General features: G+C 67.3%; 61 protein-coding genes and 1 tRNA gene (2 of these 62 cut by a window edge). 36 read left to right on the forward strand and 26 right to left on the reverse strand.

Annotated features, from left to right (window positions below):
• A tRNA-Asp gene (locus tag ACFSJG_RS00295) sits at positions 1-16 on the forward strand; it begins 61 nt to the left of the window's first position.
• 37 nt (positions 17-53) lie between these two features.
• On the opposite strand, the gene ACFSJG_RS00300 is transcribed toward ACFSJG_RS00295, so the two are convergent.
• From ACFSJG_RS00300 to ACFSJG_RS00310, 3 genes are all read right to left on the reverse strand, one after another.
• Positions 54-782, reverse strand: coding sequence for a potassium channel family protein (locus tag ACFSJG_RS00300; protein WP_378483200.1), 729 nt, complete (start codon positions 780-782; stop codon positions 54-56).
• 94 nt (positions 783-876) lie between these two features.
• The gene (katG, locus tag ACFSJG_RS00305; RefSeq protein WP_378483201.1) at positions 877-3,045 is read right to left on the reverse strand and encodes a catalase/peroxidase HPI; all 2,169 of its coding nucleotides are present in this window, start codon (positions 3,043-3,045) and stop codon (positions 877-879) included.
• A gap of 39 nt (positions 3,046-3,084) precedes the next feature.
• Positions 3,085-3,525: a Fur family transcriptional regulator gene (locus ACFSJG_RS00310; RefSeq protein ID WP_378483202.1), complete on the reverse strand. Its 441-nt coding sequence runs from the start codon at positions 3,523-3,525 to the stop codon at positions 3,085-3,087.
• A gap of 126 nt (positions 3,526-3,651) precedes the next feature.
• Here ACFSJG_RS00310 and aztD point away from each other — a divergent pair, with 126 nt between their 5' ends.
• A complete protein-coding gene (gene aztD / locus ACFSJG_RS00315) occupies positions 3,652-4,875 on the forward strand; it encodes a zinc metallochaperone AztD (protein ID WP_378483203.1) in 1,224 nt (407 codons plus the stop codon).
• A 153-nt stretch (positions 4,876-5,028) separates the two neighbouring features.
• On the opposite strand, the gene ACFSJG_RS00320 is transcribed toward aztD, so the two are convergent.
• Positions 5,029-6,237: a globin domain-containing protein gene (locus ACFSJG_RS00320; protein WP_378483204.1), complete on the reverse strand. Its 1,209-nt coding sequence runs from the start codon at positions 6,235-6,237 to the stop codon at positions 5,029-5,031.
• Positions 6,238-6,310: 73 nt separating this feature from the next.
• Positions 6,311-7,210 carry an RluA family pseudouridine synthase gene (locus tag ACFSJG_RS00325; protein ID WP_378483205.1) on the reverse strand — a complete coding sequence of 300 codons (900 nt, stop codon included), beginning with the start codon at positions 7,208-7,210 and terminating at the stop codon, positions 6,311-6,313.
• Between the two features lie 137 nt (positions 7,211-7,347).
• Here ACFSJG_RS00325 and ACFSJG_RS00330 point away from each other — a divergent pair, with 137 nt between their 5' ends.
• The 4 genes from ACFSJG_RS00330 to ACFSJG_RS00345 all read left to right on the forward strand — a co-directional run bounded on the left by ACFSJG_RS00330 (position 7,348) and on the right by ACFSJG_RS00345 (position 11,366).
• Positions 7,348-9,381 carry a CocE/NonD family hydrolase gene (locus ACFSJG_RS00330; protein ID WP_378483206.1) on the forward strand — a complete coding sequence of 678 codons (2,034 nt, stop codon included), beginning with the start codon at positions 7,348-7,350 and terminating at the stop codon, positions 9,379-9,381.
• 117 nt (positions 9,382-9,498) lie between these two features.
• Complete coding sequence (locus ACFSJG_RS00335; RefSeq protein WP_378483207.1) at positions 9,499-9,627, forward strand: hypothetical protein; 129 nt, start codon at positions 9,499-9,501, stop codon at positions 9,625-9,627.
• Positions 9,628-9,740: 113 nt separating this feature from the next.
• Positions 9,741-10,655, forward strand: coding sequence for an oxidoreductase (locus ACFSJG_RS00340; protein ID WP_378483208.1), 915 nt, complete (start codon positions 9,741-9,743; stop codon positions 10,653-10,655).
• Positions 10,656-10,709: 54 nt separating this feature from the next.
• Positions 10,710-11,366 (forward strand): GAP family protein, encoded by a 657-nt coding sequence (locus tag ACFSJG_RS00345; protein WP_378483209.1) that lies wholly within the window; start codon positions 10,710-10,712, stop codon positions 11,364-11,366.
• A gap of 99 nt (positions 11,367-11,465) precedes the next feature.
• Here the strand turns inward: ACFSJG_RS00345 and ACFSJG_RS00350 are convergent, their stop codons facing one another.
• The 5 genes from ACFSJG_RS00350 to ACFSJG_RS00370 all read right to left on the reverse strand — a co-directional run bounded on the left by ACFSJG_RS00350 (position 11,466) and on the right by ACFSJG_RS00370 (position 14,709).
• The gene (locus tag ACFSJG_RS00350) at positions 11,466-11,894 is read right to left on the reverse strand and encodes an organic hydroperoxide resistance protein (protein ID WP_378483210.1); all 429 of its coding nucleotides are present in this window, start codon (positions 11,892-11,894) and stop codon (positions 11,466-11,468) included.
• A 10-nt stretch (positions 11,895-11,904) separates the two neighbouring features.
• On the reverse strand, positions 11,905-12,357 hold the full coding sequence (locus tag ACFSJG_RS00355; RefSeq protein ID WP_378483211.1) for a MarR family winged helix-turn-helix transcriptional regulator: 453 nt from the start codon (positions 12,355-12,357) through the stop codon (positions 11,905-11,907).
• A 53-nt stretch (positions 12,358-12,410) separates the two neighbouring features.
• On the reverse strand, positions 12,411-12,803 hold the full coding sequence (locus ACFSJG_RS00360; protein ID WP_378483212.1) for a hypothetical protein: 393 nt from the start codon (positions 12,801-12,803) through the stop codon (positions 12,411-12,413).
• Positions 12,804-12,926: 123 nt separating this feature from the next.
• On the reverse strand, positions 12,927-13,958 hold the full coding sequence (locus ACFSJG_RS00365) for a polysaccharide deacetylase family protein (protein ID WP_378483213.1): 1,032 nt from the start codon (positions 13,956-13,958) through the stop codon (positions 12,927-12,929).
• On the reverse strand, positions 13,945-14,709 hold the full coding sequence (locus ACFSJG_RS00370; protein WP_378483214.1) for a methyltransferase domain-containing protein: 765 nt from the start codon (positions 14,707-14,709) through the stop codon (positions 13,945-13,947). Before ACFSJG_RS00370 ends, ACFSJG_RS00365 begins: the two co-directional genes overlap by 14 nt.
• Before the next feature lie 304 nt (positions 14,710-15,013).
• On the opposite strand from ACFSJG_RS00370, the gene ACFSJG_RS00375 reads away from it, so the two are divergent.
• From ACFSJG_RS00375 to ACFSJG_RS00405, 7 genes are all read left to right on the forward strand, one after another.
• Positions 15,014-15,325: a WhiB family transcriptional regulator gene (locus tag ACFSJG_RS00375; protein ID WP_378483215.1), complete on the forward strand. Its 312-nt coding sequence runs from the start codon at positions 15,014-15,016 to the stop codon at positions 15,323-15,325.
• A gap of 128 nt (positions 15,326-15,453) precedes the next feature.
• Positions 15,454-15,609, forward strand: coding sequence for a hypothetical protein (locus ACFSJG_RS00380; protein WP_378483216.1), 156 nt, complete (start codon positions 15,454-15,456; stop codon positions 15,607-15,609).
• Between the two features lie 115 nt (positions 15,610-15,724).
• Positions 15,725-15,994 (forward strand): GlsB/YeaQ/YmgE family stress response membrane protein, encoded by a 270-nt coding sequence (locus ACFSJG_RS00385; protein ID WP_378483217.1) that lies wholly within the window; start codon positions 15,725-15,727, stop codon positions 15,992-15,994.
• Between the two features lie 48 nt (positions 15,995-16,042).
• Positions 16,043-16,243, forward strand: coding sequence for a CsbD family protein (locus ACFSJG_RS00390; RefSeq protein ID WP_378483218.1), 201 nt, complete (start codon positions 16,043-16,045; stop codon positions 16,241-16,243).
• A 154-nt stretch (positions 16,244-16,397) separates the two neighbouring features.
• Entirely contained in the window at positions 16,398-17,303 is a 906-nt protein-coding gene (locus tag ACFSJG_RS00395) for a DoxX family membrane protein (protein ID WP_378483219.1), read from the forward strand.
• 231 nt (positions 17,304-17,534) lie between these two features.
• Positions 17,535-18,947 carry an alpha/beta hydrolase-fold protein gene (locus ACFSJG_RS00400; RefSeq protein WP_378483220.1) on the forward strand — a complete coding sequence of 471 codons (1,413 nt, stop codon included), beginning with the start codon at positions 17,535-17,537 and terminating at the stop codon, positions 18,945-18,947.
• Positions 18,948-19,350: 403 nt separating this feature from the next.
• Positions 19,351-19,491 (forward strand): hypothetical protein, encoded by a 141-nt coding sequence (locus ACFSJG_RS00405; RefSeq protein WP_378483221.1) that lies wholly within the window; start codon positions 19,351-19,353, stop codon positions 19,489-19,491.
• Between the two features lie 58 nt (positions 19,492-19,549).
• Here the strand turns inward: ACFSJG_RS00405 and ACFSJG_RS00410 are convergent, their stop codons facing one another.
• Positions 19,550-19,990, reverse strand: coding sequence for a hypothetical protein (locus ACFSJG_RS00410; protein WP_378483222.1), 441 nt, complete (start codon positions 19,988-19,990; stop codon positions 19,550-19,552).
• Positions 19,991-20,111: 121 nt separating this feature from the next.
• Positions 20,112-20,354 (reverse strand): microaggregate-binding protein 1, encoded by a 243-nt coding sequence (gene mbp1 / locus ACFSJG_RS00415; protein WP_378483223.1) that lies wholly within the window; start codon positions 20,352-20,354, stop codon positions 20,112-20,114.
• 978 nt (positions 20,355-21,332) lie between these two features.
• On the opposite strand from mbp1, the gene ACFSJG_RS00420 reads away from it, so the two are divergent.
• Entirely contained in the window at positions 21,333-22,484 is a 1,152-nt protein-coding gene (locus tag ACFSJG_RS00420; protein WP_378483224.1) for an RCC1-like domain-containing protein, read from the forward strand.
• A gap of 352 nt (positions 22,485-22,836) precedes the next feature.
• Here the strand turns inward: ACFSJG_RS00420 and ACFSJG_RS00425 are convergent, their stop codons facing one another.
• The gene (locus ACFSJG_RS00425) at positions 22,837-23,334 is read right to left on the reverse strand and encodes a hypothetical protein (protein WP_378483225.1); all 498 of its coding nucleotides are present in this window, start codon (positions 23,332-23,334) and stop codon (positions 22,837-22,839) included.
• Between the two features lie 231 nt (positions 23,335-23,565).
• Here ACFSJG_RS00425 and ACFSJG_RS00430 point away from each other — a divergent pair, with 231 nt between their 5' ends.
• Both ACFSJG_RS00430 and ACFSJG_RS00435 read left to right on the forward strand, forming a co-directional pair.
• Positions 23,566-24,096: a VOC family protein gene (locus ACFSJG_RS00430; RefSeq protein WP_378483363.1), complete on the forward strand. Its 531-nt coding sequence runs from the start codon at positions 23,566-23,568 to the stop codon at positions 24,094-24,096.
• 391 nt (positions 24,097-24,487) lie between these two features.
• Positions 24,488-25,372: a Vgb family protein gene (locus ACFSJG_RS00435; protein ID WP_378483226.1), complete on the forward strand. Its 885-nt coding sequence runs from the start codon at positions 24,488-24,490 to the stop codon at positions 25,370-25,372.
• Positions 25,373-25,702: 330 nt separating this feature from the next.
• Here the strand turns inward: ACFSJG_RS00435 and ACFSJG_RS00440 are convergent, their stop codons facing one another.
• The 5 genes from ACFSJG_RS00440 to ACFSJG_RS00460 form a co-directional block, all read right to left on the reverse strand.
• The gene (locus ACFSJG_RS00440; RefSeq protein ID WP_378483227.1) at positions 25,703-26,026 is read right to left on the reverse strand and encodes a GNAT family N-acetyltransferase; all 324 of its coding nucleotides are present in this window, start codon (positions 26,024-26,026) and stop codon (positions 25,703-25,705) included.
• A gap of 144 nt (positions 26,027-26,170) precedes the next feature.
• Positions 26,171-26,506 carry a DUF202 domain-containing protein gene (locus tag ACFSJG_RS00445; protein WP_378483228.1) on the reverse strand — a complete coding sequence of 112 codons (336 nt, stop codon included), beginning with the start codon at positions 26,504-26,506 and terminating at the stop codon, positions 26,171-26,173.
• A complete protein-coding gene (locus tag ACFSJG_RS00450; RefSeq protein ID WP_378483229.1) occupies positions 26,503-26,871 on the reverse strand; it encodes a YidH family protein in 369 nt (122 codons plus the stop codon). Before ACFSJG_RS00450 ends, ACFSJG_RS00445 begins: the two co-directional genes overlap by 4 nt.
• Positions 26,868-28,094, reverse strand: coding sequence for a CaiB/BaiF CoA transferase family protein (locus tag ACFSJG_RS00455; RefSeq protein WP_378483230.1), 1,227 nt, complete (start codon positions 28,092-28,094; stop codon positions 26,868-26,870). Before ACFSJG_RS00455 ends, ACFSJG_RS00450 begins: the two co-directional genes overlap by 4 nt.
• A gap of 153 nt (positions 28,095-28,247) precedes the next feature.
• Complete coding sequence (locus tag ACFSJG_RS00460; RefSeq protein ID WP_378483231.1) at positions 28,248-29,138, reverse strand: LysR family transcriptional regulator; 891 nt, start codon at positions 29,136-29,138, stop codon at positions 28,248-28,250.
• A 156-nt stretch (positions 29,139-29,294) separates the two neighbouring features.
• Here ACFSJG_RS00460 and ACFSJG_RS00465 point away from each other — a divergent pair, with 156 nt between their 5' ends.
• The 6 genes from ACFSJG_RS00465 (at position 29,295) to ACFSJG_RS00490 (ending at position 34,915) form a co-directional block, all read left to right on the forward strand.
• Positions 29,295-30,146, forward strand: coding sequence for an ABC transporter permease (locus ACFSJG_RS00465; RefSeq protein ID WP_378483232.1), 852 nt, complete (start codon positions 29,295-29,297; stop codon positions 30,144-30,146).
• Between the two features lie 36 nt (positions 30,147-30,182).
• Positions 30,183-30,983: an ABC transporter ATP-binding protein gene (locus tag ACFSJG_RS00470; protein WP_378483233.1), complete on the forward strand. Its 801-nt coding sequence runs from the start codon at positions 30,183-30,185 to the stop codon at positions 30,981-30,983.
• 38 nt (positions 30,984-31,021) lie between these two features.
• On the forward strand, positions 31,022-32,014 hold the full coding sequence (locus ACFSJG_RS00475) for an ABC transporter substrate-binding protein (RefSeq protein ID WP_378483234.1): 993 nt from the start codon (positions 31,022-31,024) through the stop codon (positions 32,012-32,014).
• Positions 32,015-32,068: 54 nt separating this feature from the next.
• The gene (locus ACFSJG_RS00480; protein WP_378483235.1) at positions 32,069-33,145 is read left to right on the forward strand and encodes a hypothetical protein; all 1,077 of its coding nucleotides are present in this window, start codon (positions 32,069-32,071) and stop codon (positions 33,143-33,145) included.
• 137 nt (positions 33,146-33,282) lie between these two features.
• Positions 33,283-33,411 (forward strand): hypothetical protein, encoded by a 129-nt coding sequence (locus ACFSJG_RS00485; protein WP_378483236.1) that lies wholly within the window; start codon positions 33,283-33,285, stop codon positions 33,409-33,411.
• 403 nt (positions 33,412-33,814) lie between these two features.
• Positions 33,815-34,915: a 3-deoxy-7-phosphoheptulonate synthase gene (locus tag ACFSJG_RS00490; protein ID WP_378483237.1), complete on the forward strand. Its 1,101-nt coding sequence runs from the start codon at positions 33,815-33,817 to the stop codon at positions 34,913-34,915.
• Here ACFSJG_RS00490 and ACFSJG_RS00495 read toward each other — a convergent pair.
• Positions 34,881-35,537 (reverse strand): alpha-ketoglutarate-dependent dioxygenase AlkB, encoded by a 657-nt coding sequence (locus ACFSJG_RS00495; protein ID WP_378483238.1) that lies wholly within the window; start codon positions 35,535-35,537, stop codon positions 34,881-34,883. The two genes, ACFSJG_RS00490 and ACFSJG_RS00495, sit on opposite strands and share 35 nt — an antisense overlap.
• A 130-nt stretch (positions 35,538-35,667) precedes the next feature.
• Here ACFSJG_RS00495 and ACFSJG_RS00500 point away from each other — a divergent pair, with 130 nt between their 5' ends.
• Complete coding sequence (locus ACFSJG_RS00500) at positions 35,668-35,811, forward strand: hypothetical protein (RefSeq protein WP_378483239.1); 144 nt, start codon at positions 35,668-35,670, stop codon at positions 35,809-35,811.
• Here ACFSJG_RS00500 and ACFSJG_RS00505 read toward each other — a convergent pair.
• Complete coding sequence (locus tag ACFSJG_RS00505; protein WP_378483240.1) at positions 35,799-36,818, reverse strand: MerR family transcriptional regulator; 1,020 nt, start codon at positions 36,816-36,818, stop codon at positions 35,799-35,801. The two genes, ACFSJG_RS00500 and ACFSJG_RS00505, sit on opposite strands and share 13 nt — an antisense overlap.
• A gap of 15 nt (positions 36,819-36,833) precedes the next feature.
• Positions 36,834-37,490 (reverse strand): HEAT repeat domain-containing protein, encoded by a 657-nt coding sequence (locus ACFSJG_RS00510; RefSeq protein WP_378483241.1) that lies wholly within the window; start codon positions 37,488-37,490, stop codon positions 36,834-36,836.
• A 127-nt stretch (positions 37,491-37,617) separates the two neighbouring features.
• Between ACFSJG_RS00510 and ACFSJG_RS00515 the strand changes: the two genes are divergently transcribed.
• Positions 37,618-38,046: a VOC family protein gene (locus ACFSJG_RS00515; RefSeq protein WP_378483242.1), complete on the forward strand. Its 429-nt coding sequence runs from the start codon at positions 37,618-37,620 to the stop codon at positions 38,044-38,046.
• Between the two features lie 27 nt (positions 38,047-38,073).
• On the opposite strand, the gene ACFSJG_RS00520 is transcribed toward ACFSJG_RS00515, so the two are convergent.
• Together ACFSJG_RS00520 and ACFSJG_RS00525 are read right to left on the reverse strand one after the other, a co-directional pair.
• Entirely contained in the window at positions 38,074-39,096 is a 1,023-nt protein-coding gene (locus tag ACFSJG_RS00520; RefSeq protein WP_378483243.1) for an AraC family transcriptional regulator, read from the reverse strand.
• Positions 39,097-39,103: 7 nt separating this feature from the next.
• Entirely contained in the window at positions 39,104-40,282 is a 1,179-nt protein-coding gene (locus tag ACFSJG_RS00525; RefSeq protein WP_378483244.1) for a pyridoxal phosphate-dependent aminotransferase, read from the reverse strand.
• A gap of 155 nt (positions 40,283-40,437) precedes the next feature.
• Between ACFSJG_RS00525 and ACFSJG_RS00530 the strand changes: the two genes are divergently transcribed.
• Positions 40,438-41,028, forward strand: coding sequence for a carboxymuconolactone decarboxylase family protein (locus ACFSJG_RS00530; RefSeq protein WP_378483245.1), 591 nt, complete (start codon positions 40,438-40,440; stop codon positions 41,026-41,028).
• Here the strand turns inward: ACFSJG_RS00530 and ACFSJG_RS00535 are convergent.
• Positions 40,967-41,914 (reverse strand): sigma-70 family RNA polymerase sigma factor, encoded by a 948-nt coding sequence (locus tag ACFSJG_RS00535; RefSeq protein WP_378483246.1) that lies wholly within the window; start codon positions 41,912-41,914, stop codon positions 40,967-40,969. The two genes, ACFSJG_RS00530 and ACFSJG_RS00535, sit on opposite strands and share 62 nt — an antisense overlap.
• Before the next feature lie 297 nt (positions 41,915-42,211).
• Here ACFSJG_RS00535 and ACFSJG_RS00540 point away from each other — a divergent pair, with 297 nt between their 5' ends.
• The 9 genes from ACFSJG_RS00540 (at position 42,212) to ACFSJG_RS00580 (ending at position 51,821) form a co-directional block, all read left to right on the forward strand.
• Positions 42,212-43,285 (forward strand): ABC transporter substrate-binding protein, encoded by a 1,074-nt coding sequence (locus tag ACFSJG_RS00540; protein WP_378483247.1) that lies wholly within the window; start codon positions 42,212-42,214, stop codon positions 43,283-43,285.
• A complete protein-coding gene (locus tag ACFSJG_RS00545) occupies positions 43,282-43,482 on the forward strand; it encodes a hypothetical protein (RefSeq protein ID WP_378483248.1) in 201 nt (66 codons plus the stop codon). The genes ACFSJG_RS00540 and ACFSJG_RS00545 overlap by 4 nt, the downstream gene beginning before the upstream one ends.
• Positions 43,479-44,315 carry an ABC transporter ATP-binding protein gene (locus tag ACFSJG_RS00550; protein ID WP_378483249.1) on the forward strand — a complete coding sequence of 279 codons (837 nt, stop codon included), beginning with the start codon at positions 43,479-43,481 and terminating at the stop codon, positions 44,313-44,315. Before ACFSJG_RS00545 ends, ACFSJG_RS00550 begins: the two co-directional genes overlap by 4 nt.
• Positions 44,308-45,183: an ABC transporter permease gene (locus ACFSJG_RS00555; RefSeq protein ID WP_378483250.1), complete on the forward strand. Its 876-nt coding sequence runs from the start codon at positions 44,308-44,310 to the stop codon at positions 45,181-45,183. The genes ACFSJG_RS00550 and ACFSJG_RS00555 overlap by 8 nt, the downstream gene beginning before the upstream one ends.
• A 39-nt stretch (positions 45,184-45,222) precedes the next feature.
• On the forward strand, positions 45,223-46,572 hold the full coding sequence (locus ACFSJG_RS00560; RefSeq protein ID WP_378483251.1) for an LLM class flavin-dependent oxidoreductase: 1,350 nt from the start codon (positions 45,223-45,225) through the stop codon (positions 46,570-46,572).
• The gene (locus ACFSJG_RS00565) at positions 46,569-47,828 is read left to right on the forward strand and encodes an MFS transporter (protein WP_378483252.1); all 1,260 of its coding nucleotides are present in this window, start codon (positions 46,569-46,571) and stop codon (positions 47,826-47,828) included. Before ACFSJG_RS00560 ends, ACFSJG_RS00565 begins: the two co-directional genes overlap by 4 nt.
• 175 nt (positions 47,829-48,003) lie before the next feature.
• Complete coding sequence (locus tag ACFSJG_RS00570) at positions 48,004-49,419, forward strand: CitMHS family transporter (RefSeq protein WP_378483253.1); 1,416 nt, start codon at positions 48,004-48,006, stop codon at positions 49,417-49,419.
• Positions 49,420-49,509: 90 nt separating this feature from the next.
• Positions 49,510-51,165 (forward strand): sensor histidine kinase, encoded by a 1,656-nt coding sequence (locus ACFSJG_RS00575; protein WP_378483254.1) that lies wholly within the window; start codon positions 49,510-49,512, stop codon positions 51,163-51,165.
• A complete protein-coding gene (locus ACFSJG_RS00580) occupies positions 51,162-51,821 on the forward strand; it encodes a response regulator (RefSeq protein ID WP_378483255.1) in 660 nt (219 codons plus the stop codon). Before ACFSJG_RS00575 ends, ACFSJG_RS00580 begins: the two co-directional genes overlap by 4 nt.
• 27 nt (positions 51,822-51,848) lie before the next feature.
• Here ACFSJG_RS00580 and ACFSJG_RS00585 read toward each other — a convergent pair whose 3' ends face one another.
• Entirely contained in the window at positions 51,849-52,157 is a 309-nt protein-coding gene (locus ACFSJG_RS00585) for a hypothetical protein (protein ID WP_378483256.1), read from the reverse strand.
• A 231-nt stretch (positions 52,158-52,388) separates the two neighbouring features.
• Here ACFSJG_RS00585 and ACFSJG_RS00590 point away from each other — a divergent pair, with 231 nt between their 5' ends.
• Together ACFSJG_RS00590 and ACFSJG_RS00595 are read left to right on the forward strand one after the other, a co-directional pair.
• Positions 52,389-53,381: an LLM class F420-dependent oxidoreductase gene (locus tag ACFSJG_RS00590; protein ID WP_378483257.1), complete on the forward strand. Its 993-nt coding sequence runs from the start codon at positions 52,389-52,391 to the stop codon at positions 53,379-53,381.
• Positions 53,378-53,938: a GNAT family N-acetyltransferase gene (locus ACFSJG_RS00595; protein WP_378483258.1), complete on the forward strand. Its 561-nt coding sequence runs from the start codon at positions 53,378-53,380 to the stop codon at positions 53,936-53,938. Before ACFSJG_RS00590 ends, ACFSJG_RS00595 begins: the two co-directional genes overlap by 4 nt.
• Before the next feature lie 160 nt (positions 53,939-54,098).
• Here the strand turns inward: ACFSJG_RS00595 and ACFSJG_RS00600 are convergent, their stop codons facing one another.
• Positions 54,099-54,534 carry the 3' portion of a DUF3239 domain-containing protein gene (locus tag ACFSJG_RS00600; RefSeq protein ID WP_378483259.1) on the reverse strand. Its footprint extends 224 nt past the window's final position, so only the last 436 of its 660 coding nucleotides appear in the window; the start codon falls outside the window, past its right edge — the gene reads right to left on this strand; its stop codon occupies positions 54,099-54,101.

A 54,534-nucleotide genomic window follows, 5' to 3' on the forward strand; every position in this document is an offset into this window, starting at 1 on the left:
CCCGTCAGGGTCGCCATCGTGCGAGTCGACTTGCACGGGAAATGCCCACCTCGTCACGAGGTGGGCATTTTCTGTTCCGAGGCACTGAGCGACTCGGTCAACCGCCGCACCTCGTGCCGCAACTCCTCGATCTGATGCGCCGTCGCCGCCTGCTTGGCGGCGTCCTCCTCCGCCACCTGCTCGACGATCCACGACGCGATCGTCGCGGTGACCACACCGATCAGGCTGATTCCCCCGATCATCAGTGCTGCCGCGATGAGGCGTCCGGTGGTGGTCACGGGTGAGTAGTCCCCGTAGCCGACCGTCGTGACCGTCGTCATCGACCACCACAGTGCCTCGCCGAACGTTTTCACGCTCGAATCCGGATGGTCGCGCTCGGCCTCGAGCATCGCCAGCGACGCCACGTACAGCAGCAGCGTCGAGGTGCAGATCGTGTAGATGAGCACCTTGCCGCGGATCGCACCGCCGATCGCACGCTGCATGACCGTCACCATCGCCACGAGGCGCAGAAGGCGAAGCGGACGAATCGCGGGCAGCACCACGACCAGGAACTCCAGCAGGTGGTGAAAGAACCAGTGCAGGCGCCGCTCCGCGAGGACCAGCCGGGCCACGTAGTCGACGACGAACAGGACCCACGATCCGGTGATCACGGCCTCGCAGACCGTGTGCCAGTTCGGGGTGAGTGTCAGCAGAACCTGGCAGCTGTACGCGATGAGGAACAGGAAGGCGATTCCGGCCATCGGCCACTCGGTTCGCCGCTCCCACGTCTGCTGGTCGACCATTCGGGACACCCTAGTGCCCGACATGGCCGAAGGGGCCCCCCGTGCGCTTCGGCGCAACGAAGGGCCCCTTCGGCCATGTGGTGACGGTGGTGGATCAGAGGTCGAATCGGTCGTTGTTCATGACCTTCACCCACGCCGCGACGAAGTCCGCCGCGAACTTGTCCTTGGCGTCGTCGGAGGCGTAGACCTCGGCGAGCGACCGCAGTACCGAGTTCGACCCGAACACCAGGTCGGCACCCGTGGCCGTCCACTTGGCCGCACCGGTCGTGCGGTCGGTGCCCTCGTACACGTTCTCGGCGGACTCGGACGCCTTCCACGCCGTACCCATGTCGAGCAGGTTCACGAAGAAGTCGTTCGTGAGCGTGCCCGGCTTGTCGGTGAAGACGCCGTGCGCGGTGTCGCCGACGTTCGCGCCGAGTGCACGCAGTCCGCCGACGAGCACGGTCATCTCCGGAGCCGTCAGGTTCAGCATGTAGGCCCGGTCCACCAGCAGCTTCTCCGCCGGGATCTTCTCGCCGGCGCGGAGGTAGTTGCGGAATCCGTCGGCACGCGGCTCGAGGAAACCGAACGACTCGACGTCGGTGTCCTCCTGGGAGGCATCCGTGCGACCCGCTGCGAACGGCACGGTGATGTCGTGGCCGGCGTCCTTCGCCGCCTTCTCGACACCCGCCGAACCCGCCAGCACGACGAGGTCCGCGAGCGAGATCTTCTTGCCGCCGGTCTCGAAGTCCGACCGGACGCGCTCGAGGGTGCCCAGCACGTCGGCCAGTTCGGCAGGCTGGTTTACCTCCCAGTCCTTCTGCGGGGCAAGCCGGATGCGGCCGCCGTTCGCGCCGCCGCGCATGTCCGTGCCGCGGAAGCTGGCGGCAGCCGCCCAGGCGGTGGACACCAACTGCGCCACGGACAGACCGGATTCGAGAACCTTCGCCTTCAGCGCGGCGATGTCGGCGTCGTCGACGAGCGGGTGGTCGACGGCGGGAACCGGGTCCTGCCACAGCTGCGGTTCCGCGACCCAGGGGCCGAGGTAGCGCGAGACGGGGCCCATGTCGCGGTGCAGGAGTTTGTACCAGGCCTTGGCGAACGCCTCGCTGAGTTCCTCGGGATGCTCGAGCCAGCGTCGGGTGATCTTCTCGTACGTGGGATCCACCCGCATCGACACGTCGGTGACGAGCATCGTTGGGGCGCGTCCCGGCCCGCCGAAGGGGTCGGGAACGGTACCGGCGCCCGCGCCGTCCTTCGCCGTGTACTGCCAGGCCCCGGCGGGGCTCTTGGTCAGTTCCCACTCGTAGCCGTAGAGCGTCTCCAGGAACGTGTTGTCCCACTTGGTCGGGGTGGGCGTCCACACCACCTCGAGCCCGCTGGTGATGGCGTCCTTCCCGACGCCGGTGCCGTACGAGCTGTGCCAGCCGAGGCCCTGCGCTTCGAGCGGACACCCTTCTGGCTCGGGGCCCACCAGGTCGGCGTCGCCGGCCCCGTGGGTCTTGCCGAAGGTGTGGCCGCCGACGATCAGTGCGGCGGTCTCCTCGTCGTTCATCGCCATCCGCGCGAAGGTCTCGCGGATGTCGCGGGCTGCGGCGACGGGATCCGGTTGGCCGTTGGGGCCTTCCGGGTTGACGTAGATCAGGCCCATCTGGACTGCGCCGAGCGGGTTCGCGAGGTCGCGCTCGCCGCTGTAGCGCTCGTCTCCCAGCCAGGTGTCCTCCGGGCCCCAGTACATCTCCTCCGGTTCCCAGATGTCCTCGCGGCCGAACCCGAAGCCGAAGGTGGGCAGGCCCATGTGCTCGATGGCGCAATCGCCCGCGAACACGAGCAGGTCCGCCCAGGAGATCTTCTGGCCGTACTTCTGCTTCACCGGCCACAACAGGCGGCGGGCCTTGTCGAGGCTGGCGTTGTCGGGCCAGCTGTTGAGCGGGGCGAAGCGCTGCGCGCCCTCGCCGCCGCCGCCGCGACCGTCGAGGGTGCGGTAGGTGCCGGCCGAATGCCAGCTCATCCGGATGAAGAGCGGGCCGTAGTGGCCGTAGTCGGCGGGCCACCAGTCCTGCGAGTTCGTCATCACCTCGAAGACGTCACGCTTGAGTGCCTCGACGTCGAGCTTGGCGAATTCCTCGGAGTAGACGAAGTCGGCGGCCAGCGGGCTCGACTTGGGTCCGTTCTTGTCCAGGACCGACACGTCCACCTGGTCGGGCCACCAGTCCCTGTTCGTCAACGGGCGGTGCGCCTGCGGGGTGGGGGAGGGGATTACCGGGTTTTCGCTTTCTGACACTTCGCACTTCCTTCCGGATACCGGTGAATCGGGCTGTTGTCACGGGTCGAGCGGAGGTGGTGATGACGAGCACGTGGGGCACAAGCCCCAGTAGATGACCTCGGCTTCGTCGACGTCGAAGCCGTTGTCGTCCGAGGCGGTCAGGCAGGGTGCCTCACCGACCGAGCAGTCGACGTCCGCGATGGTCCCGCAGGACCGGCAGACGACGTGATGGTGGTTGTCGCCGACTCGTGACTCGTAGCGGGCGACGAATCCCGCGGGCTGGATCCGGCGGACGAGCTGTGCCGCGGTCAGCGCGTGCAGGACGTCGTACACGGCCTGGCGGGAGACGTCGGGGAGTTCGAGGCGGACGGCTGTGTAGATCGACTCGGTGTCCGCGTGCGGCAGGGCGTGTACGGCGCCCATCACGGCGACCCGGGGCCGGGTTGCCCGGAGAGCCGCCGCGCGCAGTTGGCCTGCGTAATCCGGTGTCGGGGACACGTGGACAATATTGCCCCTACTTTGGAACGAGTCAAGACTCGACGGTCGGCGTTTTGTGGATTCCGTCCAAACGCATGCACGTAATCGACTTTGACAATAGTTTTCATTACCGATGATAGTCGTCGCATGACCGCAACTCTTCGGGTCGTCGCCCCGGCGATCGCCCTCGCGACCCTGCTGACCGGCTGTGCCGGTTCCACCGACGCCACCCCCGCCGACGAGTCGACCGCTGCGCCGGTCACTCCGACAGAGGTGTCGAAGGCGGCGCCGCGTCTCGCCGTCACCCACGACGGCGGCGTGACCGTCCTCGACGCGTCGACCTTCGAGCAGGTGGCCGAGTTCGACCTCGACGGCTTCGCTCGACTCAATGCGGCGGGCGACGGCCGCCACGTCCTGATCTCTGCCGGGTCACAGTTCCGGGTCCTGGACACGGGCGCATGGTCCGAGCCGCACGGCGACCATGCCCACCACTACACCGCAGCGCCGGCACTCGCCGACTGGTCCTTCGACGCAGAGAAGCCCGGGCACGTCGTCCGGCACGCCGACGTGACCACGCTCTTCGCCGACGGCACCGGTCAGGTGCAGACCTTCGATCCGCACGGGCTGTCGGAGGGGAAGCCGGAGACGACGATCCATCGGACGCCCGAGGCGCATCACGGTGTCGCGGTCGACCTGCCCGACGGCGGGATGGTCACGACGATCGGCAACTCGGAATCGCGTAGCGGCGTCGTCGTTCTCGACGCCGACCGCCACGAGGTCGCTCGCAACGAGGAGTGCCCGGGGGTGCACGGCGAAGCCGCGGCCGCCGACGAGGTCCTCGTGTTCGGCTGCCAGGACGGCGTTCTCGTGGTCCGCGACGGCGTGATCACGAAGATCCAGAGTCCGGACGTGTACGGCCGGATCGGCAACCAGTCGGGCAGCGAGGTGTCGCCGATCGTGTTGGGGGACTACAAGACCGACAAGGACGCGGAGCTCGAGCGGCCGCAGCGCGTGATGCTCGTCGACACCGTCGCGAACCGGCTCACCCCGGTGGATCTCGGGACCAGCTACTCGTTCCGCTCCCTCGGTCGGGGCCCGCAGGGTGAGGCGCTCGTGCTCGGAACCGACGGCGCGCTGCACGTGATCGACCCCGTCGCTGCGACGGTGACGCGGAAGATCGCCGTCGTCGATCCGTGGACCGAGCCGCTGGAGTGGCAGGACCCGCGTCCGACGCTGGTCGTCTCGGGTGACACCGCGTATGTGACCGAGCCGGCCACCGGGGAACTGCACGCCGTCGATCTGGCCACCGGTGCCGTGACCGCGACCGCGCAGCTCGAGCACACGCCCAACGAGATCACCGCCGCCGCCTGACGTACGCATGCCCGACGGCATGAACGGTTCCGTTCACTCGGTCGGATCGACTGAACGGAACCGTTCATGCCACTGTGCGACGGCGGGGAAACGGCTGTGGCCCGGACTCGTGACGAGTCCGGGCCACACCGCTGTCCGGCGTCGGATCATGTGTCAGCCGACGGGTGCCCAGCTGTCGGGGCCGAAGACCTCGTAGTGGATGGAGTCCGCCGGGACCTGGCGGCCGATGAGGGTGTCGCGGATGGAATGCATGAACGGCAGCGGGCCGCAGAGGTAGACGCGGGTGCCGTCGGCGATCTCGATCTTCGACAGGTCGGCGCGGCCGAGGTGCAGGGTGTCCTGCTCGGTCAGGTCGGCCAGGTCCTCGTACCAGCGGTGCATCGTCGCGGACGGGATGCGCTCCACCAGCTCGCTGAGCTCTGCGCGGTGGGCGTGATGGGCGGGCGACCGGTCGGCGTGCAGGACCGCGACGTTCCGCTCGTCACCGGTCTGCGCGAGGTGGTTGAGCATGCCGATCATCGGCGTGCATCCGATGCCCGCGGAGATGAGCAGCAGCGGGGCGTCGCCCTCGTCGAGGACCAGATCGCCGAACGGCAGGGACGCCTGCAGGGTGTCGCCCTCGGTGACGTTCGCGTGCAGGAAGTTCGAGACCTCGCCCGCGGGAGCCGCGGCCAGGGACGGAACGGCCTTCACGGTGATCTGCCACTCGGCCGCGCCGGGAGCGCCCACGAGGCTGTACTGCCGGATCTGGCGGGCGCCGTCGGGCAGGGTGACCGCGACCGAGATGTACTGCCCGGGAAGGTGCTTCGGCAGCGGCTCCCCTGTCGTCGAGGCGAGGACGAAGGACACGGTCTCGGGGGACTGGGTGACCTTGCGGGCGACGGTGACCTCGCGCCACACCTGGCCGTCCTCGACGCCGGAGTCCTCGTAGAGCTTGTGCTCGGCGGCGATGAGGGCGTTGGCCATCAGCCAGTACACCTCGTCCCACGCCGCCGCGACCTCGGGGGTGACGGCCTCGCCGAGAACCTCGACGATCGCCGCGAACAGGTGGGTGTGGACGATCGGGTAGCTGTCGGCCGTGATACCCAGCGACGCATGCTTGTTCGCGATGCGGGACATGATCGCGTCGGTGGCGTGCGGGTTGTCGCCGACGAGCATGGTGGCGTAGGCGGCGACCGCGCCGGCGAGGGCCTTCTGCTGCTCGCCCTGCTTCTGGTTGCCACGGTTGAAGAGATCGCGCTCGAGCTCGGGGTGCGCGGCGAACAGCTTCTTGTAGAAGAGCGGAGTGATGTCGCCGATGGCCCCGCCGACTGCGGGAAGGGTGGCGATGATGACTTCCTTGGACGCTGCTGAAAGGCTCATGGACCGAAGCTATTTAATTTGCATTTCAGATGCAAGATACTGTGATTCAGGCCACTTGCCGGCTGCGATTCCCTCAGATCCACGCCGCCAGGCGACGTCGGCTGGTAAAGGTGCGCGGCTCTCCGGAGATCGGGTCGACGAAGCTCAGTGACCGCGCCAGCAACTGCAGCGGATTCGAATAGTCCTCCGGCGCAACGTCGTGCAGCGTCGGATAGAAGCTGTCGCCGACGATGGGGATGCCGAGCGAATTCAGGTGCACGCGGAGCTGGTGCATCTTTCCGGTCCGGGGGAGCAGGCGGTATCGGGCGAGCCGGTCCCGGGCCTCGATCAACTCGATCAGGGTCTCCGCATTGGGTTCCCCCGCGACTTCGACGCAGCGCAGTTCCCCGTCCGGCTTCACGATCCGGCTCCGCACTGTCGTCGGCATCGTCAGGCGCGGGTCGAATCCCGCGACCGCCTCGTACTCCTTGACGACGGACCGTTGCGCGAACAATTCCTGGTACGCCCGACGTACTCGGGGCCTGATCGTGAACAGCAGCACCCCGGCCGTCACCCGGTCGAGGCGGTGCGCGGGTGTCAGCTCCGGCAGGTCCAGATCTCGCCGCAAGCGGACGAGCGCCGACTCGACGACGTGCCTGCCGCGCGGCGTGCTCGCCAGGAAGTGGGGCTTGTCCACGACCAACAGGTCCTCGTCGCGGTGCAGGACGTCCACCTCGAACGGCACCCGCGGCTCCCACGGCGGGTCCCGGTACAGGTAGACGAACATGTGTGCCCGGCAGGGGGTTTCGGGCGTGATCGGCACTCCGTCGCCGTCGACGACCTCACCTGCCACAACCTTCTCCCGCAGGCGGTCGGCGTCGTCGGGGAACCGGTCGACGAGGTGTTCGAGCACCGTGGCGTCGACGCTGTCCGCGGGCAGCCGCAACCTCGTCGGATTGAGGCCGTCACGCACGGGCAACGGGGCGGAAGGCACGGGCCAACGGTAGGCGTCGGGGCTCCACAGGGCGAATTCGCAGTCGTTGACCGGGTTCGGGTGAGCGGCTAGCCTCCGGTAGGTTTCTGTGGCACCGATCACTCCACTCACGGTGCCCACCGACACGAGGGGGCCGGGTGCGCGGACGGGGGACGGTGCTGGGCGCGGTCGTGACCGTGCTGGGGTTGGGGGCAGCCGTGGTCGCGGCGCCGAGCGTTGCGGTGGCGGACCCCACCGGCGGTGCGGCCGCGCAGCAGTGGCAGGTCACCGCCGACGAGGCGCCACGGCACCCCGGCATCGCCGTCGAGTGGGACGTGCCGATCACGATGAGCGACGGCACCGTCCTGCGCGCGAACGTCTACCGTCCGGCGGACGCCGCAGGACACGCCGTCGGCGACACGCTGCCCACGGTCGTGAACGTGACCCCCTACACGAAGCTCGTCAGCGCGGTCACCGACGCGGCACTCTCACTACCCGGCGTCGGCGAGAACCTGACCGCCTTCCTCAACGAACTGAACCTCACCGGGACCCCGCTCGACGGGATCACGGAGCTCACCGGGTTGGTCGCGGGTGGCGGCATGAAGGCGTTCGGGGTGAACCGCCCGCTGGTGCAGAGCGGTTACGTGCAGGTCGTCGTCGACGCCCGTGGCACCGGGTTCTCGCAGGGCGTGTGGGACGTGCTCGGACCTCGGGAGCAGAAGGACAGCGTCGAGATCGTCGACTGGGCGAGCGCACAGTCGTGGTCGAACGGCAAGGTCGGCATGGGAGGCGTGTCCTATTCCGGGATCAACTCGGTGCAGGCCGCCGGTCACCGCCCCGCTGCGCTCGAAGCCATCTTCGCGGTCGAGCCGGGCAACGACCTGCTCCGCGACATCGTCGGCACCGGTGGCGGACTCGGCGTCGGCTTCATGCCGTTGTGGCTGTCGCTGGTGAACGGCACCAAACTGATTCCGAACGCTCAGGAACTGTTGCGGGGGCAGATCGACCAGCAGTGGCTGGCGGACCGTTTGGAGGATCCCGGCACGCTGCTGCCGGAGCTGGCCGAGGCCGTGACGGCACCGACGATCGACGGGATCGCCCCGTCGACGCTCGACGTCGCTCAGGACGGTCCGTTCTATCAGCAGCGGCTGGCGAAGACGGACGCCATCGAGGTCCCGACCATGGTCTTCGGCGGCTGGCACGACATCTTCGCCAACAGTGAGCCGCGCATCTACAACGCGATCGACCTGCCGCCGGGCCGAAAGCAGTTGGTCATGGGCGACACGTATCACCTGAACCCGGGGCAGGGGTTCGGTACCGCGGGCTCCCCGCCGCGCCTCGATGTCCTGGAACGGGCGTGGTTCGACAAGTGGCTCAAGGGGATCGACAACGGGATCGACGAGTACGGCCCGGTCACCCTGTGGCAGCAGGGTGGTGGCTGGACCACGACGGACCAGTTCCCGCGCTCCGGAGTCGAGTACGAGCGCCTCTACCTGTCGGCAGCCCCCAGTGGTACCGCCGGTCACAGCGTGCACGACGGAAGTCTGGTCGCCGATGCGCCCACCGGCAGCACCCGGCTGACCGTCGCACCCGGTGTGCGCAGCCTCTGCTCCCGCGATGCTGCTCAGGGCACCGCAGGCGCATTCGTCGCGCTGGGCTCCGTATGTACCAAGGACTCTCGAACACAGGAGGGTGACGGACTGAGCTTCACCGGTGCTCCCGTCGCCGAGCCGACCGCGTTGTCCGGTCCGATCAACGTGCACCTCAACACCGTGCACGACGGGACCGACGGCTTCTGGGCCGTGACGCTCAACGACGTCGCTCCCGACGGCCGCTCGACGGTCCTGAGCAACGGCGCGCTCACCTCGTCGCTGCGCGCGGTCGACGACTCGAAGTCGCAGAAGGCGCCGAACGGTGACTACACCGACGCACACCACTTCCTCACTCTGGACGAACGGCAGCCGACGGTCCCGGGTCAGCCGACCGTGCTCGACGTGAACCTGCTCGCAACCGATGCGATCCTGCAGCCGGGCCATCGGCTCCGGGTCGACGTCTACGCGCTCAGCGCACCGCGGTACCTGCCGCTCGGACCGATGCGCACGGACAGTGGGCTGCGCCCCCAGCATCTGCAGCTCGATCAGGCTGCGCCGAGCTTCGTCACGTTCCCCGTTGTCGGAGGTGTTCAACGCTAAAGGGCCAGCGCAACGAATATTTTTCGTTTGCCTGTGCCTAGCCGAAATGCTGGTATAGCGTGCCCAGACACCCAATGCCGACGGGCGGCATGGGGCACACGAAAATGGAGAATGAGCATGGCTTTCGGCTTCATCACCGACCCCCCCGCGGAGGACGACGGCAACGGCTCGTCGACTGCTGACATCATCACGATCCTCACGCTGCTCCAGTCGCTCACGATTGGTATCACCAGCGGACAGGGCTGAGTCCTCGCAGTATTCGTATCGGGGTGTGGACACTGCGTCCACACCCCGATATGCGTTCCAAGGGGCTGGGTGATCGGCGGCCGTACGACGCGAATGCACCGTAGGGTGGCGGTATGGGGAAATGGACTGCTCGTGACGTCGCCGACCAAACCGGCCGCACCTATGTGGTGACCGGCGCGAACAGCGGACTGGGGGCCGTGACGGCCAAGGCGCTCGGTGCAGCGGGTGCCACGGTGATCCTGGCCTGCCGCACCGTCGACAAGGCCGCTCCGGTGGCCGCCGAGATCGGCCCGAACGCACAGGTGCGGCGGCTCGACCTCGCCGACCTGTCCTCGGTCCGTGAGTTCGCCGACGGTGTCGACGGCGTCGACGTCCTGATCAACAACGCAGGCGTGATGGCGGTGCCGAAGGGCGCGACCGCCGACGGATTCGAGACACAGTTCGGGACCAATCACCTCGGGCACTTCGCGCTCACCGGACTGCTGCTGGACCGCATCACCGATCGTGTGGTGACGATGTCGAGCCTGATGCACCGGATGGGCTCCATCAATCTGGACGACCCGAACTGGCAGCACCGCAGCTACAGCAGGTGGCCGGCTTACGGGCAGTCCAAGCTCGCGAACCTGATGTTCGCGTACGAACTGGACCGGCGCCTCCGGGCGTCCGGGTCGACGGTGAAATCACTTGCCGCCCACCCCGGATACGCGGCGACCGGTCTGCAGGGGAACACCCAGTCCGTCTGGGATCGGCTCATGGGAATCGGCAATCTGTTCGCGCAGAGCGCCGAGATGGGCGCGCTTCCCGAAATGTGGGCCGCGACCTCGCCGGCCGCGGTCTCGGGCAGCTACCTCGGGCCCGACGGGCCGTTCGAGCAGCGCGGGTACCCGAAGGCCGTGGGCTCGAGCGGAAAGTCGAAGGACCGCGCCGTCGCCGCCTCGCTCTGGGGGCTGTCCGAACGTCTCACGGGCGTCACCTACCGATTCGAGAAGAACTCGCCCACATCCGACGGAGGCGACGCCGGGGAGTGATCTCACTCGGTACGGGCGAGGCGGACCGACGCCATCCGCGGCTACGGTCGCGGCATGGGTGCTGTCATCGGTGATGTGCTTCCGCTCGCGGTCGGTGTGGCGATCTCGCCGATCCCGATCGTCGCCGCCATCCTCATGCTGCTGTCCGCCAACGCGGGCGGTGCCAGCGTGGGATTCGGCATCGGATGGGTCGTCGGGATCGTCGCAGCGACCGGCGTCTTCATCCTTCTCTCCGGCGTCGTCGGGGCCTCGGACGACGACAGTACGTCCTCGGTGTCGTGGGTCAAGGTCGCTCTCGGAGTGCTGCTGGTGGTCCTCGCCGTCAAGCAGTGGCGCGATCGTGGCGACACGTCCGTACCGAAGTGGATGCAGGCGATCGACCAGTTGACCCTTGCCAAGGCGGCGGGTCTCGGGGTGGTGCTGGCCGCGGTGAACCCGAAGAACCTGCTGCTGTGTGCGGCCGCGGGCGTCACCATCGGTGCGGGTGCGATCGGTGCCGCCGAGGACGTCGTCGCTCTGGTCGTGTTCACCGTGCTCGCGGCGTCGACGGTGCTGATCCCGGTGATCGGATACGCGCTCGCGGCCGACCGGTTGCGGGAGCCGCTGGCATCCGCGAAGACCTGGTTGCAGGAACAGAATCACGCGGTCATGGCGATCGTGCTGGTGGTGATGGGTGCCGTGATGATCGGGAAGGGGCTCGGCGGGTTCTGATCCCGCCCGACCCCGGGATGCGGTGCGGCCCGGATGCCGTTCCCGCCGAAGCGGACCCGGCCTCCGGGCCGTCCTGTCTGATCTTCGCCTGGCGGCGTGTCAGTCGTCGTCGCCCGTGACGACGATGGCGACGTCGATGTTGCCGCGTGTGGCGTTCGAGTAGGGGCACACCTGGTGCGCCTTGTCCGCGAGCTCCTGGGCCTGCTCGCGCGACAGGTTCGGCAGCGTCACCTCGAGGGTCACGTCGAGGCCGAATCCGCCGCCCTCGGTCGGGCCGATGCCGACGCGGGCGCCGACCGCCGAGTCGGTGACGTCGGCGCCGGCCTGACGTGCCACCAGGCGCAGCGCCGAGTGGTAGCAGGCGGCGTAGCCGAGGGCGAACAACTGCTCCGGGTTGGTGCCGTCGCCGGTGCCGCCCATCTCGGTGGGGATCGCGAAGGTCAGGTCGAGGCGGCCGTCGCTGGTGCGGCCCTGGCCGTTGCGGCCGTCGCCGCTGACGAGGGCTTCGGCGGTGTAGACGATGTTCATTCGGTTCTCCTTAGGTGGTGGAGCCTTCGGTGGGTACGGCACGCAGGGCGTTGGTGAGTTCCTTGAGGGTTGATCGGAGGGCGAGCAGCTCGTCCGGTGGCATTGCGGCGCACGACGCGAGGTGTCGCGGGATGTCCCGCGCGGACTCGCGCAGGTCGCGCCCCGGCTCGGTGAGGTGGATCAGGACGCGGCGCTCGTCGTCCGACTGCCGACGGCGTTCGATGATGCCGAGCGCCTCCATGCGCTTGAGCAGGGGAGACAGGGTTCCGCTGTCCAGGTCCAGGGCGTCCCCGATCTCGCGGACGCCGCGACCGTCGCGCTCCCACAGCGTGAGCATCACCAGGTACTGCGGGTAGGTCAGCCCGAGTTCGTCGAGCATCGGGCGGTAGGTGGCCGTCATCGCCCGCGACGCGGCGTACAGCGCGAAGCACAGCTGGTTGTCGAGGGCGAGTTCGTTGACCACGACCTGAATGGTAGTGCACAGTTTGATTGTGCACAACCAATATTGTGATCCGGTTACTCCGCCGGGATCCCCCACGCGACCGACAGGTCGTCCCGCAGAGTTCGCTTGATCTCCCGCACCCTGTGCTGTTCCGCGTCGTGAGACGTCAGCGCGGTTCGCAGCATCGACTGGAAGCGTGTCCGGCCCACCCCGAACGTGACCAGCAGATCCTCCGGGCTCGACCCGCCGAACGGCGCCCACCGGACCGCGAACGTCACCACTGCGACATCGGCGGGGCACAGCGCCCGGGACTGCTCGAGGAAACCGCAGGTGCCGAGTGCTCGCCGTAGCCAGTCCGCGTCGAGCTCGCGGGGTCCGGCCGCCGTCGAGTCGCGCCGCGCGTCGGCCGGCCTGCGCCCGGACACCGGCAGCGGAACTTTCGGGAGCATGCTTTCGGAGATGGTCATCGGGCTCCAACGGCGAGGTGGCGGACGGTGTCGCCGCCCAGTGTGGCCGAGGAAACACCCGTTCGCCCCGTGGTTACACGGGGTTTACCACGTGTATCACCTGCCGTGACACAGCCCCGTCGATCAGCGTCCGGTCGCGGTGAGCAGGCCGTAGTTCCCGCGCAGCCACCGGGCGAACCCGTCGCCGTCCATGTCCGTCGGCTGCAGTCGCGGCAGGGCGTGACGGTCGTCGCCGGTGATTGCGGGCACCGGCACGCTCGTGCAGGCGATGTCGATTCCGGTGTCGCGTACCGCGGCGCGCGCGGTGTCGTCGAACCGGCCGTACGGGTAGGAGAACCGGGTCACCGGTCGCCCCACGAGGTCCTCCACCGTGCGGCGGCCCTCACGGATCTGTGCGGCCTGCCGTTCGGGTGACAGGTCGGTCAGCGAGGGGTGGTCGAGAGTGTGGCTCCCGATGGTGACCAGCGGGTGTTCGGCGAGCCGCGCGAACTGCGCCTCGTCGACTGCCCCACGTGTCGTGGGGGCCGACGCCGGCTGACCGGCCCAGTCGAGGAGGTGGTCGACCGCGTCGTCCTGCTCGGCCGGCTCCAGCACGACGACGGCGTCCCACAGTGCACGGAACAGCTGCTGCCGCGGGGTGACGGCGGGGTCGAAGTCGGCGCGCCAGCCCGGGACGAACGCGGGGTCGCCCGGGAGCTCGGCCAGCGTGTAGGTGTGCGGGCCGATGCCGAACGGGAAGTCCAGTTGCTCCGGCAATGGCCCCGACAGGAGTGCGCGTTGCAGTGCGTCCCACCAGAATTCGCGCGTCCGGCCGACGCCGTTTCCGATGACGAAGATCGTCGCGGGGATCGCGTGGCGCTCGAGGATGGGGAGCGCGGTGGTGAGGTTGTCGAGGTAGCCGTCGTCGAACGTCACCGCCACCCGCGCGCCCGCGCGGGTGTAGGCGTCGTCCCCGGCGAAGTCACCGAGGTCGGTTGCGGCACGGGCGCCGGCGAGCACCGCCATCTGCTCGTCGAACGCCTGCGGTGACACACAGATCGCCCACGGGTCGACGGACTCCTGGGCGATGCAGTGGTACATCAGGATTCCGCCGCGGCGCCGAAGCCGCCGGGTGCGCAAGCGGAGCCCGGCGGCCAGGGCGTCACGTCGTGACATCGGCGCCCTTGCGTGCCGCCACCGCCACGATCACCGGGTACTCGGGGTCGAAGACGTTCAGCTCCTGACGTGTGAGTTCGCGGTCGGCCATGCCGTGCAGGAAGGCAGTCGCGGCGAGCACGTTGCCGTATGCGCGCACGGTGACGCCGTCCGCCGGGAACGGGCCCCCGAACAGGCGGTTCACGGACAGTTCGGTGAACGACCAGTACCAGGTCGAGTTCCACACCGGGTCGGCGATCTGGCTGATGCCGGGGACCGTGCACAGGACGACGCCGCCGGGCTTGAGGATGCGGTGCAGCGTGTCGACCGCGGCCTTCGTGTCGAAGATCATCTGAAGCGTCTGGGTGAGGATGATGCAGTCGTAGGTGTCGCTCGGGACGTCCGGCGCATCGGTGAGGTCGGCGACGTACGTGGCGCCGTCGACGTCTGCGACGTGCAGCATGTCGGATCGGGTGACGCCCTCCCCGAAGGTCTCGGTGTAGGTTCGTTCGCCGATCTCCAGTACGGCACCGGTGACGAGGTGGCGGTGCGCGTCGAGGAAGCCCTCGATGTAGAACCGGTCGACGGGGCGGCCGCGCTCGAAGCCGTACTCGCGGCAGATCGGCTCGATCCGGCGTAGGTCCCCGAACCGGACCTTGCCGACACGTGGCCTCTGCCTGCGATCACTGAGCATCCGGAGGACTCGGCGGTAGTTGTCCTCGCCCAGCACCTTGCGGGCAAGTGCGGTCCGCTTTTCCTGCAGCTGCGTCATCGTCAGTCCATCCTCGTCACACGGCACACCGAGTCGCCCCGACCTGCGCGGGATCGACCACTCGCAGGGGCGTCAACCTGGGAACTCGGTGCACATTCCCTGTGAGTTAGGCGAACCTTACCTTCTCGTCGAGGATTCTGGTTGCGCTGGGTGCGGCGGTTGCCCTCACTCGGAGTGCGCGCCTCTACCCCGATCCCGGGCGAGTCATACGTGAGATTCCTCATCGATCCGTCTCGTTTGGACGCCCGGGAAGTGGGAAACATCCGTTCCACTGGAGACGAAACGATTCCACTGAAAGGTCGACATGGTGAATCAGGCTGTGCGCGCGAAGAAGGTCAGGCAACCGCGGATCGACCGCTTGCGGCCACTCGTCACCGAGTGGGACTGGCAGATGCGGGCTGCCTGCCGGTCGGCCGACTCCGCGCTCTTCTACTCGCCCAACGGGGAAGGGCCGCGTGCACGGCAACGCCGGGAGGCCATGGCCAAGGCGGTGTGTGCGGTGTGCCCGGTCCGGAAAGCATGCCTGGAGCAGGCTCTCGAAGTCGGGGAGATCCACGGCGTCTGGGGCGGTCTCGCCGAATCGGAACGCCGCATGGCGACCCCCATCTCGGCGTGAGTTGTTTCGGACCAACGCGATTGGTTCGCAGACATGAGGTATGACCCGGCCGGATCTCGGGTACCAGACCGACAAGCGCAGCGGCTCCGAACTCGAGGCCTCGCGTACGGAACCGAAAGGTGGCAACGATGACAGATCCGTCGAACAACGGCGACCTCCCCCTCGGGGGCGGCTTCGAGAGGGGACCGGTGGGCCCCCGAGCGGCCCGGTCCGCCGGAGTGCTGGCGGCGGAGGCCGAGAAGGCGCGGATCAGGTCGGTACGCCAAGCCCTCGGCGCATCCTGACCGATCCGGCAAGCCTCGACAGTCGAGCTACGCCACAGCCGCATTCGTATGGGCCGCACGATGAGCCCGTCATCCCGCCGGTGTCCTGAGCCGGCAGTACAGAAGGAGACCCACAGTGTTGTCAATGAGCATCATCGCCTGGATCGTCATCGGCGGACTCGCCGGATGGATCGGGTCCAAGCTGATGGGAACCGATGCACAGCAGGGCATCGTCCTCAACATCGTCGTCGGCATCATCGGTGGGCTTCTCGGCGGCTGGGTGTTCAGCCTCTTCGGCGCCGACGTGGCCGGCGGAGGCTGGATCTTCAGCTTCGTGACATGCCTGGTGGGTGCGTGCATCCTGCTCTTCTTCGTCAAGCTCGTCAGTGGTCGTTCGAAGGTGTGACCGCACTGCACGGTTCAGTGAATGATCAACCAACACAGGAGGATCGACATGGGTGTCGGAGACAAGTTCGAGAACAAGGCGGAAGAACTCAAGGGACGTGCGAAGGAGGCGGCGGGAGCCGCCACCGGCGATGACGACCTGAAGAACGAGGGTAAGGGCGATCAGGCGTCGTCGGCGGCGAAGAAGGGCGTCGAGAAGGTCAAGGACAAGGCCAACGAGGTCGCAGAGAAGATCACCGGGGACGACTGACGGTCCCCACCCCGGCTGAAGGTGGCCTTCGTGCGCATGGTGCGTATCAAGGCCACCTTCGGTCATCTGAAGGGCGGCCGGTTCAGGTGTGTGCGTTTCACCGGGCGCCTCAATGGGTAGGGAACAGACAAGGAACCGAACTGGGAGGCCACTGATGATTGTTCGACGTATCGCGCGCCCGCTGCTGTCAAGTGTCTTCATTGCCGGCGGTGTCGACGCCCTACGGAACCCCGCCGCCAAGGCGCCCGCTGCCGGCGCCGTCGCCGAACAGGCCGCCGACAAGCTGCCCGCGTCGGTGTCGGAGAAGGTCCCGGCCGATCCGGAGACCCTGGTCAGGATCAACGGCGCCGTCCAGGTCGGTGCCGGTGTGCTGCTCGCCGTGGGCAAGGCGCCCCGGCTCGCATCGCTGGCACTGGCTGGCAGCCTCGTCCCGACCACGCTCGTCGGTCACGCGTTCTGGAAGATCGACGATCCGGCCCAGCGTTCCGCGCAGCAAATTCAGTTCTTCAAGAATCTTTCGCTGCTTGGTGGCCTGCTGATCGCCGCCGTGGACACCGAAGGGAAGCCGTCCCTCGGGTGGCGGGGGCGACGCGCTGCCCGGCACGCACAGGATCGGCTGGCGGAAGCTCTCGGGAACGACTCCGGGCCCACAGCCCTCGCCGCAGTGACCGAACGCGCCCAGGTGGCCGCCGACCAGGCCGGTGTCCTCGGCGGCGAGGCCCTCGACGTTGCCCGCGAGCGCGGCGGCGAGGCCCTCGATGTTGTTCGTGAACGTGGCGGCGAGTGGGCGGATCTGCTGCGTGAGCACGGCAGCGAACTCGCGGAGCAGGCTCGTGTCCGTGGGCACGAACTTGCCGAGTTGGCCCGCGAGCGCGGCGAAGAGTGGGCGGAGATCGCGCGGGATCGTGGCGTTGACTGGGCGGAGATCGCGCGGGACCGTGGTGGCGAATGGACGTCCGCTGCGAGTGATCAGGCCGAGATCCTGGGACGCCGGGCACGCCGGAAGGCGCAGAAGGCGCTCGACGCGGCCCGGGAGCGCACTGCCGAACTCCAGAGCTGATCCGGGGATCGGACGACGATTCACCGCGCTCGACTTCTCGCAGCATCGGTTCCCCGAACGCGGGCGCCACCGTTCGATCGAATGGGTGGTGCCCGCGTTCGGCGCGGCGCGGCGTTTGGCATCACCCACGGCGATCACCTCGTGGAGTGCTTCGTCGCATCACCCTCGCCGTCGGGGGCTGGTGACAGACCTCACATAGTTCTCAATTGTGACTATGGTTAGGCTCTCCTAATGCTTTCGAACGACCGTGCGCCACGGGTCCAGTCAACGTCGATCACGACCCGCCGAAAAGGTGCACTAGCAGCCGCGGCCCTGGCTGCTGCCATCGGTGTGAGCGCCGTCGCGACGGGGCAGGCACACGCGGTCGCCCCGACCACCGTCCGGGACGGCTGCGCGTACGTCGATGGCAACGAACGTGCGCAGAACATCCAGACGTGCTGGGTGTGGTCGGAGTCGATGCAGACGTCCATCACCGTGAAGATCCGGCCGTCCGGCAACCAGGCCGGCGGATCCGAACAGGCCGTCTACTTCCTGGGTTCGCTCAGCGACCCCAGCACCAATGGCCGGGGTGACCTCTACGGCACCGGGTACAACCTCGTGGCCATCCCCGATTCGGCGAACGGCTGGTCGTCGAACTGGCAGTCGCCCGCGGTCGACAGCAACGGTAACTCCCTCGGCACTCCGCAGTGGGAAACCTTTGTCGGCGAGGAGCTTCCGCTGTACCTGAATGACCGTTTCGACATCGGAACGTCCGGGAACGCCGTGTCCGGGCTCTCGATCTCCGGCGGTCAGGCCGTCAATCTGGCACTCAAGTACCCGGACGTGTTCTCGGTCGCGGTGTCTCGATCCGGCTACTACCAGACCGACAGCCTCCTCGGGTATCTCCTGGTCCCGTTCACCCTGTCCAACCGCTACGGCGTGTCCAACGGCTTCGATGCCCTCTGGGGCAACCCGTTCCTGCCCGGCAATCAGTGGGCCGAGAACGACATCGTCAGGCGCATCGCCGACGCGAAGGCCAACGGGCAGACCATCATCATCTCCACCGGCAACGGACTGGTCTCCTCCAAGGCGGAGTGGGACGAGATGATCGCCCAGGGTGGCATCGCGCACGTCGCCATCGGCAGCGTCCTGGAGATCGTGTCGTTCACGTCGACCGTCTTGCTCAACGCGCAGGCCAAGATCTTCGATCTGCCAATCGAGTTCATCTACACCAACGGTGCCCACACCTGGAACCGCTGGATCCGCACCGACGCGCAGGAAGCCGCTCGCCTCGAGGAGGCTCTGGGCAAGTACGAGCAGGAGCAGGCCGCGGCTCTGCCGGTCGACACCGAATCCGAGGCGACTGCGGAGGCGGCGCAGGCGCAATCCACCGCCGAACCGTCGACTGCGGCGCCAACGGCCGCTGCGTCGACCACGTCGGCCCGTCCGTCGCCGAGCGCCCAAGTGACCGAGACCGAGACCGAAGTGGCTCCGGATCCGACTCCGACCTCGGAAATCGCCGTGGCGGATTCCACCGCCGAGACCTCGACTTCACCGACAACCTCCGCCACTCCGACACCAACCGCACAATCGACCGAGAGCGACGACACCAGGCATCCGACTTCGACCGTGGAAGTGATCGGCGTCGCCAGGTCTGGTCGGTAGAGGCGAGCGGGTCGCCCTCGCCGGGGGCTCACCCGTCGCCCGAGCACAGGCACTCGTCGAGTCGGCGGAAGGTGACCGCGCCGGCGCGATGCCTCCGAGACCTGGAACCGATTGTCACAGCGTGCAATCGATGAATCGCATGCCGTGCATCGCCGGATTGGGGGCTGAATCGGTGGCGGCTCTGGCAACGCTCGGATGCGCGCTGCCCGTCGAGTTGCAGCAGATCCGAGAGGTCACCGGCCCGGATCGAGGCAGGCACGGACACGGTACGGTCGAAGAGGAGCCCGGTTCGAGCTTGACGCCGAGAGTTCTTCACGCTGTCGGTCACGATTCCGAATCTCCACGCACCAGCTTGGGTGCGGTTGGGAGTTCGTTGCGGTCGACGAACCCGGGGAGGTCGCTCATGCGCATTCACGTTCACTGCATCGAACTCTCGATTCCGGAGTTCCCACGCAGTTCGGCCCGCTTCCGCGGGGGCCCGACCGTCATGACGGTCGCCGGCGCCCTGGATTCCGCGGCGCTCGAGGAGTTCACGACCACTTGACGATCCACAGTCGTCGGGGCCGACTGGGCACCGTCGGCGTCCCTGTGTCGACGGCCGGCTACCCGGGAACGGTGATTGCGGTGTTCACCCCCGGAAGCAACAGGCAGGATTGCCCTTCTGCGTCGGTGTAGAGACCGTATACGGCAGCCATCACCTGCCCTGGGCCGGATTCGACCGTAGCCTTCGGTTCCGCCTCGTCCCCGTGCGGCGTCAGCATGACGGTGCCGAATCGCCAATTGTCGGTGTTCACCCACACCACGTTCGCTCCGGTTCCGGCGCCGTCATCGATCTCGAACTCAACCGTTCCGGGAGTCAGCTCGGATTCCTCCGCGCCGGTCTCCGCTTCGACGGTGGCGTCGCCAAGGCCGGTGGGGACGCAGCTGGGCGGCGGGTTGTCGAACGATGTTCCAGCCCACGCCGCAGCCGGCGCGATCACCACGCAGGCGGCGCAGATCCCGAACACGGCTGTGCTTCGCTCGAGGTACTTCGAGACTGTCATTACTCCTCCACTCTCGTCCCCGCCCCACCTGAAAAGCGCCGCGTTTCTCCGGGCGGGCTTTCCGGGTCGGAGAACGTGACCGCACAGCGCTCGGCGCACTGCACTCCGGTGTGCTGACCGCTCAGGTGTCCTGCTCGGCGCGTTGGCGCGCCTCGTCGACCGCCGCTTCTGATCGGGCCTTCTCGGCCTCGGCTTCCTTCTCGGCGGTGCGTCGCTGCGCTTCGGCCTTGTCCTCTTGGGCTTTCCCTTCGCGGGTCAAAGCGTCGTTGCCGGTCACGGCCCCGACTGCTTCCTTCGCCTTTCCTTTCACGCCCTCCACGACGCCCTTGACGCCCTCGGCGGGCCCGGACTTGTTATTCGCCATGTTTGTACACCTCCATGTGTGCAGTACTGCTTGGTAGTGCCCGGCGCGGCAGTACTGCAAACATGGGCTGACCTAGTCACTCGCTGTCGTCCTCGACCCATGGGAGACGGCCGGCTCCAACACGAACGCGAGCAGCATCCGGTGCCGACACGGGTCCGCTCACAAAGTGCTCGCCAACTTCATGATTTCTTCGCCACGAATGCAGCCCCCGCGCTGTCACCGATGCGTGGACACGGCCTCGACGATCCGAGCTGGTAGCGCCGCGGGTACAACCGGTGGTCGGCGTACGGCCAGTCGTGGCTGGTGAACCTGAAGTTCGCCTACGAGCTGTACCGTCCGGCATCCGAGTACACGGTGAAGCCCAGAACGACCTCGTCAGACGCATCGCCGACGCGAAGGCCAACGGGCAGACAATCATCTCCACCGGCAACGGACTCGTCTCCTCCAAGGCGGAGTGGGACGAGATGATCGCCCAGGGTGGAATCGCTGGATCCGTACCGACGCGGAGGAAGCCACTCGCCTCGGAATCGGAAGTGCCCACAGACGTGCCGCGAACACCGATGGTGAGACAGGTTGAATCAGGCAAGGGGAATGCCCCACTTCAGTTGACCGTTGATCTACCCCAAACTCCGTTACCCCTGGAAAAGGAAGTGCGCGAACTGGTTCGCAGACGGAACGACCCATCCGCAAACTCCCAGTGCTGCGCTGCTGTCGTTGCACCTTGAACGGGCCGCACCGGGTCGACGCTGACGTCATCGTCGCCGCGGCCGTTCTCGTACTAGCTCACGGTTGTGCCCGCGTTGACGCGTTCCTTCTTACGGGTGGACAACAGCGGATCGAGTCGGCCCATGCCTGCCGGTCGGCCACCATCTATTGTCCTGTCCATCGTTGCGCTACGGGCAACGGATGGGTGCGTGATGCGAGTCTCTGGAATGCGGAAACTTCGGGCATGCCAGGGCAGTCAACGAGAAAGCGGAAATGATCAGCACACGAATCAATCGGAATCGACGTCGAGCCCTTGCTCAGCTTCTCTTCGCGATGACCGCAGCGATGGGACTCACTGCGTCGATGGTCGGCCAGAGCAACGCCGCACCGGTAGGAGTTGCCAACCCTCCGGGCGGAACCGTATACGCCTGGGGAATGCGCGACTACGGACAAACCGCGGTACCCAGCACACTCGCCAACGAGACCTTCACCGCGGTCGCGACAGGCAGCAGCCACTCCATGGCGCTCACCGATGACGGCGCCGTGCACGTCTGGCCGACGTACAACCTTCCCGGCGGGGATCCAAGCGCACCGCCGCAGGCGCTCCGCGGCAAGACAGTCAAGGCCATCGCCGCCGGCAACATCGTCGACGACTACTTCCTGGCCCTGACCGATGATGGTGTCATCCACGCGTGGGGATCCAACCTCCAAGGCGCAACCACCATCCCAGAGGCACTGACCGGCAAGAAGGTCACCGCGATCACCGCATACGGGATGCGGTGGGCAGCTCTCACCGAGGATGGCTCGGTACACGTGTGGGACCCCTACGTCCACAACCGAGCCACCCCGAACGAACTCAAGGGCAAGAAGGTCACCGCGATCGCAGTGAACTCATGGGAATGGACGGTTCTCACCGACGACGGGCGCGTGTACTCCTGGACCGGCGGCGGCAGCCTTCCCACCAGCCCACCAAGCACGACCGGCAAGAAGGTCACCGCCATCGCAGCAGCCGACCGCTACAACTTGGCCCTCACCGACGACGGCGCCGTCCACGGCTGGGGGTTGAACAACTTCGGGCAGACCGACGTACCGCAAGAACTCACCGGCAAGACGGTTACTGCCATTGCCGCCGGTGCCGAACATGCCATGGCTCTGGCCAGTGATGGAACCCTTCACGCGTGGGGTAGCAACAGTCATGGGCAGACCGACACACCGCAAGAACTCACCGGCAGATCGGTTACCGCCATCGCTGCCGGCTGGCGGTACTCAATGGCAATCGCGAAGAACACCGCGGTTGGACCCGGAAACCCCACGGATCCAACCGATCCGGTCGACCCCACCGATCCGACGGACCCCGGAAACCCCACCGAGCCTTCACAGCCCGGCGCGGGCGCAGGGTCGCTTGATTGGGCATTCGCAAGCTGACGAACAACCAAAGCAACTCGAGGCAGTGCCAGCAGGTTTCCCGCTGGCACTGCCTCGGCGCGGTGTCAGCCCGTGACCGATACCATCAGGCCACAGCAGCTCACGTTTCGATCTGCAGGCGCTATATCCCAGCTGGACCATCTATCGGTTGTTACGGTGTACGTGCCGCTCTGCAGGGCTAGCCCTCAGTGCGCTTCGAGTTCAGTTCTCCGCAACACTGGTTCCGCAGCAACGTTGCCCAATGATCTCAACATGTCCGGTTCGGTCTCGAGTTTCGGCGTCCGCGGTGGAAGGGAAGGCATGAACCCCGAGCACTTCGCTCAGGGAGGTGCCAGTACCGCGTTCGAACCACTCAGTGCGGCCGTTTGAACCAGAGGCCGGCACTGCTCCGAGACAGGAGAATCACGATGGTGAGACTCGCGGCCAAGCCGACGAGGAAGGGTGGCCGTTGGGTCAAGCTGCCCAGACCCTCGAAGCTTGCGCAGACGATCGCGGCTATCCGGAGTCCATTGCCGTTGACGGTATAGCCGAAGGCCAAGATGCCCAGGAGAAGGGCGGGGAGGTAGACGGCAATGAGTTTGCCGGCCAGCTCGTTTTTGCCGACGGCGAATGCCATTCCCGTCAAGACGATGCCGAGCGCGGCGAAGACCCAGGAGAGGATCTGCGCTGCTCGAACCGATGTGGGCATCGTTGTGGGATAGGGCGAAGCCTGGGTGTCGGGGTGATGCTCGTGATGGTCGGGCGGTAGGTCCGCGGGCGGGTACGACCCCGGAGAGCCGTTGGCTGTGGCCGGGTACTGCTCGTAGTCCCGGTACGGCTGCTCGTTCGTCGAGTTCTCGCTGACGGACATCGAGATTGGTTCCCCTCTTCCCGTTCCGGTCTTCGCCGGATGCTCAGGAGCCGAAACATACCGTACGGTGTGGCCCCGCGCAGGTGGCGGGTCAGGTCGGAGAGCGGCTGCGGCTCAGCCGAGTTCGCGTAGGCGTGGGAGGAGCTCGGTGGCGAATTCGGTGCGGAAGCGGGTCTGGTCGTCGCCGGGCCGTCGTGGTCCGCACCTGTCGGTTCGGGAAGATAGGGTGCGATCGTGATTCGTCGACTCAACCACGCAGTCCTGTTCGTGTCGGACCTGCAGCGCAGCCTCGCGTTCTATCGCGATGTGCTCGGATTCCGTCCGCTGCCGGGAGGTTTCTCCGGGGCAGCGTTCCTGCAGGCCGCGGGGTCCGCCAACGACCACGATCTCGGCCTGTTCCAGAGTCCCAACGGCCCAGGGGCACGTAGGCCGGGCGACGTCGGTCTCTATCACCTCGCCTGGGAGGTCGGGACGCTGACCGAGCTCGGGGAGATGGCCGAAAGGCTGGTTGGCGCAGACGCGCTGACCGGGGCGAGCAACCATGGCTCGACCAAGGCTCTGTACGCCCGTGACCCCGACGGCATCGAGTTCGAGGTGTGCTGGCTGGTTCCCGACGGCCGGGTCGAGGAGGAGTTGGTACCGGGGATGCCGCCGACCCGGCCGCTGGACATCGCCGCGGAGATCGATCGCTACGGCGCCGACACGCTCGGCGGCCCGCGCACCGACCCGGCCGTGTGGCAGCGGGTCTTCGAGGGCCGCTGAGCCGGCTGGCGTGAATCGTCATCGAAGTGGGCAACTGTTCGGTCCCATCCGCCCGCGATCCACATCGTCGCCTTCGCCGAGGCCCGGCAACCCCGCGACGGGTGAGTTCGTCAACCTGAGCAAGATGTCGGCGGGCGAGACCTCTCGTGAAACGAGGTGATTCCCTCAAACGGCAAGTCGCGAAACACCTCTGGCGCACCGTGCACGACGACGTGCCTCGGCGCCTCGAGGCGCCTCTCACTGTGCAATGGCCGATCCGAGTCGGACGAACGCCCGGAATGTCGTTGCGAATTGCGAACGGGTCGGTAGCCTCGGGGACCAGGAACGCCGCCGGGGTGGGCTGCGAAATTGCCCGTCCGAACACCGAATGGCGAAGGGAAGGGGGATGTCAGTGGCGGATCGGGTCGACGATCGCGTCGTCGAGGAGTTCTCGGTGACCGACGCCAAGTCGGGTCCCTACGGAATTTCCTCGGGCGCAGACGGCGCGCTCTGGCTGACCCTGGTCCATAGTGGCGAGATTGCCCGCATGACCGTCGATGGTGCTGTCGAGCGGTACCCAACTGGGAGTCGACCGACCATAATCGCCGCGGGTGTGGACGAGGCATTGTGGTTCACTCGATCGGGTGATGATCACATCGGACGCATCACCACCGAGGGGGTCATGTCGGAGTTCGCATTGCCTTCGGGCAGCGGGCCGTTCGGGATATGCGCCGGCCCGGACGAGGCTATGTGGTTCACCGAGATGAACACCGGCAGGATTGGCCGGATCACCCCAGAAGGCCGGATCGCGCGCTTCGAACTCCCCGTGCGGGGCGCATTGCCGTCCATGGTCGTATGCGGTCCCGACGACGCCTTGTGGTTCACCCTCAACCAGGCCAACGCCGTCGGACGCATCGACCTCAAGGGCAAGATCACGCTGTATCCGCTTCCCGGCCCGGGTGCGCCGGTGGGTATCACCTGCAGCGCAGACGAAACCATGTGGTTCGTCGATATCGCCGCCGGTCGGATCGGAAACGTCGCTCCGGACGGTGCGATGCGGATGTTCCCTCTTTCCGACCCAACCGCGAAACCGCATGCCATCACCGCGCTGCCCTCCGGCGACTGCTGGTTCACCGAGTGGGGTGCCAACCGGCTCGGACGGATCAGCCCGACCGGCGTCGTCACCGAATACGACCTCCCCACACCGGCATCCGAACCACACGGCATCACCGTCGGCCCTGACGGCGCGGTGTGGGCGGCGCTGGAAACCGGCGCCGTTGCCCGTATCACGCCATAGTCGGGGTAAACAGACTCTGGCACTCACCTACGACGGCTCCAGCCCGCCATAAGGCACGGAAGTGTCGCTGGTGGAGCCGGTGCCGGCCTCGAGAATGTTGCCGTCGAAGGCGCTGCCGCGTGCGTAGTAGTCTGCACCACGCGGATCGAGGTTCGTCCCGCTACGACAGCTACCTGGCAAATTGCCAACAATCGTGGCGATTCACATTCGCTGTGAACCGTCATCGTAGTTGGCAAGTGCCGACACTCTGACCTGCGGTGTGACAGCTAGGGTGGCGATACTTTCGGTCTACCGTCGTCAGGGTAGTTGGCAATTGTTTGTAGATCTTGCTTAGCTGAACGAAAGTGGACCCGAGCGTGACATCCACATGCGTGGTTGGTCGATCTTTACGAACCCGTACTGTTCGTATAGTTCGTGGGCGTCGGCGGTCGCGAGCACTGTCCGTTTCAGTCTTAATGGGGCGAGGTCGTTGACCACCCCCGCGATGAGAAGCCTGCCGATACCGCGCCCGCGCGTTCCGGGGTCGACGAAACATCGCACAGCCACGCGAACGTGGCCTCGTCGGTGACCACCCAGGCGTACGCGAGCTGCTCTCCGGTTTCGCTGTCGTCGACGACGTGTTCCCGGCGGCAGCGTCCAGGACACATAGTTCATGTCAACCGCACACGATCGACTCGACGCTGAAAGGCCGCAGCATGCAGACGCTTTCGGCGGCCACAATCAGGTAGCGATCGATTCGTGCATCCGATGGAACTGGTGATCTTCACGAGCCGATAGCAGCTGTCGATGGGGTAGGAATCACGTCGCGTTGATCGCGATGAGGGCGGCAACTGCGAGGGATACGACCACCCCGGTGAGGCCCGCCGAAGGGAGGGCGGCGGGCACGGAGATGTTGTTGCGAAAGTCGATCACTCGTGACGGGTGCCGCCGCATAGCCGTGGCCAGAATGCCCGTGACGGCGGTGGTGAACAGCGCGACCAATGGAACCGTCAGTGCCGGGTCGCCGATACGCACGAGCAGCAGGGAGGGGATCAGCACTGCACACGCGGTGCGCAACCATGAGAGCGTGGTCCGTTCGGGTTGAAGCCCGGGGTCGTCGTGAGTGAACCGACCGTGGTCCCGTCCAGCACTCATGCCTGCAGGGTGACAGCGAGGATGATGCCGCCGGAGGCAAGGAGCAACGAGAGGGCCAGCAGTTCCTTCGGCAACGGCAGTGACCGTTTGAGGCGAAGCGCGACCTCGACCCGGTACCAGCGCCGCCAGGCCAGGATGGCCAGGAGCACCGCGACGGCAAGCAGAACGTGCGTGAGGATCGAACGGGTTCCGGACGACACGATGGTGTCGCCGAGCGCTTCCAGCGCCAGGGCGCCCGCGATGATCGCGAGGACTGTGCGAATCCATGCCAGGAACGTCCGCTCGTTGGCCAGGGAGAAGCGCGGGTCGGGATCGCTCCCGGCGCGCAACCCGTTCGACCGGGTCAACTTCGGACCCGCCGTCACGATTGGTTCAGAACTGTAGGAGGTGCCTCGACCGCCCACGTCGCACCGACGACGCCAGCATCGACCAGCGCGGCCACCTTTTCCTGTGTGTAGCCGAGCGATTCCGCGATCTCGATGGAATGCTCGCCGAGATCAGGCACGCGAAGTGCCGCACCGTCGACCTGCTCACCGAGAAGAAAGGGGATCCGCACGACCGGGAACGGATTCCCGGCCTGGTCCTTCCCCGTGGAGAAGATCTGCGCTGCCTCGATGTCTGCGGCGGCCCTCACCTGGTCGTAGTCGCGTACCGCGCCCACGACGATCCCGTTGCCGGCCAGCAGCTGTACGCATTCCTCGCTCGTGCGAGCTCGAAGCGCCGACGACAGCTCCTGCAGAAGTTCGCCCCGATTCTCGACCCGCGCATCGTTGTCGCGGAATCTTGGGTCGGTGGCCAGGTCCGGGCGTTCGATGACCTCGCAGAGGCGTAGCCAGTGAGGGGCAGCGTAGCCGGAGACGACGATGTAGCCATCGGCCGTCTCGATGAGGTCTGCTGCGGGAGCAACCCCGGGTTGACCATTGCCGCGGCGGGTGGGGCGAATGCCGGTCAGGTCGTAGGACGTCCACTCGGGAGATTGAAGGTGCAGGGCGACTTCGAGGAGTGATACCTCCACTGCGGCGACCCGCCCGAATCGTTCGCGATCGAGGAGGGCGGCGAGGATTGCTTCGGTCAGGACGTGGGCCGTCGCGGTGTCGATGATGGTGGTGCCGACTCGTAGCGGGGTCCCGTCCTGTTCACCAGTGATCGACATCAGCCCGCTCTCGGCCTGTGCCGCGATGTCTAGCCCGGGGCGATCACGTGAGGGTCCGTGCAGCCCAAACCCCGACACTGTCGCGTAGATCGCTCTGGGGTTGATCTGCGCGACGCGGTCGGGTCCGAGGCCGAGCTTCGTCATCGATCCGGGACGCATGTTCTGTATCACGACGTCTGCGTCGGCGATCAGTCGTTCGGCGACTGCCAAGCCTTCGGGGTTCTTCAAGTCGACTGCTATGGAACGCTTTCCGCGATTGTGGGCCCTGAGGATAGCTTCGCCGAACGAGGTTCCGGACCGGGTCCAGTCCCCTGTCAGGGGTTCAACTTTGATCACGTCGGCGCCGAGTTCGACCAATGTCTGCGACGCGGCCGGTGCAGCGACGAACTGACCGAAGTCGACTACGCGAATGCCGTCGAGTGGGCGCTGTCCCATTGTGTGTCATCCGATCTCATGGAGAGAGTGTGCGCGAGGCGCAGGAAGGGTTCGTCAGCAGGGGAGCGCTTCCTGCTCGTTGATGACACGACGATACGTCCAGCCAACTCATTCGTTAAGACCAAATGATCCTATTACCACATAAGCCAATCCCTATAGGTTTGCGTTCTCGCCATGCTGCCGGGTCTGGACGACGAAGGCTCGCGCTGCGGGCGAGAGATTGTCCGGGCGGTGATACAGGGCGTAGCCCGTGGGGATATCGGCGTCCAGTGGCCGGATGACGGCCCCGAGTGAGGCTGCCGTCTCGGCTTCCGCGCGCGAGAGCATGGCCGATCCGACCCCCGCGAGGACGAGTGGCACGATCGAGTGTCGATGAGCTGTTTCGAGAACGGGAACGAGTTCGTTCAGTCCCCGCTCCACCAGCAGGTCATTGAGGTGCTTGCGCCCGTATACGCCGGGGGTCAGCGCGGCGATCCAGTCCCGGCTCTGCGTTTCCTCCAGGCGAAACGGCCGGTCCGGGAGCGGAGTGCCCGGCGGGCAGACCACCATGACTTCCCGGTGTCCCATCGGAGTGACCTGGTAGCCGGTAGCCGGCGGCGGATACTCCCCCAGAAGGATCTCGATGTCGCCGCGCGAGAGGGCATCGAAGCCGCGACTGCCGGCCCCCACCGAACTGACCCGGATCCGAATACCGGGATGCCGCACGCGATAGTCCGCGAGAAGCCCGACCAGTGGATCGACCGCAAGGTGGACGACGCTGCCGATGTCGAGGTCTCCGGACCTGAGTTCGGTGATCGATGCGGCCGCCCACCGTGCCGCATCCAGTGCCCTCAGTGCGGCGCGGGCGGGGCCGATCAGGGCGCGGCCCCCGGAGGTCAGAGTCATGCCGCGGCCCCGCACGAAGAGTTGGCACTCGAGTTCGGACTCCAACTCCTGGATGGCCTGGGAGACCGAGGGTTGACTCAAACGAAGACTTCGCGCCGCCGCAGAGATCGATCCTTCGTCAGATACGGCGAGGAAGTACTGGAGATGTCGACGTTCCATAGGCAGTGACTATATACAACAACGTGTAATTGGCAGTTTTGTCTTTACATCATTCGTTGTAGCCTCGGTCACACTGCTGGTGCGTCGCCGGACCACAACACAGAAGCAGTTCGCACATCTGAACGCTCGGTTCACCTGCTCGTTGGGAGTATTTCCATGGCCAAGACCGACCTCGTCGGCACAGTGCCCGCACACCCCGAAGTAAGACGCCGCAACGGAGTTCTCCTGCGTATGCGTCCTTCACGGGAGACCATCCTGGTCCGTATCGCGCAGGTAGCGCTGCTGCTGACTCTCCTCGCACTCTGGGACCTCAGTGCGACCCGAGGATGGCTCGATCCCGTCCTCGCCAAATCTCCGGGCCAGGCCTGGGACTACTTCACAGGTGCAGTCGCCTCCGGGGAGCTGTGGACGAACACGCAGGCCACCATGGCCGCAGTCCTCACCGCCTGGGTCGTAGCTGGTGCCGTCGGCGTCGCTGCCGGTGTGGCCCTGGGACTGTTGCCACGAACGGAGCGGGTTCTGACCCCCTTCCTCGAAGCCATCAATGCCATGCCGCGAATCGCACTCGCACCACTGTTCATCGTCGCGTTCGGCATCAACATGTCCGCCAAGGTCGCGCTGGCATCGACGCTCGTGGTGTTCATCGTCCTTGCCGGCGCACGGGCCGGCGTGCGATCGACCGACGCCGAATGGCTGCGGCTGTCGACGATCCTCGGCGCCAAGAAGCACCAGGTCTTCCTCAAGGTCCTTCTGCCCGTGGCGACCCCGGCCATCTTCTCCGCCCTACGACTGGGATTGATCTATTCACTGCTCGGAGTGATTGGCTCCGAACTGATCTCGTCCCGCGACGGTCTCGGACAACTCGTCGCGTCGTACTCCGCGACGTTCCGAATGGATGCGGTCTACGCAATCTTGATCATGCTCGCGTTGATCGCTGTCGCACTCAACCAGCTGATGGGGATGCTCGAGCGCAAACTGCTGCGCTGGCAGCCACCCGCGGACCGCTGAGAAACCCACACCGACCCATCACAGGATTCGAGAATCATGTCCAGTGCAACCCCATTCAGCACCACCAGCCCCGTGACCACGTCGCGGGCCGCGATACGCCTCCAGTCCGTCGGCGTCGACTTCCCGGATCCCGCCGGGGGAACCCGCACCGTCTTGTCCGACATCGACTTGGAGATCCCTGCAGGACAGTTCACAGCGCTAGTGGGACGCAGCGGATGCGGAAAGACCACCCTGCTCAACATGGTCGCTGGCCTGGTTGAACCCACGCGCGGAACGGTTGAGGTCGTCGGCCAGCCCCCGCGGGAAGCCCGTGGCCACCTCGGTTTCATGCTTGCTCGTGATGCCCTACTGCCATGGCGAAGCGCCCGTCGAAACGTCGAGTACGGCCTGGAACTGCGCGGGATTCCTCGCAGTGAACGCCGACAGCGTGCACGCCAATGGCTCGACGCCGTCCACCTCTCCGATGCCGAGAACTTGTGGCCGTGGCAGTTGTCGCAGGGAATGCGGCAACGCGTCGCACTCGCACGCACCTGGGCTCTGGACCCGGCGGTGCTGCTGATGGACGAACCCTTTGCGGCCCTCGACGCACAGACACGACTCTCGGTCCAGAACGAGTTCCTCCGCCTGTGGCAGTCCGATCGCGACCGCAGCGTCCTGTTCGTCACCCACGATCTCGGCGAAGCCATCGCGCTTGCCGATCGAATCATCCTGATGGGCAACGGACACATCCTCGAGGACATCGAGGTCGGTATCGACCGCCCCCGGGACCTCGAACTCGTCACCGGTGACGCCCGCTACCTCGAACTCGTCGAACTACTTCGCGACCGACTGCGCTGACAACCCACCAACGCGCCACACTCTGCTGGAGGTAAGACATGAAGTCATTTCACAAGCTGGCAGGAGCAGCTCTCCTTGCAACAACGGTCCTCGTAGCATCGGCTTGCGGGACCTCGCAGGCGAGTCTCGATCCAGGAGACGTCGACGGCACCGCGTCCCTGACCCTGGGCATCTATCCGAACAGTTCGCTGTCCCTGCCCGCGATCGTGGCACAGAACCAGGGCTTCTTCGCCGACGCCAAGCTCGACGTTTCGACCATCGCGGGAAAGAGCGGACCCGAACTCACAGCGGCGCTGATCGGCGGTTCGACACAGGTGGCCATCACCGCGCCACAGTCCGCCCTGCCCGCCATCCGTGACGGCCAAGACCTGATGGCCCTGGCGCCGGCGATCGACCTGAACTACCTGATCGCCGGGAGACCAGATGTCGCCGAGAACGGCGTCTCTGGATTGAAGGGCAAGAAGATCGGGGTCACGGCACGCGGTTCGGCGAGCGAAGCCTTTGCGCGGGAGGTCCTCGCCGATGCCGGCGTCAACCCGGACGACGTCACCTTCATCGCGGTCGGCCCCAGCGTGACCAACGCATCCGCGTTCGCACAGGGGCAAACCGATGCCTTCGTCGGTTCACCCTCGACTCTCACGGCGATGCGGCAGCAGGGCCTTGACTTCACCATCATCGCGGACGCAAGCGACGGGTCGGCAGGCCCGATCGGCGAGTACGGGTACGGCGGGTTCTTCATGACCTCAGCGACCACCGCCGCGAACAGTCCACAGACGATCGGTCGATTCTGCACCGCGATGAATGACGCCACCGCATACATCGCCGACCCGGCCAACAGGGAGACGGTCATCGCGATCCTGGCCGAGGTGATGAACGCACCGGCGGCCGACATCACTCCCATCTACGACGCCGAGCACACCCTGTGGTCGAACACTATCGACCCCGGGCGGTGGCAGAAGAACGCCGAGTGGGTGCTCGGCCCCGATGCCGCCAAGGCGCCGTTCGAGAGCAGTGTTCACGCCTGCTCCTGACAACGCACCGAACTATCCGGTTCGAAAACCAACAACCAACGGAAAGGAATGCACGTGACGACAGTGGACACAGAGGAATCGACACGGCTCGCTACCGCGTGGAACGATCTCGCAGAACAGATCCGCGCATTCGGTGAGTCGGCAATGTCGACCGGGGACAGCCTCGATCAGGCAGAAGGGCTGCGTCACACCCTTCGCTTCCTCGGGCACCTCGCCGACAATCACATCGAGAAGAGCGACCCGCTGCGGCCGGAGTTCTGGCGCGTGACGAGCACAACTCGGAAGTACTACGGCGACGGTGTCGACGTGGACTACGACTCCTGCCGAATCGACGGCAGCCTCACCTACCGAATCTCCGGAACCGTCGGAACGGTTCCCTACCTTGCGTTCATCGTCAACCGAAAAGGTGCGAGCGATCGCTTCGCCGGCAACATCGTCATCGACGACAAGCACATGCGTGCGGACGGCACATTCGAAGTGTGGCTCTCACCCGATCTCGCGGGGCGCCACGGGATCGAACTCGACGACCGATGTGTCGAAGTTGTTGCACGCCAGTATCACAAGACGCGGTCCGAGGAAGAACAGGCCAGGTTCACAATCGAGCTGGTCGGTCAACAGGTTGCTGCGCGGCCTCCCCTCGACACCGGGGACCTCGCCAACTCGGTTGCCCGCATCGCACACGGATTGGGTGTCACGAAGGTCCGGCTGGAAGCTCTCGTCGCCAGCCTCGCGGCGCGCCCGAACGCGGTGGCCGAGCTGTCGGGGGAGGCGGCCGCCCAATTCTTCGGAACGACGTCGAACCACTACAAGATGGGGTGGTTCTCCCTCGAGGATGGCGAGAGTCTCGAGCTGAGGTTCCCCGCGGTGGAGGGGCGCTACTTCGGAGTTCAACTGTTCAATCGTTGGTTCGAGTCACTCGAGTTCCGGGACCACGTCACCAGCATCAACGACCACCACGTGGTGAAGGAAAGCGACGGCAGCATTGTCTTCCACGTCGGTGGATCGCCGGAGCTGACGAACTACTTGGACACCTGCGGGCATCGAGAAGGTTTCGTCCTGGCCCGGTACCTGGAGGGTGCCGAGAATCCAGAGAATCCAGTTGCCCGCGTGGTGAACGTCTCCCAGGCGTAAATCAAGGGCGCCCCGCGAGGGTCGAAGCCAGGCGACATGCAGTCGTGGACGGCGAGGAAGTTGCCATCTCGCTCTGGCCCAACACAGACAAGTCCCCTCGGCGCGGCGCCGAAGGGGCAGGAATGAAGGAGAAGATAATGGGTTCGTCCGAAGCAGATCTCGCATTGATCAAGCAGGTCCAGCCGGTCGTCAGTGGCCTCGGAACGGTTGTCGTCGGCCTCGGCGCCGCCCTCAGCCTTGTCGGGGCCCTGGCTGCCTTCAGCTGAATGACCGCACTGCACTGGGAACTCGCCGTAGCGTCATCTCGGGGAGTCCCGGTGCAGTGCTGGCGCGTCTACAGCGGTGGCGGATCACGCGACCGGTTCGAGGTCGCTCGGCATCGAGCTCTGATGCGCTTGGCCAACTGTTTTGTCAATTGGCCAACTGTGATGACCACTGGCCAACCGTCTTGTCAATTGGTCAACTGTCCTGGCGATTCACATTCGCTGTGCGGCGCCTGCTACAGTGGCCGACATGCAGCGTGCATATTTCTGGTTTACGAGGCCGGCCCCGGGTGGGTCGGTCGGCGTAGACGCGCGCTGACACTTCCACCCCGAGCCGGACACGACCGGCTCGCGAGGTGCATTCAGTCTCCTGGGTCGGCCACTTTCGACAGCCACCACGAACAGGATGACGATGACTCTCTTGACCGACACCGCCCGTGATCTCGATGATCAGCGGACCATCTCGATCTCCCCGCTCGCCGCGCCGCGTGAGATCCGCGCCGAGCATCCCGCCGAGGACGGCGTCGCCGCCACCGTACGCGCGGGCCGAGGCGCGACCGTGGACATCCTGACCGGCGCCGACGACCGCCTGATGGTCGTCGTCGGCCCGTGCTCGGTGCACGACACCGAAGCTGCGCTCGACTACGCCCGCCGCCTGGCCGCGAAGGCGGAGGAGCACCGCGACAACCTGCACGTCGTGATGCGGGTGTACTTCGAGAAGCCGCGTACCACCCTCGGGTGGAAGGGTCTGATCAACGATCCGCACCTCGACGGAACCTTCGACATCAACACCGGGCTGCGGCGCGGCCGCAAGCTGCTCGTCGACATCACCGAACTGGGCCTGCCCGTCGGGTGCGAGTTCCTCGACCCGATCACCCCGCAGTACATCGCGGACCTGGTCAGCTACGGCTCGATCGGTGCCCGCACCGCCGCCAGTCAGGTGCACCGTCAGCTGTGCAGCGCGCTGTCGATGCCGGTCGGTATCAAGAACTCCACCGAGGGTGACGTGCAGGTCGCCGTCGACGGTACCCGTGCGGCCGGGGCCAGTCACGTGTTCCCGGGCACCGATCTCGACGGGCACTCCGCGCTGATCCGTACGGTCGGCAACCCCGACTGCCACGTCATCCTGCGCGGCAGCAGCGCCGGCCCGAACTACGACCGCGAGTCCGTCGCGGACACCCTTGCGCGCCTTGCGAAGTCGGGCCTGCCGGAGCGGGTCGTCATCGACGCCAGCCACGGAAACAGCCAGAAGAACCACGAGCGTCAGGTCGACGTCGTCACCGACATCGCGTCGCGGATCGAGGGTGGCGAGCAGGGTGTCGTCGGCATCATGCTGGAAAGCTTCATCGAGGCGGGCCGCCAGGACCTGACCCTCGGCAAGGCCGACGAGCTGACCTACGGCCAGTCCATCACCGACGCCTGCATCGACTGGAACACCACCGCCGCACAACTGGACCGGCTCGCCGAGGCCGTCAGCGCACGCCGCGCGTCCGGAACTGCACGCTGATCCGCGGGCCGGTGGGTCGCGTGGTCTTCGGGACGGCGTGCTCCCAGGTCCGTTGGCAGGACCCGCCCATGACCACGAGGTCGCCGTGGCCGAGGGCGAACTTGAGGACCTCGCCGCCACCAGGGCGGTGCCCTGCATCGGTACCGCGAGGCCGCAACGCCAGCGGCCGCGCGGCGCCGAGCGAGAGGATGGCGACCATCGTGTCCTCGGTGGCGCTGCGGCCGATGGTGTCTCCGTGCCAGGCGACGCTGTCGTTCCCGTCCCGGTACAGGCACAGCCCTGCCGTGGCGAACGGCTCGCCCAGCTCGCGACGGTAGTACGTACTCAGCGAATGCCGGGCTTCGTCGAGAAGCGGGTCGGGTAGCGTCGCTGCCTCGTCGTAGAACGCGACCAGCCGTGGCACGTCCACGACCCGGTCGTACATCTGCCGGCGTTCCGCCCGCCACGCAGCACCGTCGACGAGACGGGCAAGCAGTGCGTCCGAGCCGGTCAGCCACCCGGGAAGGACGTCGACCCATGCGCCCGCACTCAGATGGCGTCGCCGCACCGACCCCCCGATCGGCGCGAACCGGGTGCCGGCGGTCGGATCGTCGAACAGCGACGACTGCAGGCCCATCTCCATGGGGCGATCCTACGCGATCATCGAACATCTGTTCGTATTCGTGCGTGGGAGGGTTGTTCGAGGGCGTAACGCGCCAGGCGTCACGAACGACTGTCCAGGTGAATCGCACTCGACTGGGGAGGAACGGGACATGGGTTCTGCGGCAGATGCACTGGAGTGGATCCGCGAGGGATACCTGGCAGGCGATCCTCTGGCTTCGGCGCTGTTCGTGGGGGCGTCCTTCATCACGATGCCGTTGCAGCTGATCGCGGTGTTGTTCGGTCAGCCTTTCTGAGCGCCGCCGGCCCGGCGCCGCGACTCCAGGATCGTCGCTGCGGTCACCGCGATCGTCCGGTCTTCGTCGGCCGTCAACCGACTCAGGGCATCGCGCGCCGCGTTCCCGGGAATCTCGGCCAGTGCCTGCGTGATTCGTAGACGGACGGCCGTCTCCCCGGTGTTGTCGAAGGTGTGCTGCATGGCGGCGACGATGTCCTGTGCCGACGCCGACACCTCCGTCAGGTGTCCGAGCACCTCCGCAGCTTCCACGTCGCGGTGCCCCTCGACGACCATCGCCAGCAGGAACGGGACCGCGTCGGCGCTTCCGCGTGAGCCGAGAGCGAGGGCGGCGCGGGCGCGCGCCGTGTCGTCAGGGTCGTCCAACACACGTCGCAGAGCTGCCGCCGCTTCGGCGGTGGGCACCGCCGCGATCGCCGCGACCGCCCTGCGCCGGACCACGACGTCCGCCGAATCGAGCCCGGCCTCCAACGCAGCCACGCCGTGCCCGGGCGTCCGCGCCAGCGACCACTGCAGCGCGCCCGCGACATTGAGATCCTTCTCGGCGAGCAGAGCTGCGGCGAGGGCAGAGGCAGGCATCTGCGCCGAGTCGTCCTGCGACAGGATCGCCTGCTGCCGGCGCGCCCCGAACTCGGATTCGAGGCCACGCAGCAGCGTGACCATCCGCAGTACGTCGCTCCACTCGGCGGGACCGGCCGCGTCGACACGCTCCAGCTTGGTGAGAAGTTCCTGCTCGGCGACGATCCGCTGCCGGGTCAGTTCGATGAGATCGCCGACCAGGTCCGCGGGGGTGAAACCGGGTTCGTCCAGGGCACGCCGCGCGTCGTCGAGCGACAAACCGAGCGTGCGCAGGCTCTCGACGTGGAAGAGGCGTCGGATGTCCTCCTCCGAGTACTCGCGGTACCCGCCGGAGGTCCGGCCGGTCGGGCTCACCAGCCCCAACCGGTCGTAGTGGCGCAGCATCCGAGCGCTGACGCCCGAGCGCTGCGCCACCTCACCGATCAACATCCGCCGCCCCCGTCTCTACTCGCCCGGCCCGGTGATCGCGACCCGTGTCGCATGCTCCAGCGAGTCGGTGAATCCGCTGTCGGGGTCGTGGTAGAGCCGTACCGTGGCCTCGGCGTGCGCCCGCACGGCTGGGTCGGTGCTCGCAGCCGCCGCGTCGAGCACCGGCAGCACGGACTCCCCGAGACCTGTCAGCGCACGGCTCAGGCTCAGTCTCGTGTCGCGGTCGCCGCGGGCGAGCGCCGGGGCCAGGTCGGCGGCCAGCGTGCCCTCCGCACCCGCCGGGACCAGGGCCACGGCAGCCCGCCAGGCACTACGGGCGACCTCGTCGTCCGTGTCGTGCAGCAGCGCTGTGACCGGCGCGAACGCCTGACGATCGCCGATCTTCGACAGTGTGTGCAGCGCCTGACTGCGCGCCTGCGCGGTGTCGGACCGGAGCTCGGCGAGCAGTCGGGGCACCGTGCGCTCCGCGGGCATGCGGCACAAAGCCCAGGTGAGCATGTCGCGGACGAAGAAGTCCGGTTCGACCGCACACCGCGCGACCAGGGTCTCCACCAGCCCGGGATCGCCCTGGGTGCCTGCCGTGAGGGCGGCGCGCAGTCGGCCCGACGGGTTCGTGCCCGCCAGGGCGGCAGCGAGCGGGGTGTTCGACTGATCGTGACGTGTGGTGTTCATCGTGGAACCACCTCCTTCGCCCATCACTCAACGCCCTGTCACTGTGTCAAGGTCAAGGGGTGCTGTCGCGTCGAGCGCGTCACACTCGTGTCCTGAAGATGTCGTGGCCCGGCGGTACCGTCCGGACATGGGCTACGAATTTCAGGTGACAGTGGATTCGCAACGACCCCACGACCAGGCGAAGTGGTGGGCGCAGACCCTCGGCTGGGAGGTCGAACCGAGCGACGAGGAGATGATCCGGGGCCTGGTCGCCGCGGGCCGTGCCCGCGAGGAGGACACCCTCGTCTACGACGGCGTCCTGGTCTGGAAGGTCGGCGCCGCGCTACGGGACCCGGACCATCCCGAGCGGCCTCGACTCCTGTTCCAGCTGGTTCCGGAGGGCAAGACCGTCAAGAACCGCATGCACCTCGACGTCCAGGTCGGGGACGAGGAGCGGCAGGCCGTCGCCGACGGATTGGTCGAACGTGGTGCGGCGGTGCTGCACCACGCCGAGCAGGGGCCGTTCCGGTGGATCACGATGACCGACCCCGAGGGTAACGAGTTCTGCCTGACCTGACCTGACTTGACGCAGTACCGCCCGCTGTCAGCGGTACGCGCCGGGCGTCGTCCCCGTCCAGCGCTTGAACGCGCGCCGGAACGCGCTCGGCTCGGAGAACCCGAGCCGCGCCGACAGCTCGTCCACCGAGTCGCCACGTGCGAGGCCGGAGATCGCGGCGTCGCGCAGCACCTCCTCGCGGAGCTGGTTGAGTGAGGTGCCTTCGTTGCGGAGCAGCCGCCGCAGGTGTGCCGCGCTGATCGAGAGCATCTCCGCGATGTCCTCCGCCGTCGCGACCCGGCCCGCGGAGCCGCGTTCGAGGACCTTGCGGACCTGCGCCGCGGCTGTGCTGTCGTAATCCCGTTCGGAGAAGAGAAGATTCGGCGACTCCCGGAGATACTCCTCCAAGGTTTCCTCGGTCTGGATGATGGGCGCCCGCAGGATCGCGTTGTCGAACTCGATGGACGCGTGCTCGGCGCCGAAGCTGACCGGGACACCGAAGATCGCGTCGTAGCTCCGGGCGAGTGTCGCGTCCGGCTCGGGATGCGGCAGCCGAACCGAGGCCAGCTTGACGCGGCGGCCCACGAGCCATGCCGCGAACCGGTGCAGCAGCATGAGGATGAAGTCGGTGAGCAGCTGATCGGCCGCGAGCGCGATCTCCGGCGGCACCGACGGGTCGCGGTCGGGCATCGCCACGTGCAGCACCGTGGTCTCGGGTCCGAACTCCAACCGCAGCGGCGACAGGCCCGGCAGTACCCGAATCACGTCCGCCATGCGTTCGAGAGCGTTCCCGAGATCCGGGGCGTGGATCAGGGTCAGGCACACCACCCGGAACGTTCCGCGCCGAACCGGTGCGCCACCGAGGCCGAACAGTTCGTCGTCGGTCAGGCGCCAGGCCGCCTGCGTGAACCGCGTCAGTTGTTCAGGGGTGATGCGTCCGCTGGTACTGGCTTCCAGCACCGCGGGCGGAATTCCTGCTGCCGACAGTGGCGCTGCCATGTCGAACCCGGCTCCCGCCGCCAGCATCGCGACACGGCGCACGAAGTCGGCTGGAACGGTGCGACCGCTCATCGCGGGATCACCACTGCCCCGCAAGTCCGTGCAGCCGCGCGGCGGCCTCGGCGAGCACCTCGTCACGCTTGCAGAACGCGAAGCGCACCAGCTGATTCCATGGCTCCTTGTGATCGGCGAACACGCTGACCGGCACCGCTGCCACACCGATCCGTTCGGGCAGTGCCCTGCAGAACTCGAGGGCGTCCGTCGACGTGGTCAACGGCGAGATGTCCGCACAGACGAAATACGTTCCCGCACTGTCCCGCACGCCGAAACCAGCCTCGGACAACGCACGTCCGAGCACGTCCCGTTTGCGTTGCAGCTCATCCCGCTGCGCCGTCACCCACGGGATCTCGTTCGTCAGCGCGTACGCGACCGCGGGCTGGAACGGGCCGCCCGCGACGAACGACATGAACTGCTTCGCCGCGCGCACGGCGTCGATCAGCTCGGCAGGCCCGCAGGCCCATCCGGTCTTCCATCCGGTGACCGCGAACGTCTTCGCCGCGCTCGAGATCGTCACCGTCCGCTCCGCCATGCCGGGCAGCATCCCGATCGGGGTGTGGGTACGACCGTCGAACAGCAGGTGTTCGTACACCTCGTCGCTGAGTACGAGCGTGTTGTTGCGCACGGCGACGTCGGCGATCGCCGCGAGTTCCGCGTCCGACAGCACCGTCCCGGTCGGGTTGTGGGGTGTGTTCACCACGATCATCCGGGTGCGCGGGCTCACCGCGGCCCGCAGCGCGTCCAGGTCGAGCGCGAAACCGGTGCCGTCGGTCACCAGCGGCACCGTGCGCCGGACACCGCCCGCGAGGGCGACCGAGGCGGCGTAGGAGTCGTAGTACGGCTCGATCAGCAAAACCTCCTCGCCCGGTTCGACGAGGCCGAGGAGGGTCGCGCTGATCGCCTCCGTCGCGCCGACCGTCACCAGCACCTCGCGGTCGGGGTCGAACTTCTGGCCGTACCGGGCGTCTCGATCCGCGGCGATCGCCGCGCGCAACTCCGGCATGCCGGGGCCCGGCGGGTACTGGTTCAGTCCGCCCGCGATCGCGTCCCGCGCCCGCTCCAGCATCGCCGCGGGGCCGTCCGTGTCGGGGAATCCCTGCCCGAGGTTGATCGCCCCCGTGCGGACGGCGAGCGCCGTCATCTCGGCGAAGATCGTCGAGGTGAACGGCCGGAGTCGTTCCACGGTCTGGTCGGCGGGCATTGCCACAGCTTATCGGCCGTCGTAGCGTCGGCTTCGACCGCTCCGAACGGTGGCGACACGCCGTCGGCCGACGTTGTCACGTTCGTCGGAGCTGTCTCGTCTGAGATGTGAAAGGCGCCGAGATCAGGCATCGGTCGACGACGACAGGAGACGTCATGACACGCATCGCACCCCTGGCCCCGAACGAGGCCGGATCGATCGTCCGACTCACGTACAGGTTCGCAACCCGCCGCTTCGGGGAGGTGCCCGAACCGTTCGCAGTGCTCGCCCACAACTCCAAGGTGCTCGCCGCCGCGGGCGTCGCTGAGATGGCGGCGGAGAAGGCGTCCACCATTCTGCCCGCCACGGTCCGCGAGCTCGCGGTGTACCGGGTCGCCTGGACCGTCGGCTGCTCGTGGTGCGTCGACTTCGGTTCGATGCTGATGCGCCTCGACGGCCTCGACCTCGACCGCCTCGAGCACATCGCCGAGTACGCGACCTCTCCGCTGTACAGCGACGACGAGCGCGCTGCCATCGCCTACGCCGACGCCATGACCGCCACCCCGACCACCGTCACCGACGAGCAGGTCGACGACCTGGTGCGACGGTTCGGGAAGGACGGGGTGGTGGAGCTCACCTTCCAGATCGGTCTGGAGAACCAGCGTGCCCGGATGTACTCCGCGCTCGGCATCGTCGACCAGGGGTTCAGTACGGATGCGTGCCGGGTGCCGTGGGCGGAGGCGTCGGAGGGGCCTGTTCCGTCCTGACGCCGGTCAGCTTCGCCGGGTTCGCGAAGTCGTAGACGGCCCAGACCTTTCCGTCACGGACGGTGAACCCGGCAACGCGTGCCGGAAAACCGGGATGCGTGGCGTCACCGGGGGATCCTCCCGAGATCAGGCCCAGTTCCCCGTTGACCAGTGCCGGCTCCGAGAAGCGCATCATCAACTCGCCGTAGCGGGCGGCCAGGCCGAGGTAGAAGCGAGCCACCTTGTCCGGGCCGTGGAGGACGTTGACGGCGGTGCGGGTGGTGCCGCCCGCGTCCCCGATCAGCCGCGCGTCGGGGTGTAGCGCGTCCACCACGGTCTGCAGGTCGCCGCTCGCCATCGCCGCCAGCAGCAACCGGACGGCCGCGTCGTGGTCGGCGTCGCGGGTGGGGGCGTCCGCCGAGGTCACCGCGCGTCGGGCGCGAGAGGCGAGCTGCCGGGCGCCGGACGCCGAGGTGCCGAGGATGTCGGCGATCTCCCCGAACGGGACGCCGAATCCGTCGTGCAGCACGAACGCGACGCGCTGGTCGGGGCCCAGGGCGTCGAGTACGACCATCGCCGCCATCCGGGCGTCCTCGGACTGGACGACGGCGTCCAGCGGCTCCGGCGGTGCCGTCCCGGTCAGCGTGACGGCCACGGGTTCCGGAAGCCACTGTCCTACATAGCTTTCCCTGCGGACCGACGCGCTCCGCAGATGGTCGAGGCACAGGCGGCTGACCACGGTCGTCAGCCAGCCGCGCAGATTCGCGATCGCGTCGGCGTCGGCTCCGGCCAGTCGCAGCCACGACTCCTGGACGGCGTCCTCCGCGTCCGCGACCGATCCGGTCAGTCGGTACGCGACCGACAGCAGGTGACTGCGATGGGCTTCGAACTCGTTGACGATCGGCACGATCCGATGGTACGTACGGGCGGCGTCACCGCGGGTACTGCGAGACAACGGAGTTGGAATCACGACTGCGAGAAACCGTTGCGGGGTGGGGTGGGGGTGCACGTACGGTCGTCCCACGACACGACGCCCGGGGAGGCCATCATGTTCGAGTGTTGCAGCTGTCGCAGCTGATCTTTCTCTGATCGCATCGCCCGTCTCCTTCGCACGACACCCGCACCGGTCCGTAGGGATCCGGCTGTCCGTCGTGCGCGCTCACGTACCCGCAACATGCGGGCCTCACACCTCAGGAACACCCTCATGATTCGTCCACGTCTCGCGCGGACCCTCGCGGCTGCGACCGCACTGCTCACCCTCACCGGACTCGTCGGCGCCTGCTCGTCGTCGTCGGAGACCACCACCACAGCCGACGGCAAGACCGTTCTCCGTTACGAGGGGACCACCGGTCAGGTGCAGTTCGCCGAACTCGCCGAGGATCTCGGTTACTACGAGAAGGTGCAGCTGAACTGGGTCGGTGACAACACCAGCGGCCCGGCCGCGATCCAGAATGCCGCGACCGGGCAGACGGACTTCGGTGGGGCGTTCAACGGTGCCGTGCTCAAACTGGCCGCGGCAAAGTCCCCGGTGACCTCGGTGATCGGCTACTACGGCTCCGACAAGGAGACCTTCAACGGCTACTACGTTCTCGAGGACAGTCCGATCCGTTCCGCCCGCGACCTGATCGGCAAGAAGGTCGGCATGAACACCCTCGGGGCGCACCACGAGTTCCTGGTCCGTGAGTGGCTGGCCCGGGAGGGTCTGACGCCGGACGAGATCAAGCAGGTCGAACTCATCGTGGTACCGCCCGTGAACACCGAACAGGCGCTGCGCCAGGGGCAGATCGATGTCGGGACCCTGGGAAGCGTGTTCCGCGACAAGGCCGTCGAACGCGGCGGCATCCGGGCACTGTTCACCGACGAGTCGCTGTTCGGCAGTTTCACTTACGGCACCATCCTGCTCCGCGACGACTTCATCGCTCAGAACCAGGAGGCGGTCGCCGACTTCGTCCAGGGCACGGCGCGCGCCATCCGTTGGACTCAGACGACACCGCGCGACGAGGTGATCGCCAAGTACAAGGAGATCCTCACCAAGCGTGGCCGCGGTGAGACCACCGACCTCGCCGACTACTGGAAGTCGCCGGGCGTCGCAGGACCGGGCGGGGTCATCACCGACCAGGAGATCCAGACCTGGATCGACTGGCTGGTCCGCAACGGCGAACTCGAGGACGGCGCACTGACCACCTCCGACGTGTACACCAACGAGTTCAATCCGTACTCCAACGGGACGTACCCGGCGGACAGCGGCCCCGACGGCCAGGCTCTGGCCTCGAAATGACCACGCGGACAGGGACAACGGCGTTCAGAGTCCGGTCGTGGATCTGGCGCAACGGCGTGTACGCGCTCGCCGCGACCGCCGCGCTGTCCGGCCTGACCGCGATCGACCACTTCACGAACGAGCTCAACCCGACCACTGCAGGTGCGTTCCCGTCCGGGAGCGGGCCGGCCGACGAGACACCGGAAGGATCGACATGAGCACCACTGCCCTGAACCCCGACCGGGTTCGCGTTCCCAAGCTCCGCTTGGAGAACGTCACGAAAACGTTCGACGTGCGAGGCACCAAGGACACCTTCACCGCAATCGACAACATCGACATCGACGTCGCGGCCGGCGAGTTCCTCGTCCTCGTGGGTCCGAGTGGCTGCGGCAAGTCCACACTGCTGGACCTGCTGGGCGGACTGAGCGAACCCACCTCGGGCCGGATCCTGCTCGACGGCGAGCCCGTCACCGGACCCGGACTCGACCGCGGGATCGTGTTCCAGCAGTATGCGCTGCTGCCGTGGCGCACCGCCCGGCACAACATCGAGTTCGGACTCGAGGCGAAGGGGCTGCCCAAGCGGGAACGCCGCGAGGTCGCCGAACACTACCTCGAGCTGGTCGGATTGACCGGATTCGGTGACCGTTACCCGCACGAGTTGTCCGGCGGTATGAAGCAGCGAGTCGCCATCGCCCGCAGCCTCGCCTTCGATCCGGAGGTGCTGCTGATGGACGAGCCGTTCGCCGCGCTCGACGCCCAGACCCGGGAGTCGTTGCAGGACGAGCTCCTTCGCATCTGGAAGGCAACCGGGAAGACGATCCTGTTCATCACGCACGGCATCGACGAGGCCATCTATCTGGGCCAGCGGGTCGCGGTCCTGACGTCGAGGCCAGGCCGCGTCAAGACGTTCGTCGACATCGATGTCGACCGCAGCGGTGAGGACGTCCGCTCCTCCGAGCAGTTCCGTCAGTACCGGCACCACATCTGGACCCTGCTGCACGGCGAGGTCGAGCGGGCGCAGGTGATCGAGAAGGAGGCGGCACATGTCTAGCGCACTGGTCACCCCGCAGGCTCCGGCCGTGGCCCCGCCGAGCCCTGATACCGTCCGGAGGCCGGCAGACGAACAGCGTGGTCCGAGCGCGGTCCGGCGAGCGGGCGCGGTGGCGGGACCCGCTCTGTGGAAGATTGCCAAACCTCTCGTCGCGATCGTCGCCTTTCTCGCGCTGTGGGAGATCGCCCCACGCGTCGGACTCGTCGACGAGGTGTTCCTGCCCCCGTTCAGCACGGTGATCGGCGCGGTCGTCGACCTGTCCCAGAGTGGTGAGCTGTGGAAGCACGTGTCCGCCAGCCTCTCCCGCGCGCTGATCGGGTTCTCGGTTGCGGTGGCCGTCGCGATCCCCCTCGGCATCGCGATCGCCTGGTACCGGCCGGTGTCGGACTTCCTCAACCCGATCCTCGAACTGTTCCGCAACACCGCTGCGCTGGCACTGCTGCCGGTGTTCATCCTCATCCTGGGCATCGGTGAAGAGTCGAAGGTCGCGCTGGTGATCTACGCCTGCACCTTCCCGATTCTCCTGAACACGATCTCCGGTGTCCGTACCGTCGACCCGCTGCTGATCAAATCCGCTTCGTCGCTGGGTCTGTCGCCGATCCGGCTGTTCCAGAAGGTCGTCCTGCCCGCCGCGGTCCCCACCATCTTCACCGGTGTCCGCATGGCGGCGGCGTCGTCGATCCTCGTCCTCATCGCCGCCGAGATGGTCGGAGCCAAGGCCGGCCTGGGGTACCTGATCACCGCGTCCCAGTTCAACTTCCAGATCCCGAACATGTACGCGGGCATCGTCGCCATCTCGATCCTCGGTCTGACGATCAACGCGATCCTCGTCCTGATCGAACGTCGACTGTCCCGCTGGCGCGTCTGACGCCAGGCATCCGTCGCTCCCACCACGAAAGCACCTGTCATGTCACAGAATTCCCGGCAGTTCCACCTCAACGCCTTCCTGATGGGCGTCGGTCACCACGAGGCCGCGTGGCGTCACCCCCGCACCGAGGCGCATCGGGTTCTCGATGTCGCGCACTTCCAGGAGCTCGGGCGGATCGCCGAACGCGGCAAGCTCGACTCGGTGTTCTTCGCCGACGGGCTCGCCGTCGGACCCCGCATCAAGCACAACGCACTCGCCGTGTTCGAGCCGGTGACGCTGCTGTCCGCGATCGCCGTCGCGACCGAGCGGGTCGGCCTGATCGCGACCGCGTCGACCAGCTACAGCGACCCGTACAACCTGGCGCGCAAGTTCACCTCGCTCGATCACATCAGCAGTGGTCGGGCCGGCTGGAACATCGTCACCTCGGCAGGCGCGGACGAGGCCGCCAACTTCGGTGTCGACGGCATCCCCGCGCACCGCGGGCGGTACGAGCGGGCCGAGGAGTTCGTCGACGTCACCCTCGCACTGTGGGACAGCTGGGAGGACGGGGCGGTCGTGCTGGACGAGGAGTCCGGGATCTTCGCCGATCCGGACCGCGTGCACACCGTCGACCACGTGGGGGAGCGGTTCCGGGTGAAGGGTCCGCTGAACTCGCCGCGGTCCGCGCAAGGCCGGCCGCTGTTGGTGCAGGCCGGGTCGTCGGAGGCCGGAAAGGAATTCGCCGCCCGGTACGCGGAGGCCGTGTTCACGGCGCAACGCACCCTGGCCGAAGGGCAACAGTTCTACCGCGATCTCAAGGCCCGAGTGGTCGCGCACGGGCGTTCCGCGGATGAGCTGAAGGTGCTGCCGGGCATCGTTCCGTTCATCGCGGACACGCAGGAGGAGGCGGAGGAACTGGAGCGCTCGTTCACCGACCTCATCTCGCCCGAGTACGCGCTCCGCCAGCTGTCGACGATGCTCGGCGTCGACCTCACCGAGCACGCACTCGACGCACCGCTCCCGCCGCTGCCCCCGCTCGACGAGATCGAGGGCAACAAGAGCCGGTATCAACTCGTCAAGGATCTCGCCGCGAACGGTGACCTGACGGTGCGGGAACTGATCGGACTGCTCGGGGGCGGTCGCGGCCACCGCACCTTCGCGGGCACACCCGAGCAGATCGCCGACGAACTGCAGACGTGGTTCGAGGAGGGCGCCGCGGACGGCTTCAACATCATGCCGCCGTACCTTCCCGGTGGACTCGACGACTTCGTCGACCGGGTCGTCCCGATCCTCCAGGAACGCGGACTGTTCCGCACCGAGTACACCGCGGACACGCTGCGCGGTCACTACGGGCTCGGAGACCCGGGCAACCGGTTCACGGAAGAGCCCGCCCACGATGTGAGCGCATGACACGGAGTCCGTCGCCGCTCCGGCCGTTCGTCGGCACGGTCTTCGTGCCCGCGGCGATCTTCGGGATCGGTCAGGGGGCGGGCGCCCCGGTCATCGCGCTCGTCGCGCACGACATGGGTGCCTCCCTGGCCGTCTCCGGGCTGATCGTCGCCGCCGTCGGGTTGGGAGCCGTCATCGGCGACCTGCCCGCCGGCCGGCTGGTCGCCGTGTTCGGGGAACGTCGCTCCATCATCGGTGGCAGCCTCCTCGGCGCCGCAGGCGTCCTCGTCGCGCTGCTGTCCACGACGCCGTGGATGCTCGCCGTCGGCGCCGTCATGACCGGTCTCGCGAATGCCGTGTGGGGGCTGGCACGCCAGAGCTATCTCGCCGAGGCCGTCCCGCTGCACGCACGAGCACGCGCGATGTCCGCGTTCGCGGCGATGTGGCGTCTCGGCTTCTTCATCGGGCCGCTGATCGGTGCGGGCACCATCGTCGTCCTCGGCACCCGAGGCGGCTTCGTGGTCCAGTTCGTCGCGATCCTCGTGTCCGGGTGGCTGATGGCGCGGGTCCCCGACATTCCACGGCCTGACGTCGAGCCCGGCGCGAAACCCACGCACGTGACATTGCCTGCCATCGTCACGCGACATCGGTGTCTGCTGTCCACCCTCGGTTCGGGGTCGCTGCTGATGGGAGCTGCGCGCGCCTCTCGCGACGCGGTGCTCCCACTGTGGGCGGTGCACATCGGCCTCGACGCCACCCAGGTCAGCCTGGTGTTCGCGTTGAGTTCGGCCGTCGACCTGCTCTGCTCGTATCCGGCGGGCCGGCTGATGGACCGCTTCGGCAGGAGTTTCGTCGCGGTGCCTTCCCTGCTCGTCCTCGGCATCGCGTACGCCGCGATCCCACTGACGGACGACCTGACCTCGTTCGCGGTCGCCGCAGTCGTGCTCGGCGTCGGAAACGGATTCGGCAACGGCGTCATCATGACCCTCGGCGCGGACATCGCCCCGCCCGAGACGCGGGCCGAGTTCCTCGCCGCGTGGCGCCTGACGCACGACACCGGGATGTTCGCCGGGCCGCTCGGGATCGGCCTGTTGACCGCGACGATCCCGTTGGGAGGCGCCATCTTCGCGCTCGCGGGCTCGTCCGTGGTCGGAGCGGGACTGCTTGCCCGCTACATTCCGCGGTACGTGCCGTGGCCGCCGCGCCGGGTGGATCTACCCGAAACCACCGGTGACGGAACGCCGACACCGGCCGTCGACGTCGCCACCGACGCATAGAGCTGCTCACTCCGCGTCACCCGGTCGGTGCCGCGGAGTGAGCAGAATGCGCAGAAGGCGGCTATCGCACGCAACCGAGCGATCGATATGTGTCCTGTCCCACACTTTCTCGAAACCGTGACGCCGCCTCCCGCCGAGGTCGCAGCCACGGACCGAACCGAGAAGGTGGGCAACGATGCTCGTAGCACTGGGCTTCCTGATGGTCGCCACATTCATGTATCTGATCCTGGCGAAGCGGGCCACACCCGTCGTCGGTCTGATCCTCGTTCCGGTGGCGTTCGGACTGTTCGCGGGAGCGGGCACCGAGATCGGCGACATGATCATCGACGCGGTCAAGTCCCTCGCACCGACCGCGGCACTGCTGTTCTTCGCGATCATCTTCTTCGGGATCATGATCGACGTCGGACTGTTCGACCCACTGGTGAAACTGATCCTGAAGCTGGTGGGGAACGACCCCGCGAAGCTCGTGATCGGCACCGCGGTCCTCGCGATGGTCGTCTCCCTCGACGGTGACGGCTCGACCACGTTCATCATCACCACCTCGGCGATGCTGCCGCTGTACCTGAAGCTCGGTGTGAGCCCGGTGGTCCTCACCGTCGTCGCGGGTCTCGCGAACGGCACGATGAACATCATTCCGTGGGGTGGTCCGACCGTTCGGGCCGCGAGTGCGCTGGGACTGTCGCCGTCGGACGTGTTCGTCCCGATGATCCCGTCGCTCGTCGCCGGACTCGTCATCGTGCTGCTGTTCTCCGTGCACCTCGGACTCATGGAACGTCGTCGGATCGGGCAGCTGGTTCTCACCTCCGAGCCGCTGCTCGCGGCGGCCGGTTCGCGCGGGTGGAGCGTCGGCTCCGGTGGATCGGGCTCGGGCGACTCGGGCTCCGGCTCCGCGGGTGACGGCGGCTCCGGCGACTCGGGGCGCGGCGAGGTCGGTCAGCTGACCGGCGGACTGGACCCCGACCGCGACACCCTGCGTCCGCGTCTGCTCTGGTTCAACGCAGCTCTGACCGCCGCCCTGCTGGTCGTCCTCGGCATGGACGTCGTTCCGATTCCGGTGCTGTTCATGATCGCCGCAGGCATCGCCCTCGCCGTGAACTTCCCTCGCGTGGCGGACCAGTCCGAGGCCATCGCCCGCCACTCGTCGAGCATCGTGTCGGTCGTCGCGATGGTGTTCGCCGCGGCCGTCCTCACCGGCGTCTTCCAGGGCACCGGCATGGTCGAGGCGATGGCGACGTGGCTGACCGGGATCATCCCCGACGCACTCGGCCCGTTCCTCGCCGTCATCACCGGCCTGCTCAGCATCCCGCTCACCTTCTTCATGACCAACGACGCCTTCTACTTCGGTGTTCTGCCGGTGCTCACCGAGACCGCCGCGACGTACGGCATCGAGCCCGTCGAGATGGCGCGGGCGTCGATCACCGGGCAGCCGGTGCACATGCAGAGCCCGCTGGTGCCTGCGATCCTGCTGCTCGTCACCCTCGCCGGTGTCTCCCTCGCCGACCACCACAAGAAGGTGCTCTGGCGGGCGACGGTCGTCTCGATCGCGATGCTCGTGGTCGGCGTGCTGCTCGGGCAGATCCCTCTCGGCTGACTCCCCGAATGTTCCGTAATGTCACAGTGGCGTACCTGACGTGACCGAATGTGACATTACGGAACGTCGACGGAAGGGCAGGTCGTGGCGATGAGGCTCCGCACGCAGGTGCTGCTCCTGCAGAGCGGCGTCGTCGCGGTGGCGCTGGGCGTCGGATTCGGGTTCTTCGCCACCACCACCGCGGACCGTGTCGCCGACGAGCACGGGCAGCGCGCCCTCGCGATCGCACGCACCGTTGCCGCGGACAACGAGGTCCGCGCCGAGGTGACGCGATTCGCGGCCGAGGACGACGGTGTCGTCGCACCCGGAAATCAGGAGCTCGTCGACTCCGCGGTCCAGGAGGCCGCGGAGTCGACGCGTCTCGCGACCGGGGCGCTGTTCGTCGTCGTCACCGACGAGAAAGGTCTCCGGCTCGCGCACCCCGACACCGACCTGCTCGGGCTGCGGGTCAGCACCGACCCGGCGGCGCTGTCGGGTGCGGAGGTGGTGGTCCGCGAACGGGGCACACTGGGAGACTCGGTGCGCGCCAAGGTGCCGGTGGCGTCGGAGTCCGGTGCGGTGGTCGGCGAGGTCAGCGTCGGCATCTCGACCGCCGAGGTCGGCGCCGACCTGTGGTCCGACCTGCGGTGGGCGGCGCTCGTCGTCGCGCTCGCACTCGGCGCAGGCGTCGTGGGGTCGGCGCTGCTGGCGGCGCGCTGGAAGAAGCTGACGTTCGGACTCGAACCGGAACAGCTCGCCCAGCTCGTCCGCGAGCAGGAGGCGGTACTGCACGGCGTGGGGGAGGGGATCGTCGGCGTCGACGTGGACGGCGTCGTCACCGTCGTCAACGCCGACGCCACCCGGCTGCTCGACCTGCACGGCGGGGCCGGTGACCGTGTCGACGAGATCGGTTTGACCCCAAGACTTCTCGACGTTGTCCACAACCCCGGTGACGAACCGGTCGCGGCGGCTGTCGGCGGGGACCGGGTGGTGTTGGCGATGGCCAGCCGCGTCGTCCGCGACGGTCGCGATCTCGGCACCGTCATGTCGGTGCGCGACCGCACCGACGTGCAGAACCTCACCCGCGAACTCGACTCCGTGCAGGCCCTCGGGTCGGTGCTGCGGGCGCAGCAGCACGAGTTCGGCAACCGGTTGCACCTCCTGCACGGACTGCTCTCGCGCGGCGACACCACCGCCGCCGCGGAGTTCCTCGACACGCTCGTCGGATCGGGTGCCGCCGGCGACGAGCTGTCTGGGGCTGAAGACGTCGTCGACCCGCACCTGCGGGCATTCCTGGTCGCGAAGGCCGCGCACGCCCGGGAACGTGACGTCGCCCTGGTCCTCGGTGAGAACACCTGGGTGCCTTCTCGTCTGGTGCATCCGGTGGACGTGACGACGGTGGTGGGCAACCTCGTCGACAACGCAATCGACGCCGCGGCATCGGGACCGACCCGGCCCGCAGAGGTGGAGGTGGAGTTCGTCGAACACGACGGCACCCTCATCGTCACCGTCGGGGACACGGGAGCGGGCCTCACCGTTGACGCGGAGGAGGTGTTCCGGGAAGGGGTGACCACCAAACCGGCAGGTGACCGTCCCGGCGGACGTGGGATCGGACTGGCGCTGACTCGCCAGGTGGCTCGCCGACACGGGGGTGACGTGGTCATCGGGGACCCGGGTGGACGACGCACCGCCGAGAACCCGACGGGAGGAGCGCTGTTCGTGGCAACGTTGCCGGGAGTGGCCGAGACGAGCGGAGGGGATTCGTGACCGAGGTGCGGGTGCTCGTCGTCGACGACGACTTCCGGGTCGCCGACCTGCACGCAGGGATCGTCACGGCGATGGGCGGATTCGAGGTGGTCGCGGTCGCGGGGACACTCGCCGCGGCCCGCGAGGCGATCGGGTCGCACGACATCGATCTCGCGCTCGTCGACGTCTATCTGCCGGACGGCTCAGGTATCGAGTTCGTCCGTGAACTGCGCTGTGACGCTTTCGTTCTCGGTGCTGCCTCCGAGGGTGCTGCGGTCCGGGACGCGATGACCGCGGGGGCGCTGGTGTACCTCGTGAAACCGTTCGCGGACACCGAGCTCGCCCGCCGCCTCGGCGCGTACCTGCACTACCGGCGCATCGTCGCGGACCGCACCCTCGACCAGTCGCGCATCGACAGCGCGCTGGCGTCGCTGCGGGCGGCGCCGAAGGTCGACGACGCTGCTCCACAGCAGTCCGTCACCCGCACCCGCATCGTCGAACTGCTCACGGGGAGTGACCAGCCGCTGTCGGCCGCCGAAGTGGCCGCGCAGATCGGTGTGTCCCGCGCGACGGCACAGCGCTACCTCGCGGCGCTGGTCGCGAAAGGACGCCTGCGGGTGCAGCTGCGCTACGGCGCGACCGGCCGACCCGAGCAGGAGTACACGCCGGCGACGTGACCCGACCCGGGCGGCGCGTCGACTCGGTCAGCCGATTCCCGGTTGATAGCCGTTCGATACGCAATTCTCTGCCACGATGTCCGGTACGTCGGAGCCACTCGACATGGCCAGCACACCCGGTGTGCAGAACCCGTACAGGAAGAGGAAGGTGTCGACGATCCCACCGATGCCCACGTTGCCGTCGGGAACCTGAGATGCGGAGTCGGCCGAACCGAAAACCGTGATCGGGACCAGCTGAGCAGCCGACGCCGGTCCGGCGCCGAGGACGGTCCCTCCCGCGAGCGCCGCTGTCACTGCGACACCGGCGACGAGCCGGCGTCCGATTCCTGACGACATGTGCATCCCCCTGTGGATTGTGTGGTGAGTGGTCCGGTGGTGATCCGGTGGCCGAGCGTGGGACGCATGGTCCCACGTCCGAATCGTCCACATCTCGGTATTCGAAATATCGTGTTGTGTAGAACAATTCAAGTCGGCACTGCTTCGGCAAGGAATAGGATCGGGGCCTCGCGTGAGCGGTACACCGCAGGACGGCGTGCCACGGTGCCCGTCAGCGGTTAGGTTCGAGTAATGCGATTCGGGATGTTCGTACCTCAGGGCTGGCGACTCGACCTGACGGGTATCGACCCGTCCGAGCAGTGGGACGTGATGAAGGGGCTGACGCTGCGCGCCGAAGCCGGACCGTGGGAATCGGCGTGGGTGTACGACCACTTCCACACCGTGCCCGCGCCCACCGAGGAGGCCACGCACGAGGCGTGGTCGCTGATGTCGGCGCTCGGTGCCGTCACGTCGACGATCCGCCTCGGGCAGATGTGTACCGCCATGAGCTACCGCAACCCCGCCTACCTCGCGAAGGTCGCGGCGACGGTGGACCTGATCTCCGGCGGTCGCGTCGAGATGGGCATCGGCGGCGGCTGGTACGAACACGAGTGGCGCGCCTACGGCTACGGCTTCCCGTCCGCGGGGGAACGCCTGGGCCGACTCGACGAGGGCGTGCAGATCATGCGTCAGGCGTGGACCACCGGCAGCGCCACCCTCGCCGGGAAGTACTACCAGGTGGACGGCGCGATCGTGCAGCCAACGCCGCTGCAGGACGGCGGCATCCCGCTGTGGATCGCCGGCGGCGGCGAGAAGGTGACGCTCAAGATCGCCGCGAAGTACGCGCAGTACACCAACTTCGACGGCACCCTCGACGGCTTCACCGCCAAGTCCGAGATTCTGCGCGGGCACTGCCAGGCTGTCGGCACCGACTTCGACGCCATCACCCGTTCCGCGAACTACAACGTGATCGTCGCGGACACCGAGGCCGAGGTGCAGGATCGGCTCGCCGCCGTCGAGGACAGGATCGCGCAGTACGCGGGGGAGCAGCTCGCCGAGGCGTCGATGGCCGCCTTCCGTGGGATGCCCGGTGTCGGGACGCCCGAGCAGGTCGTGGAGAACCTCATCGCGCTGAAGGACCGCGGCCTCGCCTACGGCATCTGCTACTTCCCGGAAGCCGCGTACGACACCAGCGGCCTCGAACTCTTCGAACGCGAGGTGATCCCGGCCCTCGCGGACCGATGATCGTCACGGACCTCGCCGGGCCCGGACTGGCTCTGACACCTCCGACTCCGTCCGACATCGACCGGATCGCCGAGTGCTGTACGGACCCGGCGATCGGGCGGTGGACCACCATGCCCGTGCCGTACGAGCGCGCGGACGCAGAGACGTTCGTCCGCAAGGTCGTGCCCGCGGGGTGGGCGGATCGCAGCCCGACGTGGGCGGTGCGGGAAACAGGTGGCGGTCCGGTCCTCGGGATGATCGGTCTCGGCGCGCTGGACGCCTCCGCCGCGGAGGTGGGATTCTGGCTCGCGCCCGAGTCCCGCGGCCACGGCATTCTGACGCGTGCACTGAACATGGTGTGCGACTTCGGCTTCCGCCAGGACACCCTCGCGCTCGGACGGATCGAGTGGCGTGCGTTCGTCGGGAACACGGCCTCGGCCGGCGTCGCCCGTCGCGTCGGGTTCAGGTTCGAGGGGACGGCGCGGTCCGGGGGAGTACAGCGGGGCTCCCGGCGGGACATGTGGATCGCCGCACTGCTTCCCGACGATCCTCGCGAACCCGCCGCGGGCTGGCCCTAGGGCATGCCTCCCAATCCTCTTAACGGCGCCCCTGTCGTTCGATCGCCGCTCTGCTGCGTTGTCGTCGGCGCAGATACAACCCCGGTATCTGCTTCTCCTCCGCCTTGCCGAACGACGATCGATTCGCCAGGTGCATCCGAGAGGGATTGGGCGACACGCCCTAACGGATGTCGTTGGCGTCGACGGCGATCTGCTGGTTCTTCGCCCGCGGGACGTCGTCGGCGAGAGGGATCGACTTCGTCAGCAGCTTCCACTCCGCGTTCGGGATCTGCTCGATCGCGCGGCGGATCACCTTCGGGTCGCGGGTGCCCCAGGCGATGGGCATGGGGCTGACCATCTGCCAGGTGTCGGCGGTCGAGTTGGTCGACCGGTCCGACAGCACCGAGATGGACGGCACCCGTTCGCCGACGTTCGACAGCGAGTGGCCGGGGAGGGTGCGGATGTTGCGCGTCACCAGCGCGTAGTGCGGGCGGTCCGCGGACGGCTTGGCCGTGTTCACCAGCGCCAGCAGTGTCGCACCGCGAGGCCGCGACACCGCGACGATCGCCGGGACCAGCTCCCCGTTCGCGTACAGGTCCTCCACGGACCCGACCTTG

The sequence above is a fragment of the Rhodococcus gannanensis genome (assembly GCF_042681175.1).
In the GTDB taxonomy this organism is placed as follows: Bacteria; Actinomycetota; Actinomycetes; order Mycobacteriales; family Mycobacteriaceae; genus Rhodococcus_G; species Rhodococcus_G gannanensis.

Bases quoted from the DNA above. Each gene is read 5' to 3' on its own strand.
- aztD (WP_378483203.1), top strand. From the start codon at position 3,652: ATGACCGCAACTCTTCGGGTCGTCGCCCCGGCGATCGCCCTCGCGACC.
- ACFSJG_RS00445 (WP_378483228.1), bottom strand. From the start codon at position 26,506: ATGAGTGCTGGACGGGACCACGGTCGGTTCACTCACGACGACCCCGGG.
- ACFSJG_RS00400 (WP_378483220.1), top strand. From the start codon at position 17,535: ATGCTTTCGAACGACCGTGCGCCACGGGTCCAGTCAACGTCGATCACG.
- ACFSJG_RS00585 (WP_378483256.1), bottom strand. From the start codon at position 52,157: ATGTCGTCAGGAATCGGACGCCGGCTCGTCGCCGGTGTCGCAGTGACA.
- mbp1 (WP_378483223.1), bottom strand. From the start codon at position 20,354: ATGGCGAATAACAAGTCCGGGCCCGCCGAGGGCGTCAAGGGCGTCGTG.
- ACFSJG_RS00495 (WP_378483238.1), bottom strand. From the start codon at position 35,537: ATGGAGATGGGCCTGCAGTCGTCGCTGTTCGACGATCCGACCGCCGGC.
- ACFSJG_RS00300 (WP_378483200.1), bottom strand. From the start codon at position 782: ATGGTCGACCAGCAGACGTGGGAGCGGCGAACCGAGTGGCCGATGGCC.
- ACFSJG_RS00345 (WP_378483209.1), top strand. From the start codon at position 10,710: ATGGGTGCTGTCATCGGTGATGTGCTTCCGCTCGCGGTCGGTGTGGCG.
- ACFSJG_RS00555 (WP_378483250.1), top strand. From the start codon at position 44,308: ATGTCTAGCGCACTGGTCACCCCGCAGGCTCCGGCCGTGGCCCCGCCG.
- ACFSJG_RS00390 (WP_378483218.1), top strand. From the start codon at position 16,043: ATGGGTGTCGGAGACAAGTTCGAGAACAAGGCGGAAGAACTCAAGGGA.
- ACFSJG_RS00375 (WP_378483215.1), top strand. From the start codon at position 15,014: ATGGTGAATCAGGCTGTGCGCGCGAAGAAGGTCAGGCAACCGCGGATC.
- ACFSJG_RS00350 (WP_378483210.1), bottom strand. From the start codon at position 11,894: ATGAACATCGTCTACACCGCCGAAGCCCTCGTCAGCGGCGACGGCCGC.
- ACFSJG_RS00370 (WP_378483214.1), bottom strand. From the start codon at position 14,709: ATGACGCAGCTGCAGGAAAAGCGGACCGCACTTGCCCGCAAGGTGCTG.
- ACFSJG_RS00540 (WP_378483247.1), top strand. From the start codon at position 42,212: ATGATTCGTCCACGTCTCGCGCGGACCCTCGCGGCTGCGACCGCACTG.
- ACFSJG_RS00470 (WP_378483233.1), top strand. From the start codon at position 30,183: ATGTCCAGTGCAACCCCATTCAGCACCACCAGCCCCGTGACCACGTCG.
- ACFSJG_RS00510 (WP_378483241.1), bottom strand. From the start codon at position 37,490: ATGAACACCACACGTCACGATCAGTCGAACACCCCGCTCGCTGCCGCC.
- ACFSJG_RS00515 (WP_378483242.1), top strand. From the start codon at position 37,618: ATGGGCTACGAATTTCAGGTGACAGTGGATTCGCAACGACCCCACGAC.
- ACFSJG_RS00525 (WP_378483244.1), bottom strand. From the start codon at position 40,282: ATGCCCGCCGACCAGACCGTGGAACGACTCCGGCCGTTCACCTCGACG.
- ACFSJG_RS00485 (WP_378483236.1), top strand. From the start codon at position 33,283: ATGGGTTCGTCCGAAGCAGATCTCGCATTGATCAAGCAGGTCCAGCCG.
- ACFSJG_RS00545 (WP_378483248.1), top strand. From the start codon at position 43,282: ATGACCACGCGGACAGGGACAACGGCGTTCAGAGTCCGGTCGTGGATC.
- ACFSJG_RS00405 (WP_378483221.1), top strand. From the start codon at position 19,351: ATGCGCATTCACGTTCACTGCATCGAACTCTCGATTCCGGAGTTCCCA.
- ACFSJG_RS00475 (WP_378483234.1), top strand. From the start codon at position 31,022: ATGAAGTCATTTCACAAGCTGGCAGGAGCAGCTCTCCTTGCAACAACG.
- ACFSJG_RS00575 (WP_378483254.1), top strand. From the start codon at position 49,510: ATGAGGCTCCGCACGCAGGTGCTGCTCCTGCAGAGCGGCGTCGTCGCG.
- ACFSJG_RS00410 (WP_378483222.1), bottom strand. From the start codon at position 19,990: ATGACAGTCTCGAAGTACCTCGAGCGAAGCACAGCCGTGTTCGGGATC.
- ACFSJG_RS00395 (WP_378483219.1), top strand. From the start codon at position 16,398: ATGATTGTTCGACGTATCGCGCGCCCGCTGCTGTCAAGTGTCTTCATT.
- ACFSJG_RS00500 (WP_378483239.1), top strand. From the start codon at position 35,668: ATGGGTTCTGCGGCAGATGCACTGGAGTGGATCCGCGAGGGATACCTG.
- ACFSJG_RS00550 (WP_378483249.1), top strand. From the start codon at position 43,479: ATGAGCACCACTGCCCTGAACCCCGACCGGGTTCGCGTTCCCAAGCTC.
- ACFSJG_RS00420 (WP_378483224.1), top strand. From the start codon at position 21,333: ATGATCAGCACACGAATCAATCGGAATCGACGTCGAGCCCTTGCTCAG.
- ACFSJG_RS00360 (WP_378483212.1), bottom strand. From the start codon at position 12,803: ATGACCATCTCCGAAAGCATGCTCCCGAAAGTTCCGCTGCCGGTGTCC.
- ACFSJG_RS00335 (WP_378483207.1), top strand. From the start codon at position 9,499: ATGGCTTTCGGCTTCATCACCGACCCCCCCGCGGAGGACGACGGCAAC.
- ACFSJG_RS00560 (WP_378483251.1), top strand. From the start codon at position 45,223: ATGTCACAGAATTCCCGGCAGTTCCACCTCAACGCCTTCCTGATGGGC.
- ACFSJG_RS00455 (WP_378483230.1), bottom strand. From the start codon at position 28,094: ATGGGACAGCGCCCACTCGACGGCATTCGCGTAGTCGACTTCGGTCAG.
- ACFSJG_RS00590 (WP_378483257.1), top strand. From the start codon at position 52,389: ATGCGATTCGGGATGTTCGTACCTCAGGGCTGGCGACTCGACCTGACG.
- ACFSJG_RS00565 (WP_378483252.1), top strand. From the start codon at position 46,569: ATGACACGGAGTCCGTCGCCGCTCCGGCCGTTCGTCGGCACGGTCTTC.
- ACFSJG_RS00490 (WP_378483237.1), top strand. From the start codon at position 33,815: ATGACGATGACTCTCTTGACCGACACCGCCCGTGATCTCGATGATCAG.
- ACFSJG_RS00530 (WP_378483245.1), top strand. From the start codon at position 40,438: ATGACACGCATCGCACCCCTGGCCCCGAACGAGGCCGGATCGATCGTC.
- ACFSJG_RS00460 (WP_378483231.1), bottom strand. From the start codon at position 29,138: ATGGAACGTCGACATCTCCAGTACTTCCTCGCCGTATCTGACGAAGGA.
- ACFSJG_RS00340 (WP_378483208.1), top strand. From the start codon at position 9,741: ATGGGGAAATGGACTGCTCGTGACGTCGCCGACCAAACCGGCCGCACC.
- ACFSJG_RS00505 (WP_378483240.1), bottom strand. From the start codon at position 36,818: ATGTTGATCGGTGAGGTGGCGCAGCGCTCGGGCGTCAGCGCTCGGATG.
- ACFSJG_RS00425 (WP_378483225.1), bottom strand. From the start codon at position 23,334: ATGTCCGTCAGCGAGAACTCGACGAACGAGCAGCCGTACCGGGACTAC.
- ACFSJG_RS00380 (WP_378483216.1), top strand. From the start codon at position 15,454: ATGACAGATCCGTCGAACAACGGCGACCTCCCCCTCGGGGGCGGCTTC.
- ACFSJG_RS00595 (WP_378483258.1), top strand. From the start codon at position 53,378: ATGATCGTCACGGACCTCGCCGGGCCCGGACTGGCTCTGACACCTCCG.
- ACFSJG_RS00465 (WP_378483232.1), top strand. From the start codon at position 29,295: ATGGCCAAGACCGACCTCGTCGGCACAGTGCCCGCACACCCCGAAGTA.
- ACFSJG_RS00440 (WP_378483227.1), bottom strand. From the start codon at position 26,026: ATGAACTATGTGTCCTGGACGCTGCCGCCGGGAACACGTCGTCGACGA.
- ACFSJG_RS00365 (WP_378483213.1), bottom strand. From the start codon at position 13,958: ATGTCACGACGTGACGCCCTGGCCGCCGGGCTCCGCTTGCGCACCCGG.
- ACFSJG_RS00520 (WP_378483243.1), bottom strand. From the start codon at position 39,096: ATGAGCGGTCGCACCGTTCCAGCCGACTTCGTGCGCCGTGTCGCGATG.
- ACFSJG_RS00320 (WP_378483204.1), bottom strand. From the start codon at position 6,237: ATGAGCCTTTCAGCAGCGTCCAAGGAAGTCATCATCGCCACCCTTCCC.
- ACFSJG_RS00570 (WP_378483253.1), top strand. From the start codon at position 48,004: ATGCTCGTAGCACTGGGCTTCCTGATGGTCGCCACATTCATGTATCTG.